Below are 55,113 nucleotides of genomic sequence, written 5' to 3' on the forward strand. Positions count from 1 at the left end.
GACTCCACCAGCGCCTCCGGGGTGGCCTTGCCGTACTTCCGCAGCAGCCGCCGGTCCAGCGAACCCGCGTTCACCCCGATCCGGATCGGCGTGCCTTGGTCCTTCGCCGCCTTAGCGATCTCCTTGACCTTGTCGTCGAACTGCTTGATGTTGCCCGGGTTCACCCGCACCGCCGCACAGCCCGCCTCGATCGCCGCGAAGACGTACTTCGGCTGGAAGTGGATGTCCGCGATCACCGGGATCTGCGACTTGCGGGCGATCGTCGCCAGCGCGTCCGCGTCGTCCTGCGTCGGACACGCCACCCGCACGATCTGGCAGCCCGACGCGGTCAGCTCCGCGATCTGCTGCAGCGTGGCCCCGACATCGGACGTACGGGTCGTCGTCATCGACTGCACCGACACCGGAGCGTCACCACCGACCGCCACGGTTCCGACCTGGATGCGCCGCGACACGCGCCGCGGCGCCACCGGCCGGACCGGCACCTCGGGAACGCCCAAGGGGACGGCGGTCATCGCGTCAGTCCCGGTTCCCGGAGACCGTCTCGCGCATGGCGCGCAGAGACTCCTTCAGGGATCCCATGGTGGCCAGCACGGCGGTGGGCTCGTAGCCGCAGTGCGCCATGCAGTTGGCGCAGCGCGGGTCCTTGCCACGGCCGTACTTGTCCCAGTCGGTGTCCTCGATGAGCTCCCGGTACGTCGGCACGTACCCGTCGCTCATCAGATAGCAGGGCCGCTGCCAGCCGAAGAGCGAGTAGTTCGGGATCGCCCAGGCGGTGCACGGGAAGTCGACCTTGCCCTCGAGGAAGTCGAGGAACAGCGGTGAGTGGTTGAGCCGCCAGCGGCGCCGGTTGCCGCCCGCGAAGGCCTTCTTGAACAGCTCCCGGGTCTGCTCGACACCCAGGAAGTGCTCCTGGTCGGGTGCCTTCTCGTAGGCGTAGGCGGGCGAGATCATCATCTCGTCGACCTCGAGGTCGTCGTTGAGGAAGTTGAGCACCTCGATGATCGTCTGCGGGGTGTCCGTGTTGAAGAAGGTCGAGTTGGTGGTCACCCGGAAGCCACGCCGCTTGGCCTCCTTGATCGCCTCCACCGCCTCGTCGAAGACGCCCTCCTTCGCGACCGACTCGTCGTGCCGCTCCCGCAGCCCGTCGATGTGCACGGCGAACGCGAAGTAGGGAGAGGGCTTGAACTTGTCCATCTTCTTGCGCAGCAGCATCGCGTTGGTGCACAGGAAGACGTACTTCCGCCTCGCCACCAGTTGACGCACGATCTCGTCGATGTGCGGGTGCATCAAAGGCTCGCCACCGGCGATGGACACCATCGGCGCACCCGATTCGAGCACCGCCCCCACGGCCTGCGCCACCGGCATGCGCTGCTTGAGCACTCCGGCCGGGTGCTGGATCTTGCCGCAGCCCTCGCACTTGAGGTTGCAGGCGAACAGGGGCTCGAGCTCCACGATGAGCGGGAACTTGTCCCGCTTACGGAGTTTCTGTTCGGCCAGGTATGTAGCGACCTTGATGGACTGACGCAGCGGCATGGCCATCTGGCTCACCTCCGGGGGAGCAGCGAAGAACGGTGCCATTCGTAGAAAGCCGGAAGGACGGATCGAAGAACGCGGAAAGCCGATATTCCACCGCGCACCGTGCCGATCCGGACGAGTTCATGTTCTGGAGCGTCCACGACCACCCGTACGGCCGCAACCGGGCGCTCGCCCGCGCGGACGGCGCTCAGGAGTGTGGCCGCCGACTCCATGTCGACCGCGATCGCGCCGGTCGAGAGCAGATCTGACCGTTCCTGACCCCGGACGACGTGATCGGAGCCGGTGAGTGGACCGGTGTGGACGGTGCGCCCGGGGAGGATCCGCGCGAGTTCCTTGACGAGCAGGTCCGTGCCGACGCAGGCGACGGTCCCGCGCGGGTCACGGGTCTCCTCGGCGACGACCAGGTCGCCGGGGTGCATCCCGGGGGCGAGTCCCGCGCAGAAGCCGGTGGCCAGGACGGCCGCCCCGGCGAACTCGGGATCGGCCAGACGGCGGCTGACGGACCGCTGCGCCGCCTTCGGCCCCATGCCGGTGCGCAGGACGGTGACCGGCCCGCCCTCACCACCGCGCTCGCGCCTGCGCAGGGCGAGGTGCTCGATGCCGAGCGCGCAGGCGATCAGCAGCGGGGCCGGGGCGGGCTGGATGCTCATCAGCTCCCCTCGGCCTCGGCGAGGGGAGCCTCGGCCCTGACGAGTGGGGCCTCGACCTTGACGGGGCGGGTGACGGGCCTGTCGGTGAAGGGCTCGCCGTTCAGATAGCGGCCGAGCGCGGTGAGCGGGAAGACCTGCCGGTAGAGGTGGTAGTTGATGGAGAAGTCCCAGGGGAAACCGGTGCCGGTGAAGTACGGCTCGTCCCAGGTGCCGTCCTCCCGCTGGGTGGCCGCGAGCCATTCGACGCCGCGTTCCACGGCCTTCGAGTCCCTCTCCCCCGCCGCGAGCAGCGCCATCAGCGCCCACGCGGTCTGGGAGGCGGTGGACGCGCCCCGGCCGCTCCACTCCTCGGCGTACTTGTAGGAGCGCAGGTCCTCTCCCCAGCCGCCGTCGTCGTTCTGCACCAACTCGAGCCAGGCCACCGCCCGGCGGATCGCGGGATGCGAACCCGGCAGGCCGGCCGCGGTCAGGGCGGGAACCACCGAGCCGGTGCCGTAGACGTAGTTGACCCCCCAGCGGCCGAACCAGGAACCGTCCGGCTCCTGTTCGGCGAGCAGCCACTGGATGCCGCGCCGGGTGCGCGGATCGTGGGCGAGACCCTCGACCGCGAGCATCTCGACGACGTGCGCGGTGACGTCGGCCGAGGGCGGGTCGATGACCTCACCGAAGTCGCAGAACGGCAGCCGGTTGGGGAACGGGCTGGTGTTGTCGACGTCGAAGGCGCCCCACGCGCCGTTCTTCGACTGCATGCCGAGGTTCCAGCGCACCCCGCGCCCGATCGCCTTGTCCACCCGCTCCGGGTCGTGGTGCCGTACCCGGCGCAGGGCGAGGACCACCTCGGCGGTGTCGTCGATGTCGGGGTAGTTGTCGTTGTGGAACTCGAACGCCCAGCCGCCCGGCGGGAGTCCGGGCCGCCGGACCGACCAGTCGCCGGGCCGTACGACCTGCTCCCCCAGCATCCAGTCGGCGGCCTTCACCAGCGCCGGATGGTCGGCGGGAAGTCCCGCGTCGGCGAGGGCGATGGTGGCCAGGCAGGTGTCCCACACCGGCGACTGGCAGGCCTCGATCATGCGGGCGCCGTCCTCGCGCCACACGGCGAACCGGTCCAGCGAGTCCAGGCCCGCCCGCAGCACCGGGTGCTGGAGGTCGTAGCCGAGCAGGTGGAGGGCGATGACCGAGTACACCGCGGGTGGCTGGATGCCGCCCCAGCAGCCGTCGTTCTCCTGCCGTTCGATGATCCAGCGGGCGGCGGCGTTCATCGCGGCCCGGCGCAGCCGGCGCGGGGCGACCTTGCGCAACCGGTGCAGCGCCTTGTCCAGACGCTGGAAGGCACCGTCCCAGCTCGCGGCCGGGGCGAGGGGACCCGCCGGGTTGGGGTTCTCCGGGTCGGTGTGCAGTTCGTCCAGCGGGAAGGGTGCGGGACGCACCGGGCGCTTGGCGGAGACGATGGTCAGCGGCACGATGGTCTGCCGGGCCCAGCAGCCGAAGTCGTAGATGTTGAGGGGGAACCACTTGGGGAACCAGATGAGTTCCGGCGGGAGTTCGGGCAGGTCCTCCCACTTCCACCAGCCGAACAGGGCCAGCCAGATCCGGGTGAAGACCCGGGCGGCGGCGATGCCGCCCCGCTCGCGGATCCAGGCCGAGGCCCTGCGCATGTGCGGGGCGTCCGGCTGGTCCCCGGCGAGGCGGAGGGCGACGTAGGCCTCGATCGTGGTGGAGAGTTCACCGGGGCCGCCGTGAAAAGTGGCCCAGGTGCCGTCCGCACGCTGCTCGCCGCGGATGAAGAGCGCGGCGGCGGCGGTGGTCGCCTCGTCGCGGATGCCCAGGAACTGACGCAGCAGCAGGTCTTCGGCGTCCATCGTGACGTTGGTCTCGAGGTCGCCCTTCCACCAGCCCTCGGCGTCCTGCACGGACAGGAGGAAGTCGGTGGCGCGCCGCGCGGCGCGTGCGGCGGCTTCGTGCACCCCGGCCGCCGCGGGTGTGGTGATGTCGGTGGCACTGGCCGCGGCAGCGCGGGACGGCAGTGTGGCCCCGGTGCTTCCGTCGGTCGTCGCTGTCATGGCTTCCCCTTCGTGCAGTCGTGCGAGTCGTGCTGCTGTGGGTCCGCCGTCGGCCGGTGCGCGGGTGCTGGGCGCGGCACCGGCCGGCGACTAAGCGAGGGCTATTCGACGAAAAGTGATCATCTCTTTCTCACGACGACGAAGTCGGCGAGCGCGGTGAACGCGGCGCGGACCCGGTCGGGCATGTCGACGGTGTCGAGGGCTTCGACGGCGATGGTGTGCTGGCGGCGAGCCTCCTCGGCCGTCCACTCACGGCCTCCCGCCTCCTCGATGAGGGCGGCGCGGGCCGCGAACTCCTCCTCGGAGAAGTTCTCGAAGTCGCTGCTCTTGGCGTCCGCGGCGAGGATCTCGCCGAGCCGCACGGAGGCGTCTCCGCCCGCCGCGAGCGCAGCGACGACCGGCAGGGACTTCTTGCGCTGGCGCAGATCGCTCCAGGTCTGCTTGCCGGTGGCCTCCGGGTCACCCCAGATGCCGAGGAGGTCGTCGACGGCCTGGAAGGCGAGGCCGAGGTGGTAGCCGTACTTCTCGAGTGTGTCGGCGGTGTGCTCGTCGGCCCCGCCGAGCACCGCGCCGATGGAGGACGCGCAGGCCAGCAGGGCGCCGGTCTTGTTGCCCTCCATCTCCAGGCACTCCTCGACGCTGACACGGTCGCGGTGCTCGTAGGAGATGTCCTGTGCCTGACCGTCGATCAGGGCGCGGGTGGCGGTGGTCAGCCGGCGGGTGGCGCGGCCCGCGTCGACGGTGCCGAGCTCCAGCAGGATCTCGTTGGCGAGGGCGAAGAGGGCGTCGCCGACGAGGATCGCCTGGGCGGGGCCGTGCACCTTCCAGACGGTGTCGCGGTGCCTGCGCTGTTCGTCGCCGTCCATCAGGTCGTCGTGCAACAGGGAGAAGTTGTGCACCAGTTCCACGGCGACCGCGCCGGGGATGCCCACCTCGGGCGCGGCGCCGGTGACCTCGGCGGAGAGCACGGCGAGGGCGGGGCGCACGGCCTTGCCACCGTCGCCGTCGGCCGGGTTGCCCGCCGCGTCGATCCAGCCGAAGTGGTAGGCGGCCACGGTGTCCATGGGGGGCGCCAGACGGTCGACGGCCGCCCGCAGCACCGGGGTGGCCAGGGTCCGGCCGCGCTCCAGGAGCGCGGCGACGTCCACCGCGGTCTCTGAAACGGCCTTGTCGGCCGGGGGCACAGTGGGCACGGTTACTCCTCTTGTTGCGGTGCCGGGGGTGCGGGGGGCCGCCGCGGGCCGTTCGGGCATCAGGCCGCCTCCTCGAATGCGAAGAGGTGACTCGGGCGGGGCCGTCCCAGGGCGCTCAGCGCGGCGTCGGCCGCGCTCACTCCGCTGCGGACCGCACTCTCCATCGTCGCGGGCCACCCCGTGGCGGTCCACGCTCCGGCCAGGTAGAGGCCGGGTGCCTTGGTGCGGGCGCCGGGTCTGAGGCGCCCGACGCCGGGGGCGGGAGCGAACGTCGCCGTGCGCTCCCGGGTCACGAAGAAGTCCCTCACCTCGGCGCCGCGCGCGCGGGGCAGCAGCCGCCTCAGTTCGGGGAGGTAGCGCTCGCGCAGTGCGGCGACCGGTTCGTCGATCTCGTCCCGCGCGGCCGACTGGGACAGGGCGAGGTACTGGCCCTCGGCGAGGCCGGACGCCTCCGTGCGGTCGAAGACCCACTGCACGGGTGTGCCCAGGGCGGCGAAGAAGGGCCTGGTGAGCACCTTGCGGTCGTAGACGACGTGGACGTTGAGGATCGGCGCGGTGCCGATCGCGAGCAGTCGCTCCGGGGCGTCGAGGGCTCCGGGCGGCAGCAGGTCGTGGGCCTCGCGCTGGGGTACGGCGAGCACGACGGTGTCGGCCCGGAGCGTCTCGCCGGGAACCTGAACGCTCCAGGTGCCGTTTTCGTCGACGGAGACGGAGGTGACGCGTGCACGGACCTCGGTGCGCACGCCCGCGGAGTCGAGCGCCCTGCGGGCGAGCCGGTCGTGCAGTTCGCCCAGCGGCACTCGGGCCCAGCCGATGTCGGCCGCACCCGGGTCGGACAGCAGACCGGTCTTGAACACCATCGCGGCGAGCGCGAGCGAGGCGTCGCCCGCGACCGCGTTGAGGGTGGCGACCCCGACCAGGTCCCACAGGGCTTCCACGGCACGCGCCGACTGGCCGTGCGCGGCCAGCCAGCCGCCGAAGTCGGTCGCGTCCAGCGCCGGATCGGCGAGGTCGAGCCCTTTGAGCGCGAGCGCGGCACGCCCGACCGCGGCACGTTCGGCGAGCGAGAGATGCGGGTACGTGGCGAGGCTCCGGCCCAGGTGCAGGGGTACGGGCAGCGGGTCGCGCCGCAGTCTGCCGAGCCGTCGGCCCTCGGGTCTGGTGACGTCGAGAACGGGCACGTCGAGACGATCCTGCAGGGGTGCCAGCGCCGCGCCCTCGATACGGTCGAGGAACCAGCGGTAGGCGGTGCAGCAGCGAAGGTAGACGTGCTGTCCGTTGTCCACGGTCAGCCCGCCGCGGCGGAAGGAGAAGGCGAGGCCGCCCAGCCTCGGCCTGCCCTCCAGCAGGGTGACGCGGACGCCCGCGTCGGCGAGCGCGAGCGCCGCGGTGATGCCGGCGAGGCCGCCGCCGACCACCACGGCGGCACGTCCGGTGTGCCCGGGCACGGTGTGTCGGTCGGCGGACGGCCGGTCGGACCGGGTTCCGTCGGTCATCGTGCGCCCCCCTGTGCAGGTCCGCCGTACTGCGGGAACGATGTACGGCCGGCCGTCACCGTCAGGGACGCCGCGCGGCACCGAAGGGTTGCGTGCCGCACACCGGGAGTGGGGTCCTCTCCGCCCGTCAGCTCCATCAGGCACGCCTCCTGACGGTCCGCCGGGAGACGTGGCGGGTCACGTGCCGGGTGTCGAGCCCGGACAGGCCGCGCACGGCGACGTACGCCTTCTCCCGCCCGGGCAGCGAGACACGGCCGCGCAGCACGGCCTCCGGTTCGCGCTCGATGCGATCGAGCAGGCGACGGTAGATGCCGGCCATGGCGGCGACGCAGGCGCCGCTGCGCCGGTCGAGCATGGGCAGCAGCCGGTAGCCCTCGGCGAAGAGGGCGCGGGCCCGTCGCACTTCGAAGTGCACGAGGCCCGCGAAGTCGGAACCCTCCGGTGGCGTGGGTCCGCCGATGCCCGCCGAGCAGCCGAACTTGGCGAGGTCGTCGGTGGGCAGGTAGGTACGGCCGTCCTCGGCGTCCTCGCGGACGTCCCTGAGGATGTTGGTGAGCTGCAGGGCCAGCCCGAGGGTGTCGGCGTACTCGGGTGCGCGCTCGGCGCCGCGCGCCCCCGGTTCCGTACCGAACACGCCGAGCGAGAGGCGGCCGATGGCGCCGGCCACGCAGCGGCAGTAGACCTTGAGGTCGTCCCAGGTCTCGTAGGTCTCGCCGCGTACGTCCATGAGGACGCCATCGATGAGTTCGTCCAGGCCGCCGAGCGGGATCGGGAAGGCCTCGGCGGCGTGGGCCAGGGCGACCGCGACCGGGTCGGTGTCGTCCTCGGCGACCTCGCCCTCGCGGATCCGGGTCAGCAGCGCCCGGGTGTCCCGCAGCCGCGCGGTCTTGACGTCGTCCGCCAGCGCGCCGTCGCCGATGTCGTCCACGCGCCGGGAGAACGCGTACAGCGCCGACATCGCGCGGCGCTTGGGCGGCGGCAGCAGCCTGATGCCGTACGCGAAGTTGCGGGCCTGCTGCCCGGTGACGGCCTCGCAGTAACGGTAGGCGGCGAGTACCGGTGCGGACACGTGCGGCACGGACTCCACGGCCCGGATCACCCCTCTCCTCGCAGAATCTGGCCCACCTCGCGCAGCAACTGAGCCTTGCCGGGCTTGGGCGGGCCGGGAAGTACGTCGTGTTCGGCGGCGGCGATCGCACCGATCGCCGCCCTTCCCCCCGCCACGAACCCCGCGAGCAGCAGCTTCAGCCTGCCGTGGACGCTACCCACCAGAGGGGCGCCTTCATTCAGGAGATCGCGGGCGCGTTCCGCTTCGTACGCGACCAGCGCGCGCACCCCCGCGCCCGCGGTCGTCGCGGCGAGGTCCGCCTCCTGGACGTGAAAGCGTTTCATGTCCTCGGCGGGCAGATAGATCCGGTCGCGGCCGAGGTCCTCGGCGACGTCCTGGAGGTGTTCGACGATCTGGAGCGCGGTGCAGATCCGGTCGGAGAGGCGGATCCGCTCGGGGGTGGCGGTGCCGGTGACGGCGAGGACGAGACGGCCGACGGGGTTGGCGGACAGCTCGCAGTAGGCGAGCAGGTCGTCGTAGCTCTCGTACCGGGTGACGAGCTGGTCCTGGCGGTTCGCGGCGATCAGGCCGAGGAACGGCTCGGGGGTGAGCGAGCGGCGCCGGACGGTCGGCTGGAGGCGGCGCAGCAGGGGGTGGTGCGGGGTGGCGTCGAAGACGCGGCGCAGGTCGGTCTCGAAGGCGTCGAGGAGGACGAGGCGGTCCTCGGCCTCGGTGGCCGACACGCCGAGCAGCCGGGCGTCGGCGCCGCCGGGTGCGAGGTCACCGTCGCCGATGTCGTCGACGAGGCGGGCGAAGCCGTAGACGGCCATGAGGTCGTCGCGCCAGGACCGGGGCAGGAAGAACGGTGCCACGGGGAAGTTCTCGCCCGCGGCCTTGTCGAGGGTGGCGCGCTCGGTACGGCGCGCGGTGTCGGTTCCCGTCACCGTGCGCTGCCCGTGGCGGGGACGGCACATGCTGCGTTGAGCTGGGGAGTTTCCGTAGCCATTGCCGTCACATCTCCCGTTCTACACCGCCGACCCGATACTCACTATTTCGGACACGCCGCCCGGCCGTCCGTAGGGCGGCCCTGGCGGAGGGTGTCGCGTATTATCGCCCCACTTGCCGCTTTCCGGGGCCGGTACAGCTTACGTTGTACAGCGCGACGAGGGCCGTCGGGGTGTCCCGCAGATCACAACAACACACCGATTGGCGTCAAGATTCCTGGGGTCGGCCCGAGTTGACGCTTCCTTTGCAGACGCAGTGCCCCACCGGAGGGTTCCGGCGGGGCACTGGTCGGATCGGGCGGTGCGGGCTCCTACTTGCCCGTGAACTTCTCGTACTCCTTGAGGACCTCTTCGGTCGGGCCGTCCATCCGCAACTCGCCGCGCTCCAGCCACAGCACGCGGTTGCAGGTGTCACGGATGGATTTGTTGTTGTGACTCACCAGGAAGACGGTGCCGGCCTCCTTGCGCAGCTCCCGGATGCGTTCCTCGGAGCGCTTCTGGAACTTGCGGTCGCCGGTGGCCAGCGCCTCGTCGATCATGAGGACGTCGTGGTCCTTGGCGGCGGCGATGGAGAAGCGCAGACGGGCCGCCATGCCCGAGGAGTAGGTGCGCATCGGCAGGGTGATGAAGTCGCCCTTCTCGTTGATGCCGGAGAAGTCGACGATGTCCTGGTAGCGCTCCTTGATCTCCTCCCGGGACATGCCCATGGCGAGACCGCCGAGGATGATGTTCCGCTCGCCGGTGAGGTCGTTCATCAGGGCGGCGTTGACGCCCAGCAGCGAGGGCTGGCCGTCGGTGTAGACCTTGCCCTTCTCCGCCGGGAGCAGGCCGGCGACCGCGCGCAGCAGTGTCGACTTGCCGGAGCCGTTGGAGCCGATCAGGCCGATGGCCTCGCCCCGGTAGGCGACGAAGGAGACACCGCGTACGGCGTGCACCTTGCGCACGCCCCTCTCCTCGCCGCGCTTGAGGATGCGGCTGAGCGCGGCGGTCGCGCTGCCCTTTCCGGTCTTGGCGCCGTTGACGCGGTAGACGATGTGAAGGTCGTCCGCGATGACGGTGGGGCGACGCTCCCCGGTGTGCTGCTCGGTCTGCTGCTCAGCCACGGCCGTACCGCTCCTCCGCCTTCCAGAAGTACACGAAGCCGCCGACGAAGGCGACGACCGCCCAGAACACCGCGATGGCCCACACGTGCGGCGGGAGGTTGCCGGCGCCGTAGCCGTCGATGAGGGCGAAGCGCATCAGGTCCATGTAGACGGCGGCCGGGTTCACCTCGAGGACGCGGGCGACGGCCTCGGAGCGTCCTTCGAGCATCTTGTTGATCGAGAACATGACGCCGGAGGCGTACATCCAGGTACGCAGGATGAACGGCATCAGCTGGGCCAGGTCGGGCGTCTTGGCGCCCATGCGGGCGACGATCAGCGCGAGCCCGGTGTTGAACAGGAACTGCAGCGCCAGCACCGGCACGATCAGCAGCCAGGACAGGCCCGGGTAGCTGCCGAAGCCGATGGCCACGATGAACAGCACGATCATCGAGAACAGCAGTTGCTGGAGCTGCTGCAGCGCGAAGGAGACGGGCAGCGAGGCGCGCGGGAAGTGCAGGGCGCGCACCAGGCCGAGGTTGCCGGAGATCGCGCGGACACCCGACATGATCGAGCTCTGGGTGAAGGTGAAGACGAAGACGCCGGTGACCAGGAACGGGATGTACACGTCCTGGGACATGCCCCGGCTGGCGTGCAGGATCAGGCCGAAGATGAAGTAATACACGGCCGCGTTCAGCAGGGGTGTGGCCACCTGCCAGAGCTGGCCGAGCTTGGCCTGGCTGTACTGGGCGGTCAGCTTCGCCTGGGAGAAGGCGAGGATGAAGTGCCGCCGCCCCCACAGCTGGCGCACGTATTCGACGAGCGAGGGCCGGGCGCCGCTGACGGTCAACCCGTACGTGGCGGCGAGCTGCGCCGCCGTCAGTCCCTCGTCGGGTGACGGGGCCGCGCTCACCGCGATGCCACCGTCGTGCGTTGTCTCACTCACGGGTTGGAACCTTCGTCTTCGCATACGTTTTCGAGTGCGTCGTGGGGAGGGGGCCTGGCGAGGTCTGCGCGAGGCACCTCCTCCCACGGTCGAGCTTGTCAGATCACCGGGGGCCGGCCCAGTCGCGTCAGCCGCCACACGGTGCGCCACTTCATCGGCCGGCGGGGACCGCACGGAGTGGCCCAGCCCTCCTTGAACCCGCCGAACCAGGCCCTCAGGGCCGGGCGCGAGGGGCGGCGCAGCAGGGTGAGCAGCATCCAGACCCCGAGGTAGACGGGAACCAGGAGGGCGGGGAGGTTGCGGCGGGCGAGCCAGACGCGGTTGCGGGCGACCATGCGGTGGTAGACCGCGTGCCGGGAGGGCGCGGTCGTGGGGTGGTACAGCACCATGTCGGACCGGTAGTCGATCATCCAGCCCGCGTCGAGGGCCCGCCATGCAAGGTCGGTTTCCTCGTGGGCGTAGAAGAATGCGTCCGGCAGGCCGCCGACTTCGGCGAAGACCCGCGTGCGGACGGCGTTGGCGCCGCCGAGGAAGGTGGTGACCCGGGAGGAGCGCATCGGGTCGGAGGCGCGCAGCCGCGGGACGTGGCGGCGCTGGGTCTCGCCGGTGTCCGGGTCCGCGATGCGGAAGCTGATGATGCCGAGCTTCGGGTCGGCCGCGAAGGCCTGGCGGCACAGTTCCGCGGTGTCGTGGTGCGCGAGCAGGCCGTCGTCGTCGAGGAAGAGCAGTATGTCGACATCGCGGCCACCGGGCCCGAAGGCCTCCGTGCCCACGTTCCGGCCCCCCGGGATCCCGAGGTTCTCGGGCAGTTCGATGGTCCGCACGCCCTCGGGCACGTCCGGGACGGGCGAGCCGTTGCCGACCACGACCACCTCGACCGGATCGCCGTCCTGCTTGGCGACCGAGTCGATCAGGGCGCGCAGTTCGTCGGGGCGGTTGCCCATGGTGATGATCACCGCGCCGACCTTCATGCCCGCGCTCATCGCAGCCTGCTGGAGGCGAGGATGGACACCAGGTGCAGCACGGTCTGCAGCAGCGCGATGCCGGCCAGCACCGCGACGCCCAGCCGGGTGAAGAACAGGTCGCCGCGTGCCTGGTCGACGACGGCCAGGACCAGGATCAGCAGGGACGCCTCGATGCCGAGGATCAGCCGGTGGAACTTGAACGCGGCCGCGGCCCGGCGGGCCAGCGCCATGCCGGAGGAACGCATCTCGGCCGCGGTCTCCTTGACGGGAGGCAGTCCGCCCTGGTGCCGGGCGACACCGACGAGGTCGGTCTCGGCCTTGATCAGGATCGCGCCGAGGGCGGCCAGCGTGCCGAGGAAGGCCCACAGCCAGTCGATACGGCCGCTGCCCCACAGGTCGGCGGCGCGCAGGCCGAAGCCCACGAGAACCGCGGCGTCGGTGAGGTAGGCGCCGACACGGTCGAGGTAGACCCCGTTCAGCGAGTACTGCTTCTTCCAGCGGGCGATCTCGCCGTCGACGCAGTCCAGCAGCAGGTACAGCTGGACCATGACCACGCCGAGCACGGCGCCGGCGATCCCCGGCACCAGCAGGGCCGGGGCCGCCAGGACGCCGCAGACGGTCATCAGGTACGTGAGCTGGTTGGGCGTGACCCTGGTGTTCACCAGGTAGCGGTCGACCCGCAGGGACACCTCACGCATGTAGAGGCGTCCCATCCAGTGCTCACCGCTGCGCCGATCCTTCACCCCCGCGGGGTGCACGACCGGACGGAGTTCAGCTACCGATGGCCTTGACATAGTCGGCGTAGATGTCCTTGATCTGGTCGGTTTTCAGGTCGAGGTGTTCGAGGATCGTGTAGCGGCCGGGGCGCGTCTCCGGGGCGAACTCCACGACGCGGACGAACTCGTCCACCGTGAAGCCGATCTCGTCCGGCAGCACCGGCAGCCCGTGCCGGCGCAGCACCTCGGCCGTGTGCGCCGCCTCCTCGTGCGCACCGCGCAGGTACATCGCGAAGGCGGCACCGAGGCCGCACTGCTCGCCATGGCTCGCGGCGCGCTTGGGGTACAGCAGGTCGAAGGCGTGGTTGATCTCGTGGCAGGACCCCGAGGCGGGGCGTGAGTCGCCGGAGATGGACATCGCGATGCCGGTGAGGACCAGCGCCTCCGCGAGCACCTGGAGGAAGTCGTTGTCCCCGATGCCGCCGGGGTGCCGGAGCACCGCCTCGCCGGCCTGGCGGGCCATGGCCGCGGCGAGACCGTCGATCTTCTCACCGTTGACGCGGTTCGCCAGCTCCCAGTCCGCGATCGAGTTGATGTTGGAGATCGCGTCACCGATGCCCGCCCGCACGAAGCGCGCCGGCGCCTCCCGGATCACGTCCAGGTCGATGACGGCCGCGATGGGGTTCGGCACACCGTAGGAGCCGCGGCCCGCGTCGTTGTCGAGCGTGGCGACCGGCGAGCAGAGACCGTCGTGCGCGAGGTTCGTCGGTACGGCGACCAGGGGCAGGCCGACGCGGGCCGCGGCGAACTTGGCACAGTCGATGATCTTGCCACCGCCGAGGCCGACGACCGCGTCGTAGCGGCCGGCCTTTATGTCGCCGGCCAGCCGGACCGCGTCGTCGAGCGTGCCACCGCCGACCTCGTACCAGGTGGCACCGGGCAGGGTCGGGGCGATCCGCTCGCGCAGCCTGGCGCCGGAACCGCCGCTGACGGCGACGGCGAGCCTGCCCGAGGTGGAGATGCGCTCGTCCGCGAGGACGCACGCCAGATCGTCGAGGGCACCCGGGCGGATGTCCACGACGAGCGGCGAGGGGATGAGCCGGGTCAGTACTGGCACGCGATCTCCCGTCCCCGGGCCAGGTCGTCGTGGTTGTCGATCTCGACCCAGTGCACGTCGCCGATCGGCGCCACGTCGATCTTGAAGCCCCGGTTCACCAGTTCCTGGTACCCGTGCTCGTAGAACTGCTGCGGGTCGGTCTCCCAGACCGTCTTGAGCGCGTCGGCCAGTTCGGGGGCCGCGTCGCCCTCGATGAGGGTGACGCCGATGTACTCGCCGGTCGCCTCGGCGGGGTCCATCAGCTTGGTGATCTTCTGCACGCCCTCGGCCGGGTCGACGACGACCTTCATCTCCTCGTCGGCGAGGGACTTCACCGTGTCCAGGGCGAGGATGATCTTCTTGCCGCCGCCGCGGGCGGCGAGCAGCGTCTTCTCGACGGAGACCGGGTGGACGGTGTCGCCGTTGGCGAGGATCACGCCGTCCTTGAGGGCGTCACGGCCGCACCACAGCGAGTAGGCGTTGTTCCACTCCTCGGCCTTGTCGTTGTCGATGAGGGTGAGCTTCAGCCCGTACTTCTGCTCCAGGGCCGCCTTGCGCTCGTACACGGCCTCCTTGCGGTAGCCGACGATGATCGCGACCTCGGTCAGGCCGATCTCGGCGAAGTTGCCGAGAGTCAGGTCCAGCACCGTCGGTTCGCCCTCTATGCCCGCGGGGCCCACCGGCACCAGAGCCTTCGGCAGGGTGTCGGTGTAGGGGCGCAGGCGCCGTCCGGCGCCGGCCGCCAGCACGAGGCCGATCATGCGGGTTCTCCTTCATCGTGTACGGCGGGCGCCCCTGCGGACACCCAGAAGCGGATGCTCTCGACGAGCACCACCAGGGCGACGGCCACGGCGAGGACCGTGAGCGCGACCTTGAACTGCGAGGCGGTGAGCAGTGCGGCCAGAACCGCGACCAGCAGCGTCCGCCCTTCCTGCCCCCCGACGGCGCGCACCAGCCAGGCCGGCGGCGCTCCGGCGTTGCCGCGGATGCGGTACACCGTGTCGTAGTGATGGTAGGCGACGGCGGCCACCAGCCCGAAAGCCGCGGGAAGCACACCGTTCACCCCGGATTTCGCCGCCAGGACCAGGACGGTGCCGTACTCGGCGGCCCGCATGAAGGGCGGAACCAGCCAGTCCAGAGCGCCCTTGAGGGGGCGCGCGACGGCCAGACCGGACAGTACGGCGTAGAGCACGGCGGCGACGACGGTGACCCAGTCGGCGCCCCGGAGTGCGGCGGAGATCACCACGAGGAGACCGCCGACGGCGGCGGCGACCGGCGCCGGGAGACGCACGCCGCGCGCGGCGCGGCCCAGGGCGGTGGCGAGGGGCCCGTTGTCCGCGAGGTCCGCGAGCGCCTGCGCGGCCCGGTCCGTGCGCCGCGCCTTGCGCGTCAGCGACCGCAGCACCCTGCCCGCCGTGGTGTACGTCGCCGCGAAGGCGCAACCGATCAGCAGCGCGTAGAAGGTGATGCGGGGGGTGGTGACCGCCGTGAGGACCGCGATCATGGCCCAGCGTTCCCCGATGGGCAGCACGATCATGCGCCGCACCCAGACCGTCCAGCCGACGCTGTCGAGCTTGTCGGAGAGGGCGGCGGTGGGGCTGGTGTTGACGTTGGCGGCCGTGCTGTTGACATTCGCCTCGTTGAAGGCGAAGTCGACGACGTGCCGGCAGGCCTGCAGCACCATCGCGCCCAGTGCCAGTGCCCATACGTCGTCGCCGCCGCGGGCCGCGCCGAGGGCGAGGCCCGCGTAGTAGGCGTACTCCTTGGCCCGGTCGAAGGTGGCGTCCAGCCAGGCGCCGAGCGTGGAGTACTGCAGCGAGTAGCGGGCCAGCTGGCCGTCCGTGCAGTCCAGCACGAAGGAGGCGATGAGCAGGACGCCCGCGGCGACGAAGCCCCCGCGGGTGCCGGTGGCCGCGCAGCCCGCGGCTATCAGGGCCGTGAGCAGGGAGGCGGTGGTGACCTGGTTGGGGGTCAGACCGCGGCGGGCGCACCAGCGGGCGATGTAGCGGGAGTACGGGCTGATGAAGAACGTGGTGAAGAATCCGTCGCGGGCCTTCACCGCCGACTTCAGGCGCACGGCCTCGTCGTCGACGGCGGCCGTGGCCTGCCGAGCCTCGTTGCGTGCCTGCGGATCGGCGGGGACGGCGGCGACCAGGCTGCCGAGCTCGGGCCGGTGCACCTGTGCGCCGTCGGCGTCGAGGGCCAGGACCAGACGGTCGGCGAGGCTGTCCACTGCGAGGACGCTGCCGCCGCCGGCCGAGGTCTCGCGCGCCACCGCCCGGGTCAGCGCCCGGCGGCCGTCCGCCTGCGCGGTGACGGCGCCGGGGACGGCGGCGAGCGGGAAGCGGGGGTCGGTGAGGCCGAGGCGGAGGGCGTGCGGGTGGCCGACGAAACGGGCGTCGACCACGGCCACGCGCTCCCCCGCGGGGACGGCCGCGAGGAGGCTCTCCGTGTCGGAGGCGTCGGTTGCGCCGATCACCTCGAAGCCGAGGGACCGCAGATCGCTCTCGAGCGACGATCCGGGGACCGGCTGGCCGGTCACGATGGCGGTCGACAACCGAACTCACTCCCTGGGTGCCGACGCGTGTGCGCCGGTCGTCTGCTTGGTGGGGCGCCGCTTCCTGGACACCCGGGCGGCATGTCGGCAGAGGCTATCGGATGCCGAGAAGCCCGTGTTCACCGCCCGTTCACGGGCCGGTCGACCCGGTCTGCACCGGCCTTCGCCGCGATCATCATCTGTGATCCGGGGCCTGCCCACAAACCGCCCCCGGGCACGTGACCTCACCGGACCGGGCATCCGGGACATCGGGGACCGCCCCGGTCGGCGTCGGCATAGGGTGGGCGACCATGACGTGGCTGATCACCGGTGGTGCCGGATACATAGGGGCGCATGTGGCGCGGGTCATGAGCGACGCCGGGGAGGGTGTCGTCGCGCTGGACGACCTCTCGGCCGGGGTGCCCGCGCGGCTCCCGGCCGGCGTGCCGCTGGTCGAGGGCTGTGTGACGGACCGGGCTGCGCTGGAGCGGGTCTTCGCCGAGCACGCGGTGACGGGTGTGGTGCATCTCGCGGCGCGCAAGCAGGTCGCCGAGTCGGTGGCACGGCCCACCCATTACTACAGGGAGAACGTGGGCGGACTCGCCACGCTCCTCGAGGCGGTCGCCGAGGCCGGGATCGACCGCTTCGTCTTCTCCTCCTCGGCGGCCGTCTACGGCAACCCGGACGTGGACCTGATCACCGAGGGCACCCCGTGCGCGCCGGTGAACCCCTACGGCGAGACCAAGCTCGCCGGGGAGTGGCTGGTGCGTGCGGCGGGGCGGGCGCACGGCATCGCCACCGTCTGCCTGCGCTACTTCAACGTGGCGGGCGCGGCCGCGCCGGAACTCGCGGACACCGGGGTCTTCAACATCGTGCCCATGGTCTTCGATCGGCTCACCCGCGACGAGGCTCCCCGTGTCTTCGGCGACGACTACCCGACCCCGGACGGCACCTGCGTCCGTGACTACATTCACGTCGCCGACCTGGCCGAGGCGCACCTGGCGGCGGCCCGGCGGCTGGCCGAGGGGGACCTGAGCGGCGACCTGACGTTGAACATCGGCCGGGGCGAGGGCGTCTCGGTCCGCGAACTGGTCTCCCTCATCGGTGAGGTGGCCGGCGACCGCCGGGCGCCCGTGGTGGAGGGGCGGCGCCCCGGGGACGCGCCGCGGGCGGTCGCCTCGGCCGAGCGTGCCGCCGAGGTGCTCGGCTGGCGGGCGTCGCGGGGGGTGCGGGCGATGGTGGAATCGGCCTGGCAGGGCTGGCGGCTGCACCACGGCGACGTCGCCGCCACAGGATCCCCGGTGTCCTGACCTGGGAATCGTTTGCGCAGGTCAAGGCACATGACAACGGTGTTCAGTGCCGCGTTGCCCGATACCCCCTCCCCGTAGTTCACTGTGAACTCGGGCGGCACACGGAAGGGCGGACGGCATGGGTGCAGGGCACGATCACGGGCACGCGCACACGCACGCGCCGCCCACCGGGACGGCGGCCGCGGCGTACCGGGGCACACTGCGCGTCACGCTGTCGATCACCCTCGCCGTCATGGTGCTGGAGATCGCCGGCGGTCTGGCCGCCGACTCCCTCGCGCTCATCGCGGACGCGGCGCACATGGCCACGGACGCGCTGGGTCTGGGCATGGCCCTGCTCGCGATCCATTTCGCGAGCCGCCCTCCGAGCACCAACCGCACCTTCGGCTACGCCCGCGCCGAGATCCTCGCGGCCCTCGCCAACTGCCTGCTCCTGCTCGGCGTCGGCGGGTACGTGCTGTACGAGGCCGTCCAGCGCTTCTTCACCCCGGCCGGCACCGAGGGCGGGCTGATGATCGTGTTCGGTGCGATCGGCCTGGTCGCGAACACGATCTCGCTCACGCTGCTGATGCGGGGCCAGAAGGAGAGCCTGAACGTGCGCGGCGCGTTCCTCGAGGTGGCCGCGGACGCGCTGGGCTCGGTGGCGGTGATCGTCTCCGCGGTCGTGATCCTAGCCACCGGCTGGCAGGCCGCCGATCCGATCGCCTCGCTCGTCATCGGGCTGATGATCGTCCCGCGTACCGTCAAGCTGCTGCGCGAGACCCTGGACGTGCTGCTGGAGGCGGCCCCGAAGGACGTCGACATGGCGGAGGTGCGGGCGCATCTTCTGGCCCTGGACGGCGTGGAGGACGTGCACGATCTGCACGCCTGGACGATCACCTCCGGGCTGCCGGTGCTCTCCGCGCACGTGGTCGTGAGCTCGGACGCGCTCAGCGCGATCGGCCACGAGAAGATGCTGCACGAGCTGCAGGGCTGTCTCGGCGACCACTTCGACGTGGAGCACTGCACCTTCCAGCTGGAGCCGAGCGGCCACGCGGAGCACGAGGCACGGCTGTGCCACTGACGGCGGGCGGCAGATGACATGCCGCTGACGGCGGGCGGCTGACGACGAGCCGCTGGGACGGCGTGCCGCTGGCCCCGGGCCGTCGGGAGCCGCCGGCCCGGGGGGCGCCGCCGGTGGCGCGCGGCAGTGCGTCGTGCTCCGGGTTCCCCTGTTCAGGGCGTCCCCGGCGGTTCCCGGCCGTCCCGGTCGGGCAGCTCACCTACCGGGTCTCGCTTTCCGGTGTCCGGCCGGGCGGCCGCGGGCCGCGCCGCGCGCGGGACATGCGGACGTGCCGGGAAGTGACAGGAGTGCCGGATTCGTGCGGCAGACTTGAGGTGCGAAGACCGAGGCGAAGGATGGGTATGCCGATCACACCTGCCACCGCGACGCACAGTTCGTCGAACGGCACCGCAGAGGCGATTTTGCTGGAACTGGTCGACGAGGACGGCGTGACGATCGGCACCGCGGAGAAGCTCGCCGCCCACCAGCCGCCGGGACAGCTGCACCGCGCCTTCTCCGTCTTCCTGTTCGATGCCCGCGGCCGGCTACTGCTCCAGCGACGGGCGCTCGGCAAGTACCACTCCCCCGGTGTGTGGTCCAACACCTGCTGCGGCCACCCCTACCCCGGTGAGGCGCCTTTCGTGGCGGCGGCCCGGCGCACGCACGAGGAACTGGGCGTCTCCCCGTCCCTGCTCGCCGAGGCGGGCACGGTCCGCTACAACCACCCGGACCCGGCGTCGGGGCTGGTCGAGCAGGAGTACAACCACCTGTTCGTCGGCCTGGTGCAGTCCCCGCCCGCGCCGGATCCGCAGGAGGTCGGCGCGACCGCCTTCGTGACACCCGCCGAGCTGAAGGAGCGGCACGCGACCGACACCTTCTCGTCCTGGTTCATGACCGTGCTGGACGCGGCGCGCCCGGCGATCAGGGAGCTGACGGGCCAGTCCGCCGGGTGGTGAGGCGGTTCACGGGAGCCGTGCGGGTTTGAGCGGCAGGGCGACCCAGATCACCTTGCCGCCGCCCGCCGTGTGCTCCATGTCGACCATCCCGCCGGCCTCCGCGGCCACCTCGCGGACCAGGAGCAGGCCGCGGCCGCCGGTCCGCCCGTGGTCGGCCTCCAGGGCGGTGGGACGGTAGGGGTGGTTGTCCTCCACCGACACCCGCACCCAGTCGGCGCCGACGGCGACCTCCACGGCGAGCGTCGGCGACAGCAGCGCCGCGTGCTTGACCGCGTTGGTGACGAGTTCGGAGACGATCAGCAGCAGCCCGTGGACCATGTCGTCCGCGGCCGGCACGCCCTGGCGGTGGAGCAGGTCCCGTACGGCGTGCCGCGCCTGCGGGACCGAGGCGTCGACGGCGGGGGCGGTGAACCGCCACACCCCCTCGTACGGCAGTGGGTCCGGCTCTCGCCGGTCGCCTCCCTCTGGGCGCGGGGCCGCCCCACGCCCGTGGTTCTCCATCGTCCGGTCGCCACCCTCGCGCTCGATTGTCACCACACGTCGAGTGTCGACAGGGAACCACGCCAACCCGCGGAACTGAAAACAAGTCAGCGGATTTCAGTTGCTTCTCGACCGTTTCGCCACTGGTGCTGCCCGGTTTTGACGCGTTCGCCGGTGTCGTCGGTGAACATGCCGTCGAACGCGTCAGGGGAGCCGGATAGCATCCGGCTCATGGAGCCCCAGCTGCTGCACGACGTGACCGACTCGGTCGCCACCGTCGTCGTCCACCACCCCGCCAAGCGCAACGCCATGACGGCCGCGATGTGGCGGGCGCTGCCCGAGCTGCTGGACGCGCTGGCCGCCGATCCGGCCGTGCGGGCGCTGGTGCTCACCGGCGAGGGCGGCACCTTCTGCGCCGGGGCCGACATCTCGACCCTGCGCGATGCGCCCGAGGAGGCGCAGGGGCTCGCCGTCCGCGCCGAGGAGGCCCTCGCGGCGTTCCCGAAGCCGACGCTGGCGGCCGTCCGAGGGCACTGCGTGGGCGGCGGGGCGCAGCTTGCGGCGGCCTGCGACCTGCGGTTCGCGGAGGAGGGGGCGCTGTTCGGGGTGACGCCCGCGAAACTCGGCATCGTCTATCCGGCGTCCGCCACCCGGCGGCTGGTGTCGCTGGTGGGCCCGGCCACCGCCAAGTACCTGCTGTTCTCGGGCGAGTTGATCGACTCGGCCCGTGCGCTGCGCACGGGCTTCCTCGACGAGGTGCTGCCCGAGGGGGAACTGGGCAAGCGGGTCGCGGAGTTCACCAGGATCCTGGTCACCCGCTCGCAGCTGACGCAGGCCGCGGCGAAGGAGTTCGCGGACGGCCGCACGGACCGCGACGCGTACTGGACCGGGCAGATGCGCGGCAGCGAGGAGACGGCGGAGGGTGTCCGCGCCTTCCTGGAGCGCCGGACACCGCGCTTCACCTGGGGCGTGTCCCCCTCGCACTGATCACCCCTGCATGCGTCGGCTCAGGTGAGGTACCCGTCTCCTGCCGGCCGGAGCGGCCGGCCCGAGGAAAGGAGCTGTCCGTGTTCCGTGCCATCGCAGACGTACTGCGCCAGATCGGCGGGGCGATCGCCACGGTGGTGACGCTGCCGTTCCGGGCCGTGGCCCGGCTCTTCGGCGGAGCCTCCGCCTCGGCGCGCGGCGGCCGGGCCTGAGACAGGCCCGGCGCCCCGCCGGGATGCCGCCCTGATCCCCGGTTGTCGGTGCGACCTGCCACAATTGCCGCGCAACCTCAGTGGAGAAGGCGGTACGGGATCGTGACGACACCCGGATCCATCGAAGCAGGATCCATCGAAGGCAGGATCGCCGAGGAGCTCGGCGTACGGGAGCGGCAGGTGAAGGCCGCGGTCGAACTGCTGGACGGCGGTTCGACGGTGCCCTTCATCGCCCGCTACCGCAAGGAAGCGACCGAGATGCTCGACGACGCGCAACTGCGCACGATCGAGGAGCGGCTGCGCTATCTGCGGGAGCTCGAGGAGCGGCGGACGGCGATCCTGGAATCGGTGCGCGAGCAGGGCAAGCTCACCGAGGAGCTGGAAGCCCGGATCCGGGGCGCCGAGACCAAGGCACGTCTGGAGGACATCTACCTCCCCTACAAGCCCAAGCGGCGCACCAAGGCGCAGATCGCCCGCGAGGCGGGACTCGAACCGCTCGCCGAGGGGCTGCTCGGCGACCCGACGGTGGAGCCCCTCGCGGCGGCCGCCGCGTTCGTCGACGCCGACAAGGGTGTCGCCGACCCCCAGGCGGCCCTCGACGGCGCCCGCGCGATCCTCACCGAGCGGTTCTCCGAGGACGCCGACCTGATCGGTGAGCTGCGTGAGCGGATGTGGGTGCGCGGGCGGCTCGCCGCCAAGGTGCGGGAGGGCAAGGAGGAGGCGGGGGCGAAGTTCGCCGACTACTTCGACTTCGCCGAGCCCTTCACCGAGCTGCCCTCGCACCGGATCCTCGCCATGCTGCGCGGCGAGAAGGAGGAGGTCCTGGATCTCGTCCTGGAGCCGGAGGAACAGACGGACGGCCCTTCGTCGTACGAGGGGATCGTCGCCCACCGCTTCGGCATCGCCGACCGGGGCCGCCCCGGCGACAAGTGGCTGGGCGACACGGTCCGCTGGGCCTGGCGCACCCGCATTCTCGTGCACCTCGGCATCGATCTGCGCCTGAGGCTGCGCACGGCCGCCGAGGACGAGGCGGTGAACGTGTTCGCGGCCAACCTGCGCGACCTGCTGCTCGCCGCACCGGCGGGCACCCGCGCGACGCTGGGCCTGGACCCGGGGTTCCGTACGGGCGTGAAGGTGGCCGTGGTCGACGCGACCGGCAAGGTGGTGGCCACCGACGTGATCTACCCGCACGTCCCGGCCAACAAGTGGGACGAGGCCCTCGCGAAGCTCGCCCGGCTGGCGAAGGAGCACGCGGTCGAGCTGATCGCGATCGGCAACGGCACGGCGTCCCGGGAGACCGACAAGCTCGCCGGGGAGCTCATCGCCAAGCACCCCGAGCTGAAGCTCACCAAGGTGATGGTGTCCGAGGCGGGCGCGTCCGTGTACTCGGCGTCGGCGTTCGCCTCGCAGGAGCTGCCCGACATGGACGTGTCCCTGCGCGGCGCCGTCTCCATCGCGCGCCGGCTGCAGGATCCGCTGGCCGAACTGGTCAAGATCGATCCCAAGTCGATCGGTGTCGGCCAGTACCAGCACGACCTGTCCGAGGTGAAGCTGTCCCGCTCGCTGGACGCGGTGGTCGAGGACTGTGTGAACGGCGTCGGTGTGGACGTCAACACCGCCTCCGTGCCGCTGCTCGCGCGGGTGTCCGGGGTCACCTCCGGCCTCGCCGAGAACATCGTGGCGCACCGGGACGCGAACGGGCCGTTCAAGTCCCGCTCGGAGCTCAAGAAGGTGGCGCGGCTGGGCCCGAAGGCGTACGAGCAGTGCGCGGGCTTCCTCCGCATCCGGGGCGGCGACGACCCGCTGGACGCCTCCAGCGTGCACCCGGAGGCCTACCCGGTCGTGCGCCGCATGGTGAAGACGACGGGGCAGGAGGTCGCCTCCCTCGTCGGCAACACCGGCGTGCTGCGGTCGCTGCGGCCGGCCGACTTCGTCGACGACACCTTCGGTCTGCCGACCGTCACCGACATCCTGAAGGAACTGGAGAAACCGGGGCGTGACCCGCGTCCGGCCTTCAAGACGGCCACCTTCAAGGAGGGTGTGGAGAAGATCTCCGACCTTGCCTCCGGGATGGTCCTGGAGGGCGTCGTGACGAACGTGGCGGCCTTCGGGGCGTTCGTCGACGTCGGCGTCCACCAGGACGGCCTGGTGCACGTCTCCGCGATGTCGAGGACGTTCGTGAAGGACCCGCGGGATGTCGTGAAGCCCGGGGACATCGTCAAGGTGAAGGTCCTCGACGTGGACATCCCGCGCAAGCGGATCTCGCTCACCCTGCGCCTGGACGATGAGGCGGCCCCGCAGGAGCGGCAGCAGGGCGGCGGCGAGCGGCGGCAGCGGGGCGGACGCCCGCCGCAGCAGCGCCAGCCCCGCGGCGGTCAGGGCGGCGGCTCCCGTCAGGCTCCCCCGCCCGCGAACAGCGCGATGGCCGACGCGCTGCGGCGCGCGGGCCTGGTCGACCCCAAGGGCGGGCGGCGCTGAGCAACAGGGGCCGGGCCTCCTCAGGAGCGCCCGGCCCCCGGCCGCCGTCGTTCCTGAGGGCTCAGCGCTCCGTCACCTTGCCGGCCGCGACCTCCAGGCGGCGGGTCACGCGTACCGCGTCGAGCATCCGCCGGTCGTGGGTGACCAGCAGGAGTGTGCCCTCGTAGGCGTCGAGGGCCGATTCGAGTTGTTCGATGGCGGGCAGGTCGAGGTGGTTGGTCGGCTCGTCGAGGACGAGGAGGTTGACGCCGCGGCCCTGGAGCAGGGCCAGGGCGGCCCGGGTGCGTTCGCCCGGTGAGAGGTTCCCGGCCGGGCGCAGTACGTGGTCCGACTTCAGGCCGAACTTGGCGAGCAGGGTGCGCACCTCGACCGGTTCGGTGTCGGGGACGGCCGCGCAGAAGGCGTCCAGCAGGCTCTGGGGGCCGTGGAACAGCCCGCGGGCCTGGTCGACCTCGCCGACCAGTACGCCCGAGCCGAGCGCGGCGTGCCCGGCGTCCAGGGGGATCCGGCCGAGCAGCGCGCCGAGCAGGGTCGACTTGCCCGCGCCGTTAGCCCCGGTGACCGCCACCCGGTCCGCCCAGTCGATCTGCAGGGAGACCGGGCCGAAGGTGAAGTCCCCGCGGCGTACCTCCGCGTCCCGCAGGGTGGCCACCACCGCGCCGGATCGCGGGGCCGCCGCGATCTCCATGCGCAGCTCCCACTCCTTGCGCGGCTCCTCGACGACCTCGAGGCGCTCGATCATGCGCTGGGTCTGGCGGGCCTTCGCGGCCTGCTTCTCACTGGCCTCGCTGCGGAACTTGCGGCCGATCTTGTCGTTGTCGTTGCCCGCCTTGCGGCGCGCGTTCTTCACACCCTTGTCCATCCAGGCGCGCTGCGTCTGCGCCCGGTCCTGGAGGGCCGCCTTCTTGTCGGCGTACTCCTCGTAGTCCTCCCGGGCGTGCCGGCGGGCCGTCTCGCGTTCCTCCAGGTAGCCCTCGTAGCCGCCGCCGTAGAGGTTGATCCGCCGCTGCGCGAGGTCGAGTTCGAGGACCTTGGTGACCGTTCGGGTGAGGAACTCGCGGTCGTGGCTGACGACGACGGTGCCGACGCGCAGTCCGGTGACGAAGCGTTCGAGGCGCTCCAGGCCGTCGAGGTCGAGGTCGTTGGTGGGTTCGTCGAGCAGGAAGACGTCGTAGCGGGAGAGCAGCAGCGAGGCGAGACCGGCGCGGGCCGCCTGGCCGCCGGAGAGGGAGGTCATCGGCTGGTCCAGGTCCACGGCGAGGCCCAGGGAGTCGGCGACCTCCTCCGCCCGCTCCTCCAGGTCGGCGCCGCCGAGGCCGAGCCAGCGCTCCAGGCTCGCCGCGTAGGCGTCGTCGGCGCCGGGGGCACCCTCGACCAGTGCCTCGGTGGCCTGGTCCATGGTGCGCTGGGCCTCGGCGACGCCGGTGCGGCGGGCCAGGAACTCCCGCACGGTCTCGCCGGGGCGGCGTTCCGGCTCCTGCGGGAGGTGTCCGACGGTCGCGGTCGGCGGGGAGAGCCTGAGCTCGCCCTCCTCCGGCACGGCCAGTCCGGCGAGCATGGTCAGCAGCGTGGACTTGCCCGCGCCGTTGGCACCGACCAGCCCGATCACGTCCCCGGGGGCCACGACGAGGTCGAGGCCGGAGAAGAGCGAGCGGTCGCCGTGCCCGGCGGCGAGGTTCTTGGCGACGAGGGTGGCAGTCATCAGGCGCCGATCCTAACGGCCGGGCCGCTCGTCGCTCAGCCGGGTTTCTCAGCGCGTCACCGCCGCCACCAGCACGCTCCCGGAGGTCCGGGCGACCACGAAGGCCCGGCCCCTGACCGCCTTGGCGTCCAGGGCGATGTGGTGCCGTCCGGGTTCGAGCAGACCGTGGAAGACGTCCACGGCGCGGGCGCGGGAGAGCCGGTCGAGGCGGTACGCGGTCAGGCGCACCCGGCAGACCGCGGCGATCCGCACGTCCGCCTCGCTGTGCGAGGCCACCAGACGGGTCAGGCTGGGCCGGCCGGCCGGGCCGCGGTCGAGGGCGTGCTCGACCTGTGCGGCCAGGAGCGGGACGATCGGGGCGAGGCCCTCGACGAAGGCCGCTTCGATAGCGGCGCGCTCGAACGCCCGGCGCACGCAGGCGCGTTGGTCCTCGCCGACGGCGGGGCCGAAGGCGACGGCACCGTACGGGCGCAGTTCCCCGGCGGGTACGTCGTCGATGTCGGGGGTGATGTCGGCGCCGATGCCGGTGGTGCGCAGGGCGGCGGCGAGCCCGGCGAGGAGGCCGACGCGGGCGCCGATCAGCAGGGCGCGGCGGCCGGGTGTGTCGCCGGGGCCGCCGCCGTGGAGCAGGGCGCGCAGGGCGGCGCGGTACTCGGGCCCGTGGAAGCGGAAGGGTCCGATGCCGTGACAGCCGCCGAAGCCGGGGTCCGCGTGGTCGTCCGTCCGCCGGGCGAAGTCCCGCCAGACGTAGTCGTCGCCGTCCCGCTCGATGACGGCGGTGACCGCGCCGCACGCCAGGTCCGCGCATTCGGGGCAACCGTAGATGACGTACCGGCCGCCCGGGAGCGGCGCCCCGGTCTCCAGCAGGAGGCCGCGGACCCGCGCGGTGAGGATCGCGGGCGGCAGGTCGCAGGCGAGTGGGGAGACGGCGTCGAGGTCGGAGAGCCGGCCGAGCAGCGGACGGCCGTCGACGACGAAGTCCAGGAAGTCCCGGAGGGGTCGGGGACGGCCGTCGGCGAGGATGCCGCCGGCGCGTGTCGCCGGTGCCAGGCCGAAGGTCGCGTGTGCGGCAGACATGCCGTGAGTATTCCCGCGGCGAAACAGCTCCGAGCACCGCAGGGCGTGTTCCGCCGCTGGTGCGCGTCCGGGCGGCCGGGCCGGTGTGCCGGGCCGCCCGGACCGGTCAGCTTCCCGGCAGGTGCCGGACGGTGCGCGGCGCCCGCACGCCGTCCAGGACGGTGGCCGCGGGCGCGGCGGACGTGCCGCCCGAGGTGGCGCGGGCGAACGCGGCGGCGCCGCCCACCAGCGGCACCCTGGCCGACGTACGGGCCAGGTCGACGGTGAGAGCCGGGGTGGTGGACGGAGGGTCGATGAGGTCCCTGTCCGTGCCCGCGACGATCAGCGCCAGGCGGTGCCCCTTGGGCACGACGTGGTCGGTGGCGGCGAGGTCGAGGGTGATGGTGTACGCCTTGCCCGGGGTGAGCGGGCGGCCCTTCAGGTCGGAGGCGTAATTGCCGAGGTCGGCCCAGCCGCGGCTGAGGACCGTGTAGCCGACGGACGCCGTCTTCGCCCGCGTCGCCTTGAAGCAGGCGCTGTCCCCGGCGGTGCTCTCGCCCCAGCAGGTGCGGTTCGTGAGCGTGGTGATGCCCTCGGCCGCGTCGGCGTAGTCCCGGATGGTGTCGGGGCCGACGTCGACGAGGACGGCGGACAGGTGGGCCGTCGAGGTGGTCGGGGTGGCGGTGACGGTGACCTTGGACGAGCCGGACAGGCGCAGGTCGCGGGTGAGCGGCCGGGTGAGGAAACCGGCCTTCTCGGGGGTCGGCTCGGAGATCCGGGCGGCCCAGTCGGTCTCGCTCAGTCGCGGATCGTCGGTGAAGGTCTCGCTGCCCGAGCCCTTGCGCAGGCCGAGGGTGCCGACGCCCGCCTGGGAGCCGGGTGCCGGGCGCAGGGTGGTGGCCTGTGTCGTGCGCGGCGGCCAGGCTTTGGAGGTGACCCACTGGTCGGGGTGGCGCTCGATGTCCGCCATCGGCTCACGGTCGATGCCGTTGGCGTAGCCGAGGAGTTCGTGGTCGAACCAGCGGTGCAGGGTCTCGACCCAGTCGGCGCGCCGGTAGTCGAAGGGGTCGACGTGGCCGGTCTGGGAGAGCCAGATCTTGCGCTCCACGCCGTGCCTGGCGAGGGCGTCCCACCACTGGCCGAAGTGCTTGGTGCGGACGTTGAGGTCCTGCATGCCGTGCACGAGGAAGACGCTCGCCCGTACCTCGGCCGCGTCCTTGACGTAGTCCCGCTCGGTCCACAGGGAGGTCCAGTCGCCGGTGCGCGGCGCTCCGTGGACGAGTTTCCGCTGCACCGCGGCGCACTTGGCGTGGGCGTCGTCGCTCTCCACCGCGTCGGACAGCTGGTCGGGGCCGGAGTCGTACAGCGGGGCGCCCTTGGCGAAGTAGTAGTCGTACCAGGAGGAGATCGCGCTGATCGGCACGATCGTCCGCAGGCCCTCGACGCCGGTGGCGGCCACGCCGTTGGCAATGGTGCCGTCCCAGCTCTTGCCGATCATTCCGGTGCGGCCGTTGGTCCAGGTCGCCTTGACCGTGGCGGTGCCGGTGCGGCTGGTGTAGGCGCGGGCGCGGCCGTTCAGCCAGTCGACGACGGCCTTCGCGGACTGGATGTCGCTGCGGCCGCCGATGTCGACGCAGCCGTCGGAGCGGTTGGTTCCGGCCAGGTCGACGCCGACGAAGGCGTAGCCGCGCGGCACGAAGTAGTTGTCGTAGAACAGCGGCATCCGGACGACGTGGCCGCTCGCGTCGTACGTCTTCGTCTGGCTCTCGTTGCCGCGGCCGCAGCAGGAGTAGTACGGGCTGGCGTCCATGATGACGGGCACCTTGCGGTGCTGCTGTGCCGCCTCCCGGGGGCGGACGATGTCGGCGGCGACGCGGTCGGTCCTCCCGTCGCCGTCGCCGTCGAGGCCGGTGTCGACCCAGACGGACTCACGGACGGCGTCGGCGTAGGAGTAGACCGGCCGGCTCTCCTTGGGGCCCCGGGCGGCCTGGGCCGCGGCCGGGGTGAGGTAGGCGGCCATGAGGACGGCGACGGCCGCTGTCGCGAACGATCTCCAGATCGTGAAGCGCGTGCGTTTCGGCATGCGCGGACGGTACCCCGGTCAACTGCCGTGCAGAAGGGTGCATCTGAGTGGCCGTAAGGTTCGTGACGGCCGAATGGCGATCGTGTGACAAGGGGTGCTGTGGACACGTCAGGGGCCACAGGGGCTGAATAGGCTCCGGACAGACCTGTCGTCACCCTACGACTTGGAGCTGACGTGCACCGCAGAATCCTCGCCCCGGGCGTACTCGCGGCGGCCTCCATGCTGCTGGCGATCCCGGCATCGGCCGCGAGCTACGCCCCCGGCGCGCCCGGCATCGGCGACCCCTACTACCCGTACTACGGCAACGGCGGTTACGACGTCTCCCACTACGACCTGAGGCTGCAGTACCAGCCCGCGACGGACGAGCTGGAGGGCACGGCGACCATCCTGGCGCGGACCACCGAGGACCTGTCGCGGTTCGACCTGGACTTCCTGCTGGACGTGAGCGAGGTCAGGGTCAACGGCGCCAAGGCGGCCTTCGCCACCTCCGGCCAGCACGAGCTGGAGATCACCCCGAAGACACCGCTGGCGAAGGGCACGCCGATCACGGTCGTGGTCCGCTACAGCGGGGTGCCGTCGGCGAAGAGCGCCTACGGGTTCTCGACCTGGCACCGCACCCCGGACGGCGCCGTCGCCGCGGACGAGCCCGAGGCCGCCTGGTGGTGGTTCCCCAGCAACGACCACCCGCTGGACAAGGCCACCTACGACGTGTCGGTGGCGGTGCCGGACGGTACCCAGGCCATCTCGAACGGCACGCTGCAGTCGACGAGCTCGAAGCTCGGCTGGACCCGCTACAACTGGCGGCAGAACAAGCCGCAGGCGACATATCTGGCCACCCTCGCGGTCGGCAAGTTCGACATCACGACCAGCACCTCCGAGGGCGGTGTCCCCGTCGTCAACGCCTACAGCAAGGACCTCGGCGACAACGACGGGGCGGCGCGGGCGAGCGTGGAACGGACCGGTGAGCTGGTGGACTGGCTCAGCGGCTACTTCGGGCCGTACCCGTTCGCCTCGGCGGGCGGTTACGTACCGAACACCACCACCGGGTACGCGCTGGAGACCCAGACCCGCGTGTACTACAGCCCGAAGCAGTTCGCGGGCGGCTCCAACACCTCGGTGGTGGTGCACGAGCTGGCGCACCAGTGGTACGGCGACGCCGTGTCGCTGAAGGGCTGGAAGGACATCTGGATCAACGAGGGCTTCGCGCGGTACGCGCAGTGGCTGTGGTCCGAGCACGAGGGTGAGGGCACCACGCAGGAACTGGCGGACTACGTGTACGCCTCGCACCCGGCCGACGACGCGTTCTGGACGGTCGCGCCCGGTGACCCGGGTCCCGACAACCAGTTCGACACCGCGGTCTACGACCGGGGCGCCGTCGCCGTCCAGGCACTTCGCAACGAGGTCGGCGACGACGCGTTCTTCGCCATCCTCAAGGGTTGGCCGAAGGAGCACGCGTACGGCAACGCCTCGGTGGCCGACTTCCAGAAGTACGCCGAGCGGGTCTCCGGCAAGCCCCTCGCGGCCCTCTTCGACACCTGGCTGTTCCAGCCGTCGAAGCCGGCCGCGTCCGCGGCGCGCAGCGCGTCGATCGCGAAGCCGACGGCGCCCGCACAGCCGAAGTCGTGGAAGAAGATCGAGGCGACGAACGACGTCCACGGGCACTGACGCGGTCCTGGCCGGGGGCGGGAGCTTGCCCCGCCTGCCCGGCCGGGGCTGTGCTCGCCGCGTCCCGGGCCGGCCCCGGACCGACCGGGGTCACGAGGGCCGGGGCGGGCCGCCGAGGGCCGGGGCGGCGGCCCTCCTGCTCAGTCCGGCCCCTCCCCGTGGTCGTACACCGTCACCACGATGTCCCGCTTCACCAGCCGCTCGCTGATCAGCGGCTCGATCCGGGGCCACTTCCCGCCGGCGAGGCCGCAGCCTATGCGGGGCATGTGCACGGACGCGCCGAGTTCGGCCGCTTCGTCCGCGAGGCGGCCCAGGGCCGTGTCGATCGCTTCATAGCGCACCGGGACGCCCTTGCTTCCCGTCCGAACGCCCCGCTGGCCGATCATGTTGGCCACCCACACGTACCGCTCGACACGGACGAGCTGGACCGCCCCCAGGCCGAAGTCGTTCGACGCGCGGTCGCGGTGCCAGGCGCGGTACGCCGCCTCCGGTTCCGGCCAGCGGCGGGAGAGTGCCAGCACGAAGCCCTTGCCCCACCCCCCGACGTCGTTGCAGACATGGGCGATCACCTTGACGCCCTTGACCGACGGCAGGGTGGCGTCACCCCGGACATACCTGATCCCCGACATGACGCCACCGTAGAGGCTGCCACTGACACTGGCCGTGGCCCGCTACTCCGGGGACCGGGCCGGCTCGCCCTCGGCCGTCCGCGCGACCCTGCGGCGCACCCCGAACCAGCCGCCGACCAGAGCCACGGCGATCAGCGGGATCAGCAGCAGGGTCTTGCGGCCGACCTCGGGGTCGTTCCACATCATGCCGAGGCAGGCCAGCAGGAAGACGACCGTGGTGATCTCGGTGACCGGGCTGAACGGCAGCCGGAAGGACGGCCTGGTGACCTCGCCCTCCCGGGCCCGCCGGACGAAGACCAGGTGGCTGACCATGATGATCACCCAGGTGCTGATGATGCCGAGGGAGGCGACGTTCAGCACGATCTCGAAGGCCTGGCTCGGCACCAGGTAGTTCAGGACGACGCCGGCCACGCACACGGCGCAGGTCAGCAGGATGCCGCCGTAGGGGACCTGGCTGCGGTTCATCCGGGCGGTGAACTTCGGCGCCGAGCCGGCCATGGCCATGGAGCGCAGGATGCGGCCGGTGGAGTACAGGCCGGAGTTCAGCGAGGACATGGCGGCGGTGAGCACGACCAGGTTCATCACGTCGCCCGCGCCCGAGACGCCGATCTTCGACAGCACCGTCACGAAGGGGCTCTCGTCGCCGGAGTAGACCGAACCCGGCAGCAGCAGGGCCAGCAGGACGACCGAGCCCACGTAGAACAGGCCCACCCGCCACATGATCGAGTTCACCGCGCGCGGGACGACCTTCGCCGGCTCGGCGGTCTCGCCCGCGGCGACCCCGACCAGTTCCAGCGCGGCGTAGGCGAAGATCACGCCCTGCATGACCAGGACGACCGGCATCAGGCCGTGCGGCAGGACTCCGCCGTTGTCCGTGATCACGCCCATGCCCGGGGTACGGCCGTCGACGGGGTGCTGGGTGACCAGCAGGAAGATGCCGATCAGCATGAAGGTGACGAGGGTGGCGACCTTGATGATCGAGAACCAGAACTCCATCTCGCCGAAGATCTTCACCGAGATCAGGTTCACGGCCAGCACCACCGCGAGCGCGATCAGGGCGAGCACCCACTGCGGAATCGACGTGAACATGCTCCAGTAATGCGTGTACAGCGCGATCGCGGTGATGTCGGCGATGCCGGTGGTCGACCAGTTCAGGAAGTACATCCAGCCGGCGACGTAGGCGCCCTTCTCGCCGAGGAACTCGCGCGCGTACGACACGAACGAACCGGAGGAGGGCCGGTAGAGCACCAGCTCCCCCAGGGCCCGTACGACGAAGAAGGCGAACACGCCGCAGACCAGGTAGGCCAGGGCGAGTGCGGGGCCCGCGTTGTGCAGGCGGCCGCCGGCGCCCAGGAATAGTCCGGTGCCGATGGCGCCGCCGATGGCGATCATGTTGACGTGGCGGTGCTTGAGGTCCTTGCTGTAGCCGGCGTCACCCGCGTCCGCGGGTGTCCCGGTCGCCCGGGGATGGTCGGCGACCTGTGCCGAATGGACGGCGTCCTTGCTCACGGGTGGTTCCACTTTCTGGTGCCCCCGGGAGTCGTGACCCGGGTGTCCGAACGTGACTTCGGCCCGCACCACCCTCGTGTCGCGGCACAGACCAACGCTGCTGCTTCCCCACCGGTTCTCCCGATATGCGGTGGCCCATCTCACAGGGCGGCAGCTCTCACAGGGTCACCACATGGGTCACCACATGTTTCACAGCACTGGTGAGACAGCGATACTGCTGAACATGACGACCCACGCCGAGACGGACGCCTCCGGTGCCGGCGCCGGCGAGCCGGCCCTCACCATCGACGAGCTGGCCGCCCGGGCGGGCGTCACGGTGCGCACCGTCCGCTTCTACGCCACCAGGGGGCTGCTGCCGCCGCCGGTGATCGGCCCGCGCCGGGTGGGACGCTACGGCCCCGGGCACCTGGCGCGCCTGGCCCTGATCGAGGAACTCCAGCAGCAGGGCATGACCCTGGCCGCGATCGAGCGGTACCTGCGGCAGCTGCCACCGGATCTCACCCCGCACGACCTGGCCATCCACCGTGCGGTGGTGGCGTCCTGGGCACCGGACACGGAGGAGACGGTGTCCCGGGGCGAGCTCGAACGGCGGGCGGGACGGCCGCTGACGGACGAGGACGTGGCGCGGCTGACGGCCATGAGTGTCGTCCGGGCCGATGACTCCCATGGCGCCGAAACGTTCCGGGTCGACACCGGGCTGCTTCGGCTCGGCGTCCAGCTCCTGGACGTACCGCTGTCCCAGGAAGCGATCCTCGCGGCGCGCGAGGTGCTCGTCGAGCACTCGCGCGCCGCCGCCCACGAACTCTCCCGGCTCCTGCGCGGCGAGGTGGCCGAACGCGCCGCCCGGGACGTGAAGTCCCTGTCCGCGCACATGCATCCCCTGGTGGTGCAGGCGCTGCTGACGACGTTCCAGCGGTCGCTGAAGGAAGAGCTGGGAGAGTGGCTCACCCGGTCATGAGTGGGCCTGGTCGGTGAACCGCTCGCCCTTCTCCGCCTTGGCCACCAGCAGCGCGGGCGGGGTGAACCGTTCGCCGTAGCGCTCGGCGAGCTCACGCGCGCGTGCCACGAATCCGGGCAGGCCGCCTTCGTAACCGTTGATGTACTGCAGCACACCGCCGGTCCAGCCGGGGAAGCCGATGCCGAGGATCGAGCCGATGTTGGCGTCCGCGACCGAGGTGAGGACGCCCTCCTCCAGCAGGCGGACAGTGTCCAGCGCCTCGGCGAAGAGCATGCGTTCCTGCATGTCCTCGAACGGGATCCCGGCGCCCTCGCGCGTGAAGTGCTCCCGAAGTCCCGGCCACAGCCCGGCCCGCTTTCCGTCCTCCCCGTACTCGTAGAAGCCCGCCCCGCCGCTGCGGCCGGTACGGCCGAACTCGTCGACCATGCGGTCGATGACCGCCTCGGCGGGGTGCGCCGTCCATGTGCCGCCCGCCTCCTCGACCGCCCGCTTCGCCGCGTCACGGATCTTGCGGGGCAGGGTGAGGGTCAGCTCGTCCATCAGGGACAGCACCCTGGCCGGGTAGCCGGCCTGCGCGGCGGCCTGCTCGACGGAGGCGGGCTCGATGCCCTCCGCGACCATCGCCACGCCCTCGTTGATGAAGTGGCCGATGACTCGTGAGGTGAAGAAGCCGCGCGAGTCGTTGACCACGATCGGCGTCTTGTTGATCTGCCGGACCAGGTCGAAGGCGCGCGCGAGGGTCTCGTCGCCGGTCCGCTCGCCCTTGATGATCTCCACCAGCGGCATCTTGTCGACGGGCGAGAAGAAGTGCAGGCCGATGAAGTCGCCCTGGCGTTCGACGCCCTCGGCGAGCACGGTGATGGGCAGGGTGGAGGTGTTGGAGCACAGCAGCGCGTCCGGAGCGACGACGTGCTCGATCTCCTGGAACACCTTGTGCTTGAGCGCCGGGTCCTCGAAGACTGCCTCGATCACCGCGTCGCAGCCGGCCAGGTCGGCCGCGTCGGCGGTCGGCGTGATGCGGGCCAGAGTTGCATCCGCCTTGTCCTGTGTCGTACGGCCCTTCGCCACGGCCTTGGCGCACAGCTTCTCGGAGTAGCCCTTGCCCTTGACCGCCGCCTCCAGGGAGACGTCCTTCAGGACGACCTCGATCCCCGCGCGGGCGCAGGAGTAGGCGATGCCCGCGCCCATCATCCCGGCGCCGAGGACGGCCACCTTGCGGACCTTGCGGGGCTCGATGCCCTGCGGGCGGTTGGCGCCGGAGTTGACGGCCTGGAGGTCGAAGAAGAAGGCCTGGATCATGTTCTTCGAGGTCTGGCCGGCGGCCAGTTCGACGAAGTAGCGGGCCTCGATGACCTGGGCGGTCTCGAAGTCGACCTGGGCGCCCTCGACGGCCGCGGCGAGGATGCCCCGGGGGGCGGGGTAGGGGGCGCCGCCCGTCTGCTTGCGCAGGGTGGCGGGGAAGGCGGGGAGGTTGGCCGCGAACTTGGGGTTGGCCGGTGTGCCGCCGGGGATCCGGTAGCCGGGCCTGTCCCAGGGCTGCTGCGACTCGGGGTTGGCGTCGATGAAGGCACGGGCCTTGGCGAGGAGGTCCTCGGGGGTGGCGGCCACGTCGTGGACCAGGCCGTTCTCCAGCGCGCGCCGCGGGCTGTACTGGGTGCCCTGGAGCAGGACCTTCAGGAGCGCGTCGGCGATGCCGAGCAGGCGTACGGTGCGGACCACGCCGCCGCCCCCGGGGAGCAGGCCGAGGGTGACCTCGGGGCAGCCGATCTTCGAGCCGGGCGCGTCGAGGGCGACGCGGTGGTGGCAGGCTAGGGCGATCTCGTAACCGCCGCCCAGGGCCGCGCCGTTGATCGCCGCGACGACCGGCTTGCCCAGGGTCTCGATGCGGCGCAGGTCGCGCTTGACGGCGAGGCCGCCGTCGAACACCTCCTGAGCGGTCTCGGGGGTGACCCGGATCAGGTCGCGCAGGTCGCCGCCGGCGAAGAAGGTCTTCTTCGCCGAGGTGAAGATGATGCCGCGGACGGAGTCCTTCTCGGCCTCCAGACGGTCGGCGACGACGGCCAGGGAGTCACGGAACGCCTGGTTCATGGTGTTGGCGGACTGGTTCGGGTCGTCCAGGACGAGGGTGACGACACCGGTGTCGTCCTGCTCCCAGCGGATGGTGGTGCTCTCGGTCATGACAGTCACTTTCGTTGAAGTCGTGTGATCCGCGGGGAGTTCAGATGCGCTCGAGGATCGTGGCGATGCCCATGCCGCCGCCGACGCACAGCGTGGCGAGGCCGTACCGCTTGTCCTGGCGTTCGAGTTCGTCGACGAGCGTGCCGAGGATCATCGCCCCGGTGGCACCGAGGGGGTGGCCGAGGGCGATGGCACCGCCGTTGACGTTGACCTTGTCCAGGGACAGGCCCATGTCCTTGACGAAGCGCAGCACGACCGCCGCGAAGGCCTCGTTGATCTCGACGAGGTCGATGTCGTCGATGGTCAGCCCGGCCTTGGCGAGTGCCTTGCGGGTGGCGGGCGCGGGACCGGTGAGCATGATGGTGGGCTCGGAGCCGGAGACGGCGGCGGAGACGATCCGCGCGCGCGGGGTGAGGCCGTGGCGCTCCCCCACCTCCTTCGAGCCGATGGCGACCAGCGAGGCGCCGTCGACGATGCCGGAGGAGTTGCCCGCGTGGTGGACGTGGTCGATCTTCTCCACCCAGTGGTACTTCTGCAGGGCGACCGCGTCGAAGCCGCCGAGCTCGCCGATGTCCGCGAAGGACGGCTTGAGCTTCGCGAGGGAGTCGGCGGTGGTGCCCGGGCGCGGGTGCTCGTCGTGATCGAGGACGACGAGGCCGCTGCGGTCCTTGACCGGGACGACCGAGCGGTCGAAGCGGCCCTGCTTCCAGGCGGTGGCGGCCCGTTCCTGCGACAGTGCCGCGTACTCGTCGACGTCGCGCCGGGTGAAGCCCTCGATGGTGGCGATCAGGTCGGCGCCGATGCCCTGCGGTACGAAGTTGACGGCGAGGTTGGTCATCGGGTCGTTGAACCAGGCGCCGCCGTCCGAGGCCATCGGCACCCGGGACATGGACTCCACACCGCCGGCGAGGACCAGGTCCTCGAAGCCGGAACGGACCTTGGCGGCGGCCATGTTCACCGCCTCAAGGCCGGAGGCGCAGAAGCGGTTCTCCTGGACGCCCGCCACCGTGTCCGGCAGCCCGGCGGCGATCGCCGCGATCCGCGCGATGTCCGAGCCCTGGTCGCCGACGGGTCCGACGACGCCGAGGACGATGTCGTCGATCGCGGCCGGGTCGAGGCCCGGGAAGCGGTCGCGGAGCTCGTGGATGAGGCCGACGACCAGGTCGATGGGCTTGGTGCCGTGCAGGGCGCCGTTCGCCTTGCCGCGGCCGCGCGGGGTGCGGATCGCGTCGTACACGTACGCTTCGGTGCTCAACTGTGTGCCTTTCGCGGGTGGTGGGCCGGGGGCGCGGTCAGTCGCCGTCCCGGGCGAGGTCGTCGGGGTGCGGATGCGCGGGCAGGTCCCAGTCCCGGGCCACGGCGGCCGTGTCGGCGCCCGGTCGGGCCGGGCCGGTACGGACGGCCGTGGGGGTGGCGGAGAAGCGGGGCGCGGGCGCGGGCTGGGTGATGCCGCCGTGGCCGGTGAAGGTGCCCCGGGCGGCGAGGTGCGGATGCTGCGCGGCCTCACGCAGCGACAGCACGGGCGCCACGCACGCGTCCGTGCCCTCGAAACGGGCGGTCCACTCGTCCCTGGTGCGGGACTTGAAACGGGCGGCGATCTTCTCGCGCAGCTCCCCCCAGCGCGTCCAGTCCTTCCGGGCCGGGGCCAGTTCCGTCAGGTCGAGCAGCCGCAGGAACTCGTCGTAGAACTGCTGCTCGAGGGCGCCCACCGCCATGTACCGGCCGTCGGCGGTCTCGTAGGTGCCGTAGTACGGGCAGCCGCCGTCCAGCAGGTTGGCGTGGCGCCGGTCCTGCCAGCGGCCGGCGGCCAGCATGCCGTGGATCATCGTGGCGAGGTGGGCGGCGCCGTCGACGATGGCGGCGTCGACGACCTGGCCGGTGCCGGTCGCGCGCGCGTGGTGCAGGGCGGCGAGGACGCCGACGACGAGGTAGAGCGAGCCGCCCCCGTAGTCGCCGAGCAGGTTGGCCGGGACCGCCGGCGGCCCGTCCGGGTCGCCGATCATGCCGAGGACACCGGTCGGTGCCAGATAGGCGATGTCGTGACCGGCGCGGCCGGCGAGCGGGCCCTCCTGGCCCCAGCCGGTCATCCGGCCGTAGACCAGCGCCGGGTTGCGGGCGTGGCAGGCGTCGGGGCCCACGCCGAGGCGCTCGGCGACGCCGGGGCGGTAGCCCTCGACGAGGATGTCGGCCCGTTCCGCCAGGTCGAGGACGCGGGCCGGGCCGTCCGAGGACTTCAGGTCGATCAGTACCGAGCGCTTGTTGCGGTTGGTGATGTCGTACGCGGGGTCCATGGCGAGCGAGGTGCCGCCCGGGCGGTCCACGCGGACCACGTCCGCGCCCAGGTCGGCGAGGAGCATGGCGGCGAACGGGCCGGGGCCGATGCCGGCCAGCTCGACCACGCGCACACCTGCGAGCGGGCCGTGCCCTGGCGTCTGTGCGGTGGTCATGCCGCCCCCAGTCCGTATGACACCACTGCTGTAACACCGCTGATGTTAAGAACGCGTTCCACCGGACACAAGGCCCGGGCGAGCAAGCGCTTGGCCATCACTGCCTCCGGCTGGTCGTCGGGCTCCGCGATCTCACGCTAGCCTCAGCCACCGACAGCGGCGCGGGTTTCAGGACCAGCGGCGCGGGGTGCGCGACCAAGGGGTGTCATGAGCAGGCTGAACAGGACGGACCGTCCCTACGACATCGTGCTCTTCGGAGCCACGGGCTTCGTCGGCAGGCTCACCGCGGAGTATCTCGCCGCACACGCGCCCGGCGACCTGCGCTGGGCGATCGCCGGCCGCAGCGAGCGCAAGCTGCGGGAACTGCGCGAGCGGCTGCCGGGCGGCGCGGACGTCGGTGTCCTCGAGGCCGACGTGGAGGATCCCGGCACGTTGCGCCGGCTGGCCGAGCACGCGCGTGTGGTTGCCTCGACGGTCGGCCCGTACATCCGGTACGGCGAGCCGCTGGTCGCCGCCTGCGCGGACACCGGGGCCGACTACCTCGACCTGACGGGCGAGCCGGAGTTCGTGGACCTGATGTACGTCCGGCACGACGCCCGCGCGCGGGAGACGGGCGCCCGGCTGGTGCACGCCTGCGGATTCGACTCCGTCCCGCACGACCTGGGGGCGTACTTCACCGTCCGCCGGCTGCCGGAGGGCGTGCCGTTGACCGTGGACGGCTACGTGACGGTCGACGCGGCCTTCTCCGGCGGCACCCTCGCCTCGGCGCTGAACCAGTTCGCGCGCGGGCGGCAGATGCTGGCGGCCGCGCGGGAACGCGGCCGGCACGAGCCGCGGCTGCCGGCCCGCCGGGTGTCGGCGCCGGCGGGTGCGCCGCGGTTCGCCCGGGAGGTCGGTGCCTGGGCGCTGCCGCTGCCGACCATCGACCCGCAGATCGTCCGCCGGTCGGCGAAGGCCCTGGACCGGTACGGCCCGGACTTCCGCTACCGGCACTACGCGGCGGTGCGGCAGCTGCCCGTCGCCCTGGGCGGCGTCGCGGCCGTGGGCGCGGTCGCCGCCGCCGCCCAACTGCCGCCCGCCCGGCGCTGGCTGTCCGGCCGGCTCAGGCCCGGGGAGGGACCGAGCGCCGAGAAGCGGGCGAAGAGCTGGTTCTCGGTCCGCTTCGTCGGCGAGGGCGGGGGCCGGCGCGTGTTCACGGAGGTCTCGGGCGGCGACCCGGGGTACGACGAGACCGCCAAGATCTTCGCCGAGGCGGCCCAGTCCCTGGCCTTCGACGACCTGCCGCCGACCGCCGGCCAGGTCACGACGGCCGCGGCGATGGGCGAGGCGCTGACGGAGCGGCTCCGCGCGGCGGGGATCACGTTCCGGGTGGCCGCGTCCTTCTAGGCGGCTTCGCCGGGGGTGATCACAGGGACCACCCGAGCACCGTGTACAGCATGCCGCCGATCCACCCGACGCCCGCGAGCACGCACAGGACCAGAGCGGCCGTCACGGCGCGCTCGACGGGCCGGTCGGGGTCGGTCAGGGGCTTCGGGGAGCGGCGTGTCGTCATGCGGTGCGTCGTCATGCGGCAGAGCCTGCCGCCGGTCGTCGGCGGCCACATCCGTACACGTACTCAGACGGCGTACCCGGTCCCTGAGTACGTGGCAGGCCGGCCCCGCGCTTACCGGGCGTCCCGGGTCGCCTCGCGCAGTGCGCGGCGGCACAGCGCGTCCGCCCGGCGTGTCGTCTCCGGGATCCGGTAGGCCGGGGTCAGGGCCAGCGTGTGCGCGCAGGCGTTGTCCAGGTTCATCCGGTGGCCGACGGAGACGAACACCGGCTTGACCGCGTCCCGGGTGCGCAGCGCGCGCCCGACCTCCTCGGTGCCCGCCAGAAGCGGGGAGCCGCTGCCGCGCGCGGGGGCCGGGTCGTCGTAGGTGAAGGTGAACGGGTTCTTGGCGACGCCGATCGTCGGCAGCCCGGTGAGCACGCCGAGGTGGCAGGCGAGGCCGAAGCGGCGCGGATGGGCGAGGCCATAGCCGTCGCAGACGACCACGCCCGGCGGGCAGGGCAGCGCGTCGAGGGCGGCCAGGGCGGCCGGGATCTCCCGGAAGGCGAGCAGCCCGGGCACGTACGGGAAGCGGACGCGGCCGACGGCCGTCGCCTCGGCGACCACCTCCAGGGTGGCCCCGTCGAGGACGACGGCCGCCGCGGCGACGAGGTCCCTCTCGTCGTCGTAGGCCACGTCGACGCCGGTCACACGGCCCGTGCCGGGGCGCGGCCCGGGCTCGTCCAGGACCACCCGCCCACGCAATTCGTCCTGGACGGCGCGGGCCTGTTTCTCGGTCGCGGGCCAGTCCGCGGGCATCCGTACGGTCGTCATGATGGTGACGAGCGTACGGCTCCGCCCGCGGGCAGCGCGGCTCCGGGGGTACGCTCGCAATCATGTTCGTACTGGAGCTGACCTACACCGCCCCGCTCGAGGCCGTCGACGCCGCTCTCGAGGCGCACGTCGCCTGGCTCGACGAACAGTACGAGAAGGGTGTCTTCCTGGCCTCCGGACGCAAGAGCCCCCGCGACGGCGGGGTGATCCTCGCCGTCGCGGAGGACCGCGCGCGGATCGAGGAGATCGTCGCGGGGGATCCGTTCGTCGTCGCCGGTGTCTGCGCGTACCGCGTCACGGAGTTCATCGCCACGAAGACGGCTCCGGAGTTGGCACGCCACCGGCAGACGCTCGGCTGAGCGTCGCGGTCATCCCTTCTTGGCGTCCAGCGCGCGCTGCAGCTCGTCCTTGTTCATGTGCGAACGGCCCTCGATGCCGCGCTGCTTGGCCTCGTTGTAGAGCTGGTCGCGGGTCGGGCCGTGGGAGCCGACCCGGTTGCCCGAGCGCTGACCGCCGCGCTTGCCGGACGACATGTCCTGCGTGGAGCTGCGGCTGGCGGTCTTCGACTCACCGGAGCGGGCACGTTCCTTGTTCACCGTCCGCGCGGCGATCTCCTTGGCGCGTCCTTCACTCTCGCCACGGTCCTGCGCGCTCTCCTTGATGTGCTCGTACTGACGTTCCCGCTTGGGGCTGGAACCGCGTGGCATGTCGGTCACTCCTCTCTCATGAGGAGGACCGAGTACCCGTTCCGTCCGCGAAATCGCATGCCCGGCGCGGATCAGCGCTCCAGCCGGGCCACCCGTCCCTTCTCCCCCGCCGCCCAGCAACCCAGGTCGGGGGTGCAGTCGACGGTGTCGTACGAACCGGTGTCCAGCGTCCTCCAGGTGCGGCCGCCGTCCGTGGTGGCGTCGGTGCCGGTGGGGCCGACGGCGAGGGCGGCGGTGCGGCTGTGCGGGAGCCAGGCGGCGCCCGAGCGGTAGGCGGGCGGGGGCGTGGCCGCCGGCTGCCAGGTGCGTCCGCCGTCCCTGGTGACCGCGGCGGCCTGAGGTGAGGGCTGGTCGGCGCGGTAGTCGCCGCCGACCGCGAGGCCGTGGGCGCGGTCGCGGAAGGCGAGCGCGAACACGCCGCGCGCCGGGTCGCCCGCCGGGATCGGCGTGTCGGTGGCCGTCCAGGTCAGGCCGCGGTCCGCGGAGTGCAGCACGCGCGCGTGCGCGCCGCCGCCGGTGGCCAACCAGACGTCCTCGGGCCCGGAGGTGACCAGGCACTGGCCGCTCGCCGCGAACCCCGCCTCGCCGTCCAGCGCGGCCGGCATGCCTTTGGCGGGCAGCACCCGCCAGGTGCGGCCGCCGTCGGCGGTCGACAGTATGCGGAACTTTCCGTCGACCGGATCCCCCATGGCCAGGCCATGTCGGCGGTCGAAGAAGGCCAGGCAGTCGTAGAACGCCTTGGGGTCGGTGTTGCGGAAGGACTCGGTCCAGGTCGCTCCGCCGTCGTCGGTGCGGTAGACACGGGACGCCTCTCCCTCGCCGATGGCCAGCACCACCGCGCGCCGCGCGTCGAACGCCTCCACGTCCCGGAACTGCAGCTCGGCCGCGCCGGACGGCGAGACGTTCCGCCAGCTCGTCCCGCCGTCGGTGGTGCGCAGGACGGTGCCGCCGGTGCCGGCCAGCCATGCGGTGCGGCGGCTGACGGCCGCCAGTCCACGGAAGCGCACCTGCGGCGCCCCGGTGTCCTTGAGCGCCCAGTGCGGCGCCCCCTGCCGCGGTGGGTGCGCCTCGGCGGGTGCGACGGTCAGCGCGGCCAGCGCCACCCCGCACACCCCCGCCGCCATCACCCCTGTACGCCGCCGCTGCCTACGTCCCGTCAGTCCCGCGTTCCCCGAGCGCCTCATGGCGGGCGAAGCTAGCCCACCGGCCCGGCCCCGTCCAGACCGCCCGCCACGGAGCACGCATGCATGAACGCGGTGACAGAGGTCACTAGCGATACGTGTGCACGGAGCGGCCCGTTCCGTCGTCTCTTCCAGTGCCCGGTCTCGCACCGGAAGTCCGTCCAGCCGTCACGAGGGAGCAAGGCGTTGTCCACCGTCATCGAGCAGCCCGTCGAGGCCCGCCTCGTCGCCGCAGCACCGCGTATGCCGAGCATTCCCGCCACGCTGCGCTACGACCGGAGCGACCCGTTCGCCGTCCGCATGACGTTCCCCGCCCCGGCCACGCTGGAGGGCGTCGAGGTCTGCTGGACCTTCGCCCGCGAGCTGCTGACGGAGGGAATGCAGGCACCCGAGGGTCACGGCGACGTACGGATACGGCCGTACGGGTACGACCGCACCGTCCTGGAGTTCCACGCCCCCGAGGGCACCGCCGTCGTACACGTGCGTACCGGTGAGATCCGCCGCTTCCTGCAGGCGACGAACGACCTGGTGCCCACCGGCCTGGAGCACCTCCAGCTCGACCTGGACCACGACCTCGCGGAGCTGATGCGCGACGCCTGCTAGTTCCACCGGGCGAGCAGTGCGTTGAGCTCGCCTTGGTCGATCCCCTCGGCCAGTGCCCCGTAGGTCCCCGCGTCCAGCAGCTCCCGCGCGGCGCGGCGGGCCACGGCGTACGCCGCCTGCGCCGGTCCCGACCCGGCACTCACCCGGGCGACGCCGAGTGCGGCCAGTTCCGCGACCGGCGGCGCGCCCGGCCCCACCAGCACGTTGAGGGGCCCGTCGACCCCGTCGACGAGCGCCCTGACCGTGGGACCCCCACCTCGCTTCGCTCGCCCGCTCCGCGGTCGCCCGCGACGAGCCTCTCTCCTGCCCGTACGGCGCGTCCTCGATGTTGCCGCCCACCATGCCCGCCGCGAGGACCGCCCGCTCGGTGTCGGCCACGCACTTCGGGTCGTCGGCGTAATCGGTCTCGGTGTCGGCGCTGGGGAGCGGCTGTCATGAGCGCCACTCAACGAGCCGCGACAGGCAAGGCTCTGGCAGGAATCCGCCATGAACACGACCGGCCTTCGGGGCGCTCCGTAATTCCGTTGACGGCGGCCACCGGCTCTCCTACGGTGTACAGCGCTTCTGTTGCCGTCGATCGGAGAAGGACGTTGCTCGTCTGAGGTCCTGAGACACCGCGCCCCACGCGAAGTGGGTATGCGCGCGTGCGACCTCGGCGTCCGAGCCGTCCTCCGGCACAGGGGCTCCCCCTCGTCCGGCTGCACTGCTGCCGCCCCGCGGTGTCTCGACACGCGATCACCCTGACCGCACCAAGCAACCGCGAGGCCCGTATGTCTTCATCCCTCACCGTCACGTCCCTGTCCTTCTCCTGGCCGGACGGCACCCCGGTCTTCGACGGTCTCGACGCCGCCTTCGGCCCCGGCCGCACAGGACTCGTCGGCACCAACGGGTCGGGAAAGTCCACCCTGTTGAAGCTCGTCGCGGGTGAGCTCACCCCGACGGACGGCGCCGTCCGGGTCGCGGGCGAGGTCGGTTACCTGCCGCAGAACGTCACCCTGGACACCGCGCTCCGCGTGGACGAGGCGCTCGGCATCGCCGCGAAGCGGGCCGCACTGCACGCCATCGAGGCGGGCGACGCGGCCGAGGAGCACTTCGAGGCCCTCGGTGACGACTGGGACGTCGAGGAGCGCGCCCTGGCGACCCTCGGCGAGCTGGGCCTCGGTCACCTGGGCCTCGACCGCAGCGTCGGCGAGGTCTCGGGCGGCGAGTCGGTCCTGCTGCGGCTGGCCGCGCTGCTGCTCGGCCGCCCGGAGGTGCTGCTGCTGGACGAGCCCACCAACAACCTCGACCTGTACGCGCGCAGGCGGCTGTACGCGGCCGTCACCTCCTGGCCGGGCGTGCTGATCGTGGTCAGCCACGACCGGGAACTCCTCGACCTGGTCGACCAGATCGCCGACCTGCGCGCCGGGGAGATCACCTGGTACGGCGGCAACTTCACGGCGTACGAGGAGGCCCTCGCCGTCGAGCAGGAGGCGGCCGAACGCATGGTGCGCGTCGCCGAGGCCGACTTGCGCAAGCAGAAGCGGGAACTGGCCGACGCCCAGGTGAAGCTGGCCCGCCGCAAGCGGTACGGGCAGAAGATGTGGGACAGCAAACGCGAACCGAAGATCGTCATGGGGGCGCGCAAGCGCGCGGCCCAGGAGTCCGCGGGCAAGCACCGCATCATGCACGAGGAGAAGCTCGCCGAGGCGAGGGAGAGGCTGGACGAGGCGGTGGAGGCCGTACGGGACGACGACGAGATCCGCGTCGACCTGCCGTACACGGCCGTGCCGCCGGGCCGCGACGTCCTCACCCTGCGGGAGCTGGAACTGACGTACGGGGCGCGGGTCGAGGGCGCCTTCGAGCTGCGCGGCCCGGAGCGGGTGGCCCTCGTCGGGCGCAACGGCGCTGGCAAGACGACCCTGCTGCGCACGATCGCCGGGGAGCTGGAGCCGGTGGCGGGCGAGGCGCGGGCGCACGTCCCGCTGCGGTTCCTTCCGCAGCGACTGGACGTCCTGGACGAGGAGCTGACCGTCGCGGAGAACGTGGCCCGGTTCGCGCCGGACGCCACGAACAACCGGGTCCGGGCCCGGCTTGCCCGCTTCCTGTTCCGGGGCGCCCACGCCGACCAGAAGGCGGGCACGCTCTCCGGCGGGGAACGCTTCCGGGCGGCCCTGGCGGCCCTGATGCTCGCCGAGCCGGCACCGCAGCTGCTTCTACTCGACGAGCCGACGAACAACCTGGACATGGCGAGCGTGCGCCAGTTGACGACCGCCCTGGAGTCGTACGAGGGCGCGCTGGTCGTGGCCAGTCACGACCTGCCCTTCCTTCAGTCGCTCGGCATCACCCGCTGGTTGCTGCTGGAAGAAGGGGAACTGAAGGAGACCGGCCTTCAGGCCCTGGAGGATCCCGCGTAGCCCGCGTGGCGCGGCTCAGGAGGGGCACAGCAGTACAACGATGGTTTTGTCCTCACGCAGCCGCCCTGCATGATGGCGGACCGGCGCCGCAGAAAACGGGCGCCGGACCGCCCCGCCGATACGGAGACCCCTCGTGCCCAGCAAGAAGGCCCTCGTCCGCCGTCCCAGCCCGCGCCTCGCCGAAGGCCTGGTGACACACATCGGGCGGGAGAAGGTCGACGTGGGACTGGCGGTCGAGCAGTGGGAGGCCTACGTCGACGCGCTGCGCACGCACGGCTGGGAGACGATCGAGGTGGATCCGGCCGACGACTGCCCGGACTCGGTGTTCGTCGAGGACACCGTCGTCATGTACAAGAACGTGGCGTTGATCACCCGGCCCGGCGCCGAGTCCCGGCGCGACGAGACCGCCGGCGTGGAGGAGGCCGTGGCCCGGCTCGGCTGCTCGGTCAACTGGATATGGGAGCCGGGCACGCTGGACGGCGGTGACGTCCTGAAGGTCGGCGACACCGTCTACGTCGGCCGGGGCGGCCGCACCAACGCGGCCGGGGTCCAGCAGCTTCGGGCCGCCTTCGAGCCGCTGGGCGCGCGGGTGGTGCCCGTTCCGGTGAACAAGGTGCTGCATCTGAAGTCGGCGGTCACGGCGCTGCCCGACGGGACGGTGCTGGCACACATTCCCAACGTGGACCGCCCTTCGCTGTTCCCGGGCTTCCTGTCGGTGCCCGAGGAGGCCGGCGCCCACGTGGTGCTGCTCGGCGGCCACAAGCTGCTGATGGCGGCCAGCGCGCCGAAGACGGCCGAACTGCTCACCGACCTCGGCCACGAGGTGGTCACCGTGGACATCGGCGAGTTCGAGAAGCTCGAGGGATGTGTGACATGTCTCTCGGTGCGTCTGCGGGAGCTGTACGCCTGATCGGGTGATCGTTCACTCCGACGGCCCTGGGACCTGCCTGTCCCGGGGCTCTTCGGCATGCCCCGGTCCGGTCGGCAAGGCGGCCTGATCAGCGATCTTTACACCACACTTAACCTACGGATTCGTAACCTACGGATTCGTAGCCTACAGTCACGTAGGTTCCGGCACCGCTCGCCGGTCCGGCTCCGACCGAGTCGGTTCGTTCCCCCTCCTGTTCGGCGTCCCCCTGGAGTTTCCATGACGATCACTTCCCCTCACCTCGGCAGCCCCTCCGTGTGGACCGACGCGCGGCTGCTGTTCGCGCTGGAGGAAGTGGTCGAGAAGGAACTGAACCGGCATCTGAAGGTCGCCAAGGACTGGATGCCGCACGAGTACGTGCCCTGGAGCGACGGCCGCAACTTCCCCGGCCAATTCGACGACGGCGAGGCCTGGGACAAGGAGCAGTCCAAGGTCACGGAGGTCGGCCGGATCGCCCTTGTGGTGAACCTGCTGACCGAGGACAACCTGCCCAGCTACCACCACGAGATCGCCTCGCTGTTCGGCCGGGACGGCGCCTGGGGCACCTGGGTGCACCGCTGGACCGCCGAGGAGGGCCGGCACGGCATCGTGATGCGCGACTATCTGCTCACCTCGCGCGCGGTCGACCCGGACAAGCTGGAGCAGTTCCGCATGTCGCACATGAGCGAGGGCTTCGAGTCCGACAACCGTCACTCGATGCTGCACTCGGTCGCCTACGTCGCCTTCCAGGAGCTCGCCACCCGCATCTCGCACCGCAACACCGGCCACCAGTCCGGTGACCCGGTCTGCGACCGCATGCTGGCGCGCATCGCGACCGACGAGAACCTGCACATGGTCTTCTACCGCAACCTGCTCAAGGCGGCCTTCGAGCTCGCCCCCGACCTCACCATGCAGGCCGTGCGGGACGTGGTGGTGAACTTCCGCATGCCCGGCCACGGCATCCCCGGATTCGAGCGGGCGGCGGCGCAGATGGCCATCGGCGAGGTCTACAACATGCGCATCCACCACGACGACGTGCTCCAGCCGGTGCTGCGCTTCCTGAAGATCATGGAGATCGACGGGCTCGGCCCCGAGGGCCTTCAGGCGCAGGAGGAACTGGGCCTGTTCATGGGCGGCCTGGACGCCGAGGCCCTGAAGTTCGACGAGAAGCTGGCCGCGCGCAAGGCGCGGATGGCGGCGCGGGCCGGCGCCTGACGCCCGGCGGGCGGGGCGCACCGAACCGCAGGGGCGCCGTGTCGGTGGCCCGCGGCGCCCTGCCCACGCCGCGGGGACGCGTCGGTCGGCAGCCCCGCCTCGTCGGCCTCCCGCAGCACCGCGGGCAGGGCGACGACCGCACCGGTCCCTGTCGCCGTCCGTCCCGCCGTACGTCCCGCGGCCCGTCCCGTCAGGGTGCCGTGCGCCTGAGGGCCAGCCGCTCCTTCTCCGAAAGGCCGCCCCACACGCCGAAGCGCTCGTCGTTGCTGAGGGCGTAATCCAGGCACGCGGTGCGCATCTCGCACATGCCGCAGATGCGCTTGGCCTCGCGGACCGAGCTGCCCGGCTCCGGGAAGAAGAAGTCCGCCCCGGTCTGGGCGCACAGCGCCTGCGCCTGCCAGGCGGTGCCGGCCGGGGTGATGGTGTCGATGTGCATGGCCAGAAGCGTCCCGGACGGCGAAAAACGTTCGATCAACGCCGGGTCAACGAGTCGTTCAGCCCCTTCGGCCGCCTGACGATGATGCTCCCCGCCGGGGCACCGGCGCACGGCGGCGCGCGGAACCGGACGAGGACCGGGAAGAACGCGCGAGGTCATCGAGGGGGGACAGCGGGCCCGTCCGGCGGGCGGCGGCGTTCCGGCAGCGGTTGTCAGTGGGCGGTGCCAGACTCGGCAGTGCAGACAACGGGACCCTTCCTAGGAGGGCGACATGCTCACCACCCGTTTCGTCGACGGTGCCCCCAACTGGCTCGACGTCGGCACCCCCGACATCGACGGCGCCGTCTCCTTCTACGGCGGTCTCTTCGGCTGGCGGTTCCAGTCGGCGGGACCCGAGGCCGGCGGCTACGGCTTCTTCCAGCTCGACGGCCGGACCGTCGCCGGCGGTATGCAGACCACGCCCGAGCAGGGCCCGCCGTCCTGGACCGTGTACTTCCAGAGCCCGGACGCGACCGCCACCGCCAAGGCCGCCGAGCAGGCGCACGGCAACGTCCTCTTCCAGCCGACCGACGTGATGGGGCAGGGGCACATGGCGGTCCTCGCCGACAAGGCGGGCGTGCCGTTCGGCATCTGGCAGCCCGGGCAGACCAGGGGCGTGGACCTGGCGGGTGAGCCCGGTTCGCTGTGCTGGGTCGAGTTGTACACGCCGGACGAGGCGGCTGCCGCGGCGTTCTACCACCAGGTGCTGGGCCTGGAGACATCGGCCGTGCCCTTCCCCGGCGGCACCTACACCTGCGTCAATCCCGCCGGCGCCGGGGAGGACGCGATGTTCGGCGGCATCGTCCCGCTGGCCGGAGCCCCGGCGGAGGAGGGCGGGCCGCACTGGCTGCCGTACTTCGAGGTGGAGGACGCCGACGCGGTCGCCGCCAGGACGCAGGAGCTGGGCGGCACGGTCAGGATGCCCGCCACGGACGTGGAGGGCGTGGGCCGCATCGCCAGGCTCGCCGACCCGTACGGCGCCCGTTTCGCGGTGATCAGGAGCGCCCCGCGGCAGGGCTGAGCCGCCGGGCCCGCGGGCTACGCGGTGGCGCGTCGCACCAGTGTGGTCGGCAGGACCACGCCGGTCGGTGCGCCGGCCGCGGTGGACTCGCCGTGGCGGCGGGGGTCCGGGCCGTCCAGCAGGAGGCGGGCCATCAAGCGGCCCATCTCCTCGATGTCCTGACGGATCGTCGTCAGCGGCGGGTCGGTGTGTTCGGCGACGGGCAGCATGTCGTCGAATCCGATCACCGCGACGTCCTCGGGCACCCGCCGCCCCCGCTCGCGCAGGACGCGCAGAGCACCGGAGGCGGTGAGGTCGTTGGCGGCGAAGACGGCGTCCAGGTCCGGGCAGCGGTCGAGGAGTTCCCGCATCGCCCGTTCACCGCCGGCCGGGGTGAAGTCGCCCTGCTCCACCAGCCGGGGGTCGGCGTCGCCCATGACGTCCCGGTATCCGTCGAGCCGGTCCGCCGCGGACGTCTGGTCCAGGGCCCCGGTGATGTGCGCGATCCGCCTGCGCCCGAGCCCGGCCAGATGCCGCACGGCGTTGCGGGACCCGCCCCGGTTGTCGCTGTCCACGTACACCACGCCGCCGGTCCCGTCGCTCCACCCGGGCCGGCCGCCGAACACCGTGGGGACGCCGGCGCCCCGGATCAGCCCGGGCAGCGGATCGTCGAGGTGCAGGGAGAAGACGAGCGCGCCGTCGACATGGCCGCCGGCGAGGTAACGGGCCACGCGCGCGTGGTCGTCCCTGCCCTCCGTGAGCAGCAGCACCAGTTGGTTGTCGTGCGCCGTCAGCTCCTTGCTGATGCCGCGCAGCTGCAGCCCGAAGAAGGGATCGGCGAAGACCCGGGTCTCCGGTTCGGCGATGACGACGGCGACGGCGTCGTGCCGCTTCGTCACCAGACTGCGCGCCGCCTGGTTGGGGACGTAACCGAGTTCCTCGACGGCCCGCCGGACCCGCTCGACGAGGGGCTCGCGGACACCGTCGCCGCCGTTGACGACCCGTGACACGGTGGCGCGTGACACCCCGGCCCGCGCGGCCACGGCCTCCAGCGTGGGACGTGACGCTGTCTCGGCCAAATCGGGACTCCTCACCGGATGTGCGGATCAGGATAGCCCGGCCGCGGGCCCCCGGTGAGAGCGCTCTCGTGAGCTCCTTCCCGGTCGGCCGTCAGGGGCGCTGCCACACGCGCCGCGAGGTCCTGCGGGCGCTCGCGGCGTACGGCCCGCGGGGCGCCAAAGCGGCACCGCCGGCGCGGGAGTCGTGGTCGGCGGCACGGCGGACGAGGACCGGATACACGTCGCCGAGGCGCTGCGGGCGGTGGCCGGGGACGCCGAGGCCGCCGGGGCCGCGCTGACGGCCGCCGGTGACGCGTTGACGTGCGGGCGGTGGGTGCGGCGGTCCGCCGGTCTGCGGCTGGCCGGGGCGCTCGGTCCGGCCGGCGCACCGCTGGCGCCCCGGCCCCGGAAGCTGATCGCGGCCGGTGAGGAGCCCGCGCGGGCGGCGATCGCGTTGTGGCGGGTCACCGGAGAGGTGGGCGAGGCGCTGCCGGTCCTGGACGAGTGGACGACGGCACGGCGGATGCGTCCGGAGATCGCCGCGTGCCTCGCCGACCTGGGCCGGGCCGCCGCTCCCGCCCTGCCACTGATACGCGCGGAGCGGGCCTCGCCGCGCCGCCACGACGACACCGGCGGTCCGGGAACATGCGCTGCGACGTCCGCCCCGACGGGACCCTGCTCCATGACTGCCGCCGTCAGGGGGTCTCTCCGCGCCGCGCCCGGCTCGGCTGCACCCGCTTCGGCTCCCCGGGCATCTTCGGGTACTCGGGCGGGTAGGGCAGGTCGCCCAGCCCGTGGTCGTGCTCGTCCCGGCGGGCGAGTTCGAGCAGTCCGTCCAGGGAGAAGGCGTGGTCGTCCATGTCCGCGTGGACGTCGCCGAGTTCGGCGAACCGGGCGGGCATGGTCGCGAGGTCGAAGTCCCGGGGTTGCGCGACCCCCACCTCCTCCCAGCGCAGCGGCGCCGAGACCGGGGCGTGCGGATGGGGCCGTACGGAGTAGGCGGAGGCGATGGTGCGGTCCCGTGCCGTCTGGTTGTAGTCCAGGAAGATACGGCGGCCGCGTTCCTCCTTCCACCACTTGATCGTGACGTGTTCCGGCATCCGCCGCTCCATCTCGCGGCCGACGGCGATCGCCGCGCGCCGCACCTGGGTGAAGGTCCAGCGCGGTTCGATGGGCACGAACACATGCAGGCCGCGCCCGCCGGAGGTCTTGGGCCAGCCGCGCAGACCGCCGTACTCGTCGAGGACGGCACGCAGCTCGTGAGCGGCTCGCACCGCGTCCGCGTAGTCGGTACCGGGCTGCGGGTCGAGGTCGATGCGGAGTTCGTCGGGATGGTCGACGTCCGTGCGGCGCACCGGCCAGGGGTGGAAGGTGAGCGTGCCGTACTGGGCGGCCCACACCACGGCGGCCTCCTCGGTGGGGCACATCTCGTCGGCGCTGCGGCCGCTGGGGAAGGTGATGTGGGCGGTGGGAATCCAGTCGGGCATGCCCTTGGGGGCGCGCTTCTGGAAGAACCACTCGCCGCCCACGCCCTCCGGATAGCGCTCCAGGGTGGTGGGGCGGTCGCGCAGCGCGCGCAGAATGCCGGGGCCGACCGCCGCGTAGTACCGAGCGAGGTCCAGCTTGGTGAAGCCGCGCTCCGGGAAGAACAGCCTGTCCGGGCTGGACAGCCGCACGGTCCGTCCGCCCACCTCCAGGTCCACCGCATCACCCATGCGGCCACGGTAGGCGTACCGGACACACCTCGCACACCGGGCGGCATGCGGAATGTGCGAGCAGAATCGGAGCATGGATCTGCCGGTGATGCCGCCCGTGAAGCCGATGCTCGCCAAGTCGGTGGCGAGCATCCCGCCGGACATGCAGTACGAGGCGAAGTGGGACGGGTTCCGGGCGATCGTGTTCCGCGACGGCGACGAGGTCGAGCTGGGCAGCCGCACGGGCAAGCCGCTGACCAGGTACTTCCCGGAGCTGGTGGCGGCGGTCAGGGAGCGGGTGCCCAGGCGCTGTGTGCTGGACGGCGAGATCGTCATCGCCCGTGCGGGGCGGCTCGACTTCGACGCCCTCACCGAGCGCATCCACCCGGCGGACTCCCGGGTGCGGATGCTCGCCGAGAAGACCCCGGCCTCCCTCGTGGCGTTCGATCTGCTGGCTCTGGAGGACGAGTCACTGATGGACGCGCCGCTGACCGACCGGCGGGCGCTGCTCGTGCGGGCGCTGTCCGGGGTGACGGCGCCGGTGCACCTGGCGCCGGCGACGACGGACATCGAGGTGGCGCGACAGTGGTTCGAGCAGTTCGAGGGGGCCGGTCTCGACGGGGTGATCGCCAAGCCGCCCACCCTGCGCTACCGGCCGGACGAACGGGTGATGTTCAAGGTCAAGCACGAGCGCACCGCAGATGTCGTGGTCGCCGGCTACCGCCTGCACAAGAGCGGGCCCGTGGTCGGCTCGCTGCTGCTCGGACTGTACGACGACCAGGGACGGCTCCAGCACGTGGGCGTGTCCGCGGCCTTCCCGATGAGGAGGCGGGCCGAGCTGATCGAGGAGCTTCGGCCGCTGCGCATGGACGACGTGGCCGGGCATCCGTGGGCGGCATGGTCCGAGGAGGCGGCCCACGAGACGGCCAGGCTGCCCGGGGCGCCGAGCCGCTGGTCGGGCAGGAAGGACCTGTCCTGGGTGCCGCTGCGGCCGGAGCTGGTGGCCGAGGTGGCCTACGACCACATGGAGAACGGCGCCCGTTTCCGGCACACGGCCCGCTTCCGCCGCTGGCGCCCCGACCGGACCCCGGAGAGCTGCACGTACACCCAGCTGCAGGAACCGGTGCGCTATGACCTCGGGGAGATCCTCGGGCCGTAGGGCTCCCACGTGTCCCACGTGTCCCGCGGGTCAGGGCTGGAACAGGATCTTGACCGCGCCGTCCTGCTTGTTCTGGAACATGTCGTACGCGTGCGGCGCCTCGGACAGCGGTATCCGGTGCGTGGCGAAGTCGTCGACGCCGAGCGGGTCGTCGTCGGTGAGGTAGGGCACGATGTCGCCGCTCCAGTGGCGCACGTTGGCCTGGCCCATCCGCAGCTGGACCTGCTTGTCGAAGAGCGTGAGCATCGGTATGGGGTCCGCCATGCCGCCGTAGACGCCGCTGAGGGAGATCGTGCCGCCGCGGCGCACCAGGTCGATGGCGGTGTACAAGGCGGCGAGCCGGTCGACGCTGAAGCGTTCCGCGAGGGGGCCGCCGAGCTTGCGGGGCATCACCGCGGCGGCCTGCTGGACCAGGCGGGCGACGGCGCTGCCGTGCGCCTCGGTGCCGACCGCGTCGATCACGGCGTCCGGGCCGCGTCCGCCGGTCTCGTCACGGATCGCGGCGACCAGTTCCTTCTCGTTGTCGAAGTCCGCGATGTCGTACGTGTCCACACCCCGTCGGCGGGCCCGTTCCAGCCGCTCCGGGACCAGGTCGAGGCCGAACACCCGCCCGGCGCCGCGCGCCAGGGCGACCCGGCAGGCCATGTCGCCGATGGGGCCGAGGCCGAGCACGGCGACGCTGCCGCCGCGCGGTACGTCGGCGTAGGCGACCGCCTGCCAGGCGGTGGGCAGCACGTCGGAGAGGTAGACGAAACGGTCGTCGGGCGGGCCCGCGGGGACCTTGATCGGACCGTAGTCGGCGTGCGGAACGCGCAGGTACTCGGCCTGCGCGCCGGGCACCGCGCCGTACAGCCTGGTGTAGCCGAACAGGGCGGCACCCATGCCCTCGCTGGTGACCTGGGTGGTCTCGCACTGGGTCTGCAGTCCGGCCGAGCACATGAAGCAGTGCCCGCAGGAGATCTGGAACGGCACCACCACGCGGTCGCCCGGCTTCAGGCCGGACACGTCGGGGCCGACCTCCTCGACGATGCCCATCGGCTCGTGGCCGAGGATGTCGCCCGGGGTCATGAACGGGGTGAGCACCTCGTACAGATGGAGGTCCGAGCCGCACAGCCCGCTCGACGTCAGCCGGATGACGGCGTCGGTCGGCTCCTCGATCCGGGGGTCGGGCACGTCCTCCACCCGTACGTCCCTCTTGCCCTGCCAGGTCACTGCCTTCATCGTGTCGCGCTCCCTTCCGTCGCGTGTGCGCGCCGGTCGCCGTTACGCGTTCGGGTTCCGGGGTGGCGCCCGGGTACCCATGGGGGCCTGCGTGAACCGTGTGCGGGAGCGCTGACCGGGGCGGGGCCCGGCAGCCCGGCTCAGGTCTGGGCGGCGAGGGGTTCCGCCGGGTTGCGCAGTCCCTCCGCCGCGTCCGAGACCCGGCGGATCAGGTCGAGGAACAGCCGCTGCTCCTCGGCGGAGAGCGGTGCGAGGAAGACCTGGTTCATCCGGGCGGTGCGCACGGTCAGCTTGCGGTGGGTGCGCAGACCGGCGTCGGTCGGCCGCAGCAGGAAGCGCCGGCCGTCCTGCGGGTCGCGCACCTTGTCCAGCAGCCCCCTGCGCGTAAGGCGGCTGATGACCTCGGCGATCGTCGACCGGTCCAGGCCCACGCGTTCCCCGACGGTGCGCTGGTCCAGGCCCGGTTCGGCGACGAGCGCGTTCAGGACCGCGAACTGCGGCGAGGTGATCTCCTCGGAGACCATCGTGTTCCACAGCAGGTGGTGCGCCTGCTGGAGCCGTCGGGCCAGGTGCCCGGGGTGGGTGGAGAGATCCACCGCGGCCATGTGCGCTCCCGTGGTCGTCTTCGTCGGTGCACTGAACGATACTCGCGCACCGGCACCCCTGTCTGCCGCCGCGCCTCTCCTGTCAAGCCAGCTCTTGACGCTTTGGCATTGCCGGTGGCAGCGTGTTCCGCATCTCGTCGGAATGCTCAGTGCGCTGATTAATTCACGGAGATGGGGCGTCACGGATGGACAAGGTGGTCGCCACGGCCCTGGAGGCGGTGGCAGATGTGCCGGACGGCCGTGCCGAACGTGCTGATCCAGCGGGGCGTCTGCGAGCGGGCGGGGCCGGGATCCCCGCCTTCTGCACCCCCGCGGCGGTGGGCACACAGATCGCCGACGACGGTCCGCCCTGGCGCTACGACGGCTTCGGCGGCGTCGCGCTCGCCTCGCCGCCGAAGGAGGTGCGGGAATTCGAGGGCGTCGAGTATGTCCTGGAACGCGGGATCCGCACCGACTTCGCCCTGGTCCGTGCCGCGAGGGGCGACCGGTCCGGCACCGTCGCCCACCAGCTCGCCC

51 protein-coding genes and 2 pseudogenes are annotated in these 55,113 nt (G+C 71.9%); 17 read left to right on the top strand and 36 right to left on the bottom strand.

What is annotated here, in order from left to right; genetic code table 11:
• The 16 genes from ACFYZQ_RS27720 to ACFYZQ_RS27795 form a co-directional block, all read right to left on the bottom strand.
• A partial coding sequence (locus tag ACFYZQ_RS27720) for a flavodoxin-dependent (E)-4-hydroxy-3-methylbut-2-enyl-diphosphate synthase (protein WP_389153122.1) occupies window positions 1-512 on the bottom strand: 512 nt, incomplete at its 3' end.
• A 4-nt stretch (window positions 513-516) separates the two neighbouring features.
• Window positions 517-1,539 carry an adenosyl-hopene transferase HpnH gene (hpnH, locus tag ACFYZQ_RS27725; protein WP_389153125.1) on the bottom strand — a complete coding sequence of 341 codons (1,023 nt, stop codon included), beginning with the start codon at window positions 1,537-1,539 and terminating at the stop codon, window positions 517-519.
• A 5-nt stretch (window positions 1,540-1,544) separates the two neighbouring features.
• On the bottom strand, window positions 1,545-2,186 hold the full coding sequence (locus ACFYZQ_RS27730) for a 1-hydroxy-2-methyl-2-butenyl 4-diphosphate reductase (RefSeq protein WP_389153127.1): 642 nt from the start codon (window positions 2,184-2,186) through the stop codon (window positions 1,545-1,547).
• Window positions 2,186-4,246 (bottom strand): squalene--hopene cyclase, encoded by a 2,061-nt coding sequence (shc, locus tag ACFYZQ_RS27735; RefSeq protein ID WP_389153130.1) that lies wholly within the window; start codon window positions 4,244-4,246, stop codon window positions 2,186-2,188. Before shc ends, ACFYZQ_RS27730 begins: the two co-directional genes overlap by 1 nt.
• Before the next feature lie 119 nt (window positions 4,247-4,365).
• Window positions 4,366-5,499 carry a polyprenyl synthetase family protein gene (locus tag ACFYZQ_RS27740; protein ID WP_388797102.1) on the bottom strand — a complete coding sequence of 378 codons (1,134 nt, stop codon included), beginning with the start codon at window positions 5,497-5,499 and terminating at the stop codon, window positions 4,366-4,368.
• A complete protein-coding gene (gene hpnE / locus ACFYZQ_RS27745; RefSeq protein WP_389153870.1) occupies window positions 5,499-6,977 on the bottom strand; it encodes a hydroxysqualene dehydroxylase HpnE in 1,479 nt (492 codons plus the stop codon). Before hpnE ends, ACFYZQ_RS27740 begins: the two co-directional genes overlap by 1 nt.
• A complete protein-coding gene (locus ACFYZQ_RS27750) occupies window positions 6,932-7,072 on the bottom strand; it encodes a DUF6380 family protein (protein WP_389153133.1) in 141 nt (46 codons plus the stop codon). The genes hpnE and ACFYZQ_RS27750 overlap by 46 nt, the downstream gene beginning before the upstream one ends.
• Complete coding sequence (hpnD, locus tag ACFYZQ_RS27755) at window positions 7,072-8,034, bottom strand: presqualene diphosphate synthase HpnD (protein WP_389153136.1); 963 nt, start codon at window positions 8,032-8,034, stop codon at window positions 7,072-7,074. Before hpnD ends, ACFYZQ_RS27750 begins: the two co-directional genes overlap by 1 nt.
• On the bottom strand, window positions 8,031-8,957 hold the full coding sequence (gene hpnC / locus ACFYZQ_RS27760; protein WP_389153139.1) for a squalene synthase HpnC: 927 nt from the start codon (window positions 8,955-8,957) through the stop codon (window positions 8,031-8,033). Before hpnC ends, hpnD begins: the two co-directional genes overlap by 4 nt.
• A gap of 341 nt (window positions 8,958-9,298) precedes the next feature.
• On the bottom strand, window positions 9,299-10,090 hold the full coding sequence (locus ACFYZQ_RS27765) for an ABC transporter ATP-binding protein (protein WP_389153142.1): 792 nt from the start codon (window positions 10,088-10,090) through the stop codon (window positions 9,299-9,301).
• Window positions 10,083-11,012, bottom strand: a complete 930-nt coding sequence (locus ACFYZQ_RS27770) for an ABC transporter permease (protein ID WP_389153144.1) — start codon at window positions 11,010-11,012, stop codon at window positions 10,083-10,085. The genes ACFYZQ_RS27765 and ACFYZQ_RS27770 overlap by 8 nt, the downstream gene beginning before the upstream one ends.
• 98 nt (window positions 11,013-11,110) lie before the next feature.
• Entirely contained in the window at window positions 11,111-11,983 is an 873-nt protein-coding gene (locus ACFYZQ_RS27775; RefSeq protein WP_389153873.1) for a glycosyltransferase family 2 protein, read from the bottom strand.
• An 8-nt stretch (window positions 11,984-11,991) separates the two neighbouring features.
• Window positions 11,992-12,771 (bottom strand): CDP-alcohol phosphatidyltransferase family protein, encoded by a 780-nt coding sequence (locus tag ACFYZQ_RS27780; protein ID WP_389153147.1) that lies wholly within the window; start codon window positions 12,769-12,771, stop codon window positions 11,992-11,994.
• Window positions 12,749-13,810, bottom strand: a complete 1,062-nt coding sequence (locus ACFYZQ_RS27785) for an iron-containing alcohol dehydrogenase family protein (protein ID WP_389153150.1) — start codon at window positions 13,808-13,810, stop codon at window positions 12,749-12,751. Before ACFYZQ_RS27785 ends, ACFYZQ_RS27780 begins: the two co-directional genes overlap by 23 nt.
• Window positions 13,798-14,550 carry a sugar phosphate nucleotidyltransferase gene (locus tag ACFYZQ_RS27790; RefSeq protein WP_389153153.1) on the bottom strand — a complete coding sequence of 251 codons (753 nt, stop codon included), beginning with the start codon at window positions 14,548-14,550 and terminating at the stop codon, window positions 13,798-13,800. Before ACFYZQ_RS27790 ends, ACFYZQ_RS27785 begins: the two co-directional genes overlap by 13 nt.
• Window positions 14,547-16,346, bottom strand: coding sequence for a DUF5941 domain-containing protein (locus tag ACFYZQ_RS27795; RefSeq protein ID WP_389153156.1), 1,800 nt, complete (start codon window positions 16,344-16,346; stop codon window positions 14,547-14,549). The genes ACFYZQ_RS27790 and ACFYZQ_RS27795 overlap by 4 nt, the downstream gene beginning before the upstream one ends.
• A gap of 290 nt (window positions 16,347-16,636) precedes the next feature.
• On the opposite strand from ACFYZQ_RS27795, the gene galE reads away from it, so the two are divergent.
• The 3 genes from galE (at window position 16,637) to idi (ending at window position 19,630) form a co-directional block, all read left to right on the top strand.
• Complete coding sequence (gene galE / locus ACFYZQ_RS27800; RefSeq protein WP_389153159.1) at window positions 16,637-17,635, top strand: UDP-glucose 4-epimerase GalE; 999 nt, start codon at window positions 16,637-16,639, stop codon at window positions 17,633-17,635.
• Between the two features lie 118 nt (window positions 17,636-17,753).
• Complete coding sequence (locus ACFYZQ_RS27805; protein ID WP_389153162.1) at window positions 17,754-18,695, top strand: cation diffusion facilitator family transporter; 942 nt, start codon at window positions 17,754-17,756, stop codon at window positions 18,693-18,695.
• 341 nt (window positions 18,696-19,036) lie between these two features.
• Window positions 19,037-19,630 (top strand): isopentenyl-diphosphate Delta-isomerase, encoded by a 594-nt coding sequence (idi, locus tag ACFYZQ_RS27810; RefSeq protein WP_389153164.1) that lies wholly within the window; start codon window positions 19,037-19,039, stop codon window positions 19,628-19,630.
• 6 nt (window positions 19,631-19,636) lie between these two features.
• Here idi and ACFYZQ_RS27815 read toward each other — a convergent pair whose 3' ends face one another.
• Entirely contained in the window at window positions 19,637-20,131 is a 495-nt protein-coding gene (locus ACFYZQ_RS27815) for an ATP-binding protein (RefSeq protein ID WP_389153876.1), read from the bottom strand.
• A 210-nt stretch (window positions 20,132-20,341) separates the two neighbouring features.
• Between ACFYZQ_RS27815 and ACFYZQ_RS27820 the strand changes: the two genes are divergently transcribed.
• The 3 genes from ACFYZQ_RS27820 (at window position 20,342) to ACFYZQ_RS27830 (ending at window position 23,787) form a co-directional block, all read left to right on the top strand.
• Window positions 20,342-21,097 carry an enoyl-CoA hydratase/isomerase family protein gene (locus ACFYZQ_RS27820; RefSeq protein WP_389153167.1) on the top strand — a complete coding sequence of 252 codons (756 nt, stop codon included), beginning with the start codon at window positions 20,342-20,344 and terminating at the stop codon, window positions 21,095-21,097.
• A gap of 80 nt (window positions 21,098-21,177) precedes the next feature.
• Window positions 21,178-21,309, top strand: coding sequence for an LPFR motif small protein (locus ACFYZQ_RS27825; RefSeq protein ID WP_389153170.1), 132 nt, complete (start codon window positions 21,178-21,180; stop codon window positions 21,307-21,309).
• Between the two features lie 102 nt (window positions 21,310-21,411).
• Complete coding sequence (locus ACFYZQ_RS27830) at window positions 21,412-23,787, top strand: Tex family protein (RefSeq protein ID WP_389153173.1); 2,376 nt, start codon at window positions 21,412-21,414, stop codon at window positions 23,785-23,787.
• Window positions 23,788-23,848: 61 nt separating this feature from the next.
• On the opposite strand, the gene ACFYZQ_RS27835 is transcribed toward ACFYZQ_RS27830, so the two are convergent.
• From ACFYZQ_RS27835 to ACFYZQ_RS27845, 3 genes are all read right to left on the bottom strand, one after another.
• Window positions 23,849-25,489: an ABC-F family ATP-binding cassette domain-containing protein gene (locus ACFYZQ_RS27835; protein ID WP_389153176.1), complete on the bottom strand. Its 1,641-nt coding sequence runs from the start codon at window positions 25,487-25,489 to the stop codon at window positions 23,849-23,851.
• A gap of 48 nt (window positions 25,490-25,537) precedes the next feature.
• Window positions 25,538-26,566 (bottom strand): oxidoreductase, encoded by a 1,029-nt coding sequence (locus ACFYZQ_RS27840; protein WP_389153179.1) that lies wholly within the window; start codon window positions 26,564-26,566, stop codon window positions 25,538-25,540.
• A gap of 106 nt (window positions 26,567-26,672) precedes the next feature.
• Window positions 26,673-28,628, bottom strand: a complete 1,956-nt coding sequence (locus ACFYZQ_RS27845; protein WP_389153182.1) for a Xaa-Pro dipeptidyl-peptidase — start codon at window positions 28,626-28,628, stop codon at window positions 26,673-26,675.
• A 174-nt stretch (window positions 28,629-28,802) separates the two neighbouring features.
• Between ACFYZQ_RS27845 and ACFYZQ_RS27850 the strand changes: the two genes are divergently transcribed.
• Window positions 28,803-30,293 (top strand): M1 family metallopeptidase, encoded by a 1,491-nt coding sequence (locus tag ACFYZQ_RS27850; protein WP_389153185.1) that lies wholly within the window; start codon window positions 28,803-28,805, stop codon window positions 30,291-30,293.
• Window positions 30,294-30,433: 140 nt separating this feature from the next.
• Here the strand turns inward: ACFYZQ_RS27850 and ACFYZQ_RS27855 are convergent, their stop codons facing one another.
• Both ACFYZQ_RS27855 and ACFYZQ_RS27860 read right to left on the bottom strand, forming a co-directional pair.
• Window positions 30,434-30,922, bottom strand: a complete 489-nt coding sequence (locus ACFYZQ_RS27855; protein ID WP_389153188.1) for a macro domain-containing protein — start codon at window positions 30,920-30,922, stop codon at window positions 30,434-30,436.
• 42 nt (window positions 30,923-30,964) lie between these two features.
• A complete protein-coding gene (locus ACFYZQ_RS27860; RefSeq protein ID WP_389153191.1) occupies window positions 30,965-32,431 on the bottom strand; it encodes an amino acid permease in 1,467 nt (488 codons plus the stop codon).
• Window positions 32,432-32,654: 223 nt separating this feature from the next.
• Between ACFYZQ_RS27860 and ACFYZQ_RS27865 the strand changes: the two genes are divergently transcribed.
• On the top strand, window positions 32,655-33,389 hold the full coding sequence (locus tag ACFYZQ_RS27865) for a MerR family transcriptional regulator (protein WP_389153194.1): 735 nt from the start codon (window positions 32,655-32,657) through the stop codon (window positions 33,387-33,389).
• On the opposite strand, the gene ACFYZQ_RS27870 is transcribed toward ACFYZQ_RS27865, so the two are convergent.
• The 3 genes from ACFYZQ_RS27870 to ACFYZQ_RS27880 are packed head-to-tail and all read right to left on the bottom strand — an operon-like array spanning window position 33,384 to window position 38,014.
• A complete protein-coding gene (locus ACFYZQ_RS27870) occupies window positions 33,384-35,567 on the bottom strand; it encodes a 3-hydroxyacyl-CoA dehydrogenase NAD-binding domain-containing protein (protein ID WP_389153197.1) in 2,184 nt (727 codons plus the stop codon). The two genes, ACFYZQ_RS27865 and ACFYZQ_RS27870, sit on opposite strands and share 6 nt — an antisense overlap.
• Window positions 35,568-35,607: 40 nt before the next feature.
• Window positions 35,608-36,822, bottom strand: a complete 1,215-nt coding sequence (locus tag ACFYZQ_RS27875; protein WP_389153200.1) for an acetyl-CoA C-acetyltransferase — start codon at window positions 36,820-36,822, stop codon at window positions 35,608-35,610.
• Between the two features lie 37 nt (window positions 36,823-36,859).
• Window positions 36,860-38,014, bottom strand: a complete 1,155-nt coding sequence (locus ACFYZQ_RS27880) for a CaiB/BaiF CoA transferase family protein (RefSeq protein WP_389153203.1) — start codon at window positions 38,012-38,014, stop codon at window positions 36,860-36,862.
• Between the two features lie 207 nt (window positions 38,015-38,221).
• Between ACFYZQ_RS27880 and ACFYZQ_RS27885 the strand changes: the two genes are divergently transcribed.
• Window positions 38,222-39,400, top strand: a complete 1,179-nt coding sequence (locus ACFYZQ_RS27885; protein ID WP_389153206.1) for a saccharopine dehydrogenase family protein — start codon at window positions 38,222-38,224, stop codon at window positions 39,398-39,400.
• A 19-nt stretch (window positions 39,401-39,419) separates the two neighbouring features.
• Here the strand turns inward: ACFYZQ_RS27885 and mmpA are convergent, their stop codons facing one another.
• Window positions 39,420-39,566, bottom strand: a complete 147-nt coding sequence (gene mmpA, locus ACFYZQ_RS27890; RefSeq protein ID WP_389153878.1) for a morphogenic membrane protein MmpA — start codon at window positions 39,564-39,566, stop codon at window positions 39,420-39,422.
• A 111-nt stretch (window positions 39,567-39,677) separates the two neighbouring features.
• Window positions 39,678-40,376 carry an endonuclease V gene (locus tag ACFYZQ_RS27895; RefSeq protein ID WP_389153209.1) on the bottom strand — a complete coding sequence of 233 codons (699 nt, stop codon included), beginning with the start codon at window positions 40,374-40,376 and terminating at the stop codon, window positions 39,678-39,680.
• Window positions 40,377-40,438: 62 nt separating this feature from the next.
• Between ACFYZQ_RS27895 and ACFYZQ_RS27900 the strand changes: the two genes are divergently transcribed.
• On the top strand, window positions 40,439-40,735 hold the full coding sequence (locus ACFYZQ_RS27900; protein ID WP_389153212.1) for a YciI family protein: 297 nt from the start codon (window positions 40,439-40,441) through the stop codon (window positions 40,733-40,735).
• A gap of 9 nt (window positions 40,736-40,744) precedes the next feature.
• On the opposite strand, the gene ACFYZQ_RS27905 is transcribed toward ACFYZQ_RS27900, so the two are convergent.
• A complete protein-coding gene (locus tag ACFYZQ_RS27905) occupies window positions 40,745-41,083 on the bottom strand; it encodes a plasmid stabilization protein (protein WP_388797185.1) in 339 nt (112 codons plus the stop codon).
• A 71-nt stretch (window positions 41,084-41,154) separates the two neighbouring features.
• Window positions 41,155-42,207 (bottom strand): WD40/YVTN/BNR-like repeat-containing protein, encoded by a 1,053-nt coding sequence (locus tag ACFYZQ_RS27910; protein ID WP_389153881.1) that lies wholly within the window; start codon window positions 42,205-42,207, stop codon window positions 41,155-41,157.
• A 243-nt stretch (window positions 42,208-42,450) separates the two neighbouring features.
• Here ACFYZQ_RS27910 and ACFYZQ_RS27915 point away from each other — a divergent pair, with 243 nt between their 5' ends.
• Entirely contained in the window at window positions 42,451-42,867 is a 417-nt protein-coding gene (locus tag ACFYZQ_RS27915; protein WP_389153215.1) for an SsgA family sporulation/cell division regulator, read from the top strand.
• Here the strand turns inward: ACFYZQ_RS27915 and ACFYZQ_RS27920 are convergent.
• Window positions 42,864-43,287, bottom strand: a pseudogene (locus ACFYZQ_RS27920) (isocitrate lyase/phosphoenolpyruvate mutase family protein); the annotation flags it as partial. The gene ACFYZQ_RS27915 and the pseudogene ACFYZQ_RS27920 sit on opposite strands and share 4 nt — an antisense overlap.
• Window positions 43,288-43,637: 350 nt before the next feature.
• On the opposite strand from ACFYZQ_RS27920, the gene ACFYZQ_RS27925 reads away from it, so the two are divergent.
• The 3 genes from ACFYZQ_RS27925 (at window position 43,638) to ACFYZQ_RS27935 (ending at window position 47,385) form a co-directional block, all read left to right on the top strand.
• Window positions 43,638-45,263 (top strand): ABC-F family ATP-binding cassette domain-containing protein, encoded by a 1,626-nt coding sequence (locus tag ACFYZQ_RS27925; protein WP_389153218.1) that lies wholly within the window; start codon window positions 43,638-43,640, stop codon window positions 45,261-45,263.
• A gap of 133 nt (window positions 45,264-45,396) precedes the next feature.
• Window positions 45,397-46,173 (top strand): dimethylargininase, encoded by a 777-nt coding sequence (gene ddaH / locus ACFYZQ_RS27930; RefSeq protein ID WP_389153221.1) that lies wholly within the window; start codon window positions 45,397-45,399, stop codon window positions 46,171-46,173.
• Between the two features lie 237 nt (window positions 46,174-46,410).
• Complete coding sequence (locus tag ACFYZQ_RS27935) at window positions 46,411-47,385, top strand: acyl-ACP desaturase (RefSeq protein WP_389153224.1); 975 nt, start codon at window positions 46,411-46,413, stop codon at window positions 47,383-47,385.
• Between the two features lie 190 nt (window positions 47,386-47,575).
• Here ACFYZQ_RS27935 and ACFYZQ_RS27940 read toward each other — a convergent pair whose 3' ends face one another.
• Entirely contained in the window at window positions 47,576-47,821 is a 246-nt protein-coding gene (locus ACFYZQ_RS27940) for a WhiB family transcriptional regulator (RefSeq protein ID WP_389153227.1), read from the bottom strand.
• Window positions 47,822-48,092: 271 nt separating this feature from the next.
• Between ACFYZQ_RS27940 and ACFYZQ_RS27945 the strand changes: the two genes are divergently transcribed.
• Window positions 48,093-48,881, top strand: coding sequence for a VOC family protein (locus ACFYZQ_RS27945; RefSeq protein ID WP_389153230.1), 789 nt, complete (start codon window positions 48,093-48,095; stop codon window positions 48,879-48,881).
• A gap of 17 nt (window positions 48,882-48,898) precedes the next feature.
• On the opposite strand, the gene ACFYZQ_RS27950 is transcribed toward ACFYZQ_RS27945, so the two are convergent.
• From ACFYZQ_RS27950 to ligD, 3 genes are all read right to left on the bottom strand, one after another.
• Window positions 48,899-49,939, bottom strand: coding sequence for a LacI family DNA-binding transcriptional regulator (locus tag ACFYZQ_RS27950; protein ID WP_389153232.1), 1,041 nt, complete (start codon window positions 49,937-49,939; stop codon window positions 48,899-48,901).
• A 91-nt stretch (window positions 49,940-50,030) separates the two neighbouring features.
• Window positions 50,031-50,540: a hypothetical protein gene (locus tag ACFYZQ_RS27955; RefSeq protein WP_389153235.1), complete on the bottom strand. Its 510-nt coding sequence runs from the start codon at window positions 50,538-50,540 to the stop codon at window positions 50,031-50,033.
• A gap of 73 nt (window positions 50,541-50,613) precedes the next feature.
• Window positions 50,614-51,633: a non-homologous end-joining DNA ligase gene (gene ligD / locus ACFYZQ_RS27960; protein ID WP_389153238.1), complete on the bottom strand. Its 1,020-nt coding sequence runs from the start codon at window positions 51,631-51,633 to the stop codon at window positions 50,614-50,616.
• 73 nt (window positions 51,634-51,706) lie between these two features.
• Between ligD and ACFYZQ_RS27965 the strand changes: the two genes are divergently transcribed.
• Window positions 51,707-52,771 carry an ATP-dependent DNA ligase gene (locus tag ACFYZQ_RS27965; protein ID WP_389153241.1) on the top strand — a complete coding sequence of 355 codons (1,065 nt, stop codon included), beginning with the start codon at window positions 51,707-51,709 and terminating at the stop codon, window positions 52,769-52,771.
• Window positions 52,772-52,801: 30 nt separating this feature from the next.
• Here the strand turns inward: ACFYZQ_RS27965 and ACFYZQ_RS27970 are convergent, their stop codons facing one another.
• Both ACFYZQ_RS27970 and ACFYZQ_RS27975 read right to left on the bottom strand, forming a co-directional pair.
• Window positions 52,802-53,992 (bottom strand): zinc-dependent alcohol dehydrogenase, encoded by a 1,191-nt coding sequence (locus tag ACFYZQ_RS27970; protein WP_389153244.1) that lies wholly within the window; start codon window positions 53,990-53,992, stop codon window positions 52,802-52,804.
• A 140-nt stretch (window positions 53,993-54,132) separates the two neighbouring features.
• Window positions 54,133-54,597, bottom strand: a complete 465-nt coding sequence (locus tag ACFYZQ_RS27975) for a MarR family winged helix-turn-helix transcriptional regulator (protein ID WP_389153247.1) — start codon at window positions 54,595-54,597, stop codon at window positions 54,133-54,135.
• Window positions 54,598-54,857: 260 nt separating this feature from the next.
• Here ACFYZQ_RS27975 and ACFYZQ_RS27980 point away from each other — a divergent pair.
• A pseudogene (locus ACFYZQ_RS27980) lies at window positions 54,858-55,094 on the top strand (CoA-transferase); the annotation flags it as partial.
• Window positions 55,095-55,113 lie beyond the last annotated feature (19 nt).

It is taken from the genome of Streptomyces sp. NPDC001843 (genome assembly GCF_042891955.1).
In the GTDB taxonomy this organism is placed as follows: Bacteria; Actinomycetota; Actinomycetes; order Streptomycetales; family Streptomycetaceae; genus Streptomyces.

Excerpts from the sequence above, each read along its gene's own strand:
- hpnH (WP_389153125.1), bottom strand. The coding sequence starts at position 1,539 with ATGGCCATGCCGCTGCGTCAGTCCATCAAGGTCGCTACATACCTGGCC.
- ACFYZQ_RS27730 (WP_389153127.1), bottom strand. The coding sequence starts at position 2,186 with ATGAGCATCCAGCCCGCCCCGGCCCCGCTGCTGATCGCCTGCGCGCTC.
- shc (WP_389153130.1), bottom strand. The coding sequence starts at position 4,246 with ATGACAGCGACGACCGACGGAAGCACCGGGGCCACACTGCCGTCCCGC.
- ACFYZQ_RS27740 (WP_388797102.1), bottom strand. The coding sequence starts at position 5,499 with ATGCCCGAACGGCCCGCGGCGGCCCCCCGCACCCCCGGCACCGCAACA.
- ACFYZQ_RS27750 (WP_389153133.1), bottom strand. The coding sequence starts at position 7,072 with ATGGAGCTGACGGGCGGAGAGGACCCCACTCCCGGTGTGCGGCACGCA.
- hpnC (WP_389153139.1), bottom strand. The coding sequence starts at position 8,957 with ATGTGCCGTCCCCGCCACGGGCAGCGCACGGTGACGGGAACCGACACC.
- ACFYZQ_RS27775 (WP_389153873.1), bottom strand. The coding sequence starts at position 11,983 with ATGAAGGTCGGCGCGGTGATCATCACCATGGGCAACCGCCCCGACGAA.
- ACFYZQ_RS27780 (WP_389153147.1), bottom strand. The coding sequence starts at position 12,771 with ATGTCAAGGCCATCGGTAGCTGAACTCCGTCCGGTCGTGCACCCCGCG.
- ACFYZQ_RS27790 (WP_389153153.1), bottom strand. The coding sequence starts at position 14,550 with ATGATCGGCCTCGTGCTGGCGGCCGGCGCCGGACGGCGCCTGCGCCCC.
- galE (WP_389153159.1), top strand. The coding sequence starts at position 16,637 with ATGACGTGGCTGATCACCGGTGGTGCCGGATACATAGGGGCGCATGTG.
- ACFYZQ_RS27805 (WP_389153162.1), top strand. The coding sequence starts at position 17,754 with ATGGGTGCAGGGCACGATCACGGGCACGCGCACACGCACGCGCCGCCC.
- idi (WP_389153164.1), top strand. The coding sequence starts at position 19,037 with ATGCCGATCACACCTGCCACCGCGACGCACAGTTCGTCGAACGGCACC.
- ACFYZQ_RS27815 (WP_389153876.1), bottom strand. The coding sequence starts at position 20,131 with ATGGAGAACCACGGGCGTGGGGCGGCCCCGCGCCCAGAGGGAGGCGAC.
- ACFYZQ_RS27820 (WP_389153167.1), top strand. The coding sequence starts at position 20,342 with ATGGAGCCCCAGCTGCTGCACGACGTGACCGACTCGGTCGCCACCGTC.
- ACFYZQ_RS27835 (WP_389153176.1), bottom strand. The coding sequence starts at position 25,489 with ATGACTGCCACCCTCGTCGCCAAGAACCTCGCCGCCGGGCACGGCGAC.
- ACFYZQ_RS27840 (WP_389153179.1), bottom strand. The coding sequence starts at position 26,566 with ATGTCTGCCGCACACGCGACCTTCGGCCTGGCACCGGCGACACGCGCC.
- ACFYZQ_RS27845 (WP_389153182.1), bottom strand. The coding sequence starts at position 28,628 with ATGCCGAAACGCACGCGCTTCACGATCTGGAGATCGTTCGCGACAGCG.
- ACFYZQ_RS27855 (WP_389153188.1), bottom strand. The coding sequence starts at position 30,922 with ATGTCGGGGATCAGGTATGTCCGGGGTGACGCCACCCTGCCGTCGGTC.
- ACFYZQ_RS27865 (WP_389153194.1), top strand. The coding sequence starts at position 32,655 with ATGACGACCCACGCCGAGACGGACGCCTCCGGTGCCGGCGCCGGCGAG.
- ACFYZQ_RS27870 (WP_389153197.1), bottom strand. The coding sequence starts at position 35,567 with ATGACCGAGAGCACCACCATCCGCTGGGAGCAGGACGACACCGGTGTC.
- ACFYZQ_RS27880 (WP_389153203.1), bottom strand. The coding sequence starts at position 38,014 with ATGACCACCGCACAGACGCCAGGGCACGGCCCGCTCGCAGGTGTGCGC.
- ACFYZQ_RS27885 (WP_389153206.1), top strand. The coding sequence starts at position 38,222 with ATGAGCAGGCTGAACAGGACGGACCGTCCCTACGACATCGTGCTCTTC.
- mmpA (WP_389153878.1), bottom strand. The coding sequence starts at position 39,566 with ATGACGACACGCCGCTCCCCGAAGCCCCTGACCGACCCCGACCGGCCC.
- ACFYZQ_RS27895 (WP_389153209.1), bottom strand. The coding sequence starts at position 40,376 with ATGACGACCGTACGGATGCCCGCGGACTGGCCCGCGACCGAGAAACAG.
- ACFYZQ_RS27900 (WP_389153212.1), top strand. The coding sequence starts at position 40,439 with ATGTTCGTACTGGAGCTGACCTACACCGCCCCGCTCGAGGCCGTCGAC.
- ACFYZQ_RS27905 (WP_388797185.1), bottom strand. The coding sequence starts at position 41,083 with ATGCCACGCGGTTCCAGCCCCAAGCGGGAACGTCAGTACGAGCACATC.
- ACFYZQ_RS27910 (WP_389153881.1), bottom strand. The coding sequence starts at position 42,207 with ATGGCGGCGGGGGTGTGCGGGGTGGCGCTGGCCGCGCTGACCGTCGCA.
- ACFYZQ_RS27925 (WP_389153218.1), top strand. The coding sequence starts at position 43,638 with ATGTCTTCATCCCTCACCGTCACGTCCCTGTCCTTCTCCTGGCCGGAC.
- ACFYZQ_RS27935 (WP_389153224.1), top strand. The coding sequence starts at position 46,411 with ATGACGATCACTTCCCCTCACCTCGGCAGCCCCTCCGTGTGGACCGAC.
- ACFYZQ_RS27940 (WP_389153227.1), bottom strand. The coding sequence starts at position 47,821 with ATGCACATCGACACCATCACCCCGGCCGGCACCGCCTGGCAGGCGCAG.
- ACFYZQ_RS27945 (WP_389153230.1), top strand. The coding sequence starts at position 48,093 with ATGCTCACCACCCGTTTCGTCGACGGTGCCCCCAACTGGCTCGACGTC.
- ligD (WP_389153238.1), bottom strand. The coding sequence starts at position 51,633 with ATGGGTGATGCGGTGGACCTGGAGGTGGGCGGACGGACCGTGCGGCTG.
- ACFYZQ_RS27965 (WP_389153241.1), top strand. The coding sequence starts at position 51,707 with ATGGATCTGCCGGTGATGCCGCCCGTGAAGCCGATGCTCGCCAAGTCG.
- ACFYZQ_RS27970 (WP_389153244.1), bottom strand. The coding sequence starts at position 53,992 with ATGAAGGCAGTGACCTGGCAGGGCAAGAGGGACGTACGGGTGGAGGAC.
- ACFYZQ_RS27975 (WP_389153247.1), bottom strand. The coding sequence starts at position 54,597 with ATGGCCGCGGTGGATCTCTCCACCCACCCCGGGCACCTGGCCCGACGG.